This is a genomic window from Pseudomonas sp. GNP013 (genome assembly GCF_054343995.1).
The window spans coordinates 5,484,834-5,539,500 of sequence record NZ_JBTGUT010000001.1 but is presented as its reverse complement, the minus strand read 5'-3'; the positions used below and the strand labels follow the sequence as shown (position 1 = coordinate 5,539,500).

The 54,667-nt window shown below is 63.4% G+C and carries 60 protein-coding genes (2 of these 60 only partly in view); 29 read left to right on the top strand and 31 right to left on the bottom strand.

All coding sequences use genetic code 11. The annotated features are described in order from the left end of the window. Positions 1-204, top strand: the 3' portion of a protein-coding gene (locus ACXX81_RS24575; RefSeq protein ID WP_057006547.1) for a LysR family transcriptional regulator. It extends 717 nt beyond the left edge of the window; only the last 204 of its 921 coding nucleotides appear in the window; the start codon falls outside the window, past its left edge; it ends in the stop codon at positions 202-204. Positions 205-327: 123 nt separating this feature from the next. On the opposite strand, the gene madM is transcribed toward ACXX81_RS24575, so the two are convergent. The 12 genes from madM to ACXX81_RS24515 form a co-directional block, all read right to left on the bottom strand. After that, a complete protein-coding gene (gene madM, locus ACXX81_RS24570) occupies positions 328-1,092 on the bottom strand; it encodes a malonate transporter subunit MadM (RefSeq protein ID WP_057006546.1) in 765 nt (254 codons plus the stop codon). Between the two features lies 1 nt (position 1,093). Then, positions 1,094-1,498, bottom strand: a complete 405-nt coding sequence (madL, locus tag ACXX81_RS24565) for a malonate transporter subunit MadL (RefSeq protein WP_124425307.1) — start codon at positions 1,496-1,498, stop codon at positions 1,094-1,096. Positions 1,499-1,566: 68 nt separating this feature from the next. Further along, positions 1,567-2,466, bottom strand: a complete 900-nt coding sequence (gene mdcH / locus ACXX81_RS24560) for a malonate decarboxylase subunit epsilon (protein WP_209985874.1) — start codon at positions 2,464-2,466, stop codon at positions 1,567-1,569. Next, positions 2,463-3,059: a malonate decarboxylase holo-ACP synthase gene (locus ACXX81_RS24555; protein ID WP_458572547.1), complete on the bottom strand. Its 597-nt coding sequence runs from the start codon at positions 3,057-3,059 to the stop codon at positions 2,463-2,465. The genes mdcH and ACXX81_RS24555 overlap by 4 nt, the downstream gene beginning before the upstream one ends. Next, entirely contained in the window at positions 3,053-3,823 is a 771-nt protein-coding gene (mdcE, locus tag ACXX81_RS24550; RefSeq protein ID WP_458572546.1) for a biotin-independent malonate decarboxylase subunit gamma, read from the bottom strand. The genes ACXX81_RS24555 and mdcE overlap by 7 nt, the downstream gene beginning before the upstream one ends. Then, positions 3,820-4,662 carry a biotin-independent malonate decarboxylase subunit beta gene (locus ACXX81_RS24545; RefSeq protein ID WP_458572545.1) on the bottom strand — a complete coding sequence of 281 codons (843 nt, stop codon included), beginning with the start codon at positions 4,660-4,662 and terminating at the stop codon, positions 3,820-3,822. Before ACXX81_RS24545 ends, mdcE begins: the two co-directional genes overlap by 4 nt. Then, a complete protein-coding gene (locus tag ACXX81_RS24540; protein WP_057006540.1) occupies positions 4,655-4,954 on the bottom strand; it encodes a malonate decarboxylase subunit delta in 300 nt (99 codons plus the stop codon). Before ACXX81_RS24540 ends, ACXX81_RS24545 begins: the two co-directional genes overlap by 8 nt. Next, positions 4,954-5,787 carry a triphosphoribosyl-dephospho-CoA synthase gene (locus ACXX81_RS24535; protein WP_231423474.1) on the bottom strand — a complete coding sequence of 278 codons (834 nt, stop codon included), beginning with the start codon at positions 5,785-5,787 and terminating at the stop codon, positions 4,954-4,956. The genes ACXX81_RS24540 and ACXX81_RS24535 overlap by 1 nt, the downstream gene beginning before the upstream one ends. Next, positions 5,788-7,458 carry a malonate decarboxylase subunit alpha gene (gene mdcA / locus ACXX81_RS24530; RefSeq protein WP_458572544.1) on the bottom strand — a complete coding sequence of 557 codons (1,671 nt, stop codon included), beginning with the start codon at positions 7,456-7,458 and terminating at the stop codon, positions 5,788-5,790. It lies immediately after the preceding gene. Positions 7,459-7,671: 213 nt separating this feature from the next. After that, positions 7,672-8,106, bottom strand: coding sequence for a hypothetical protein (locus tag ACXX81_RS24525; RefSeq protein WP_458572543.1), 435 nt, complete (start codon positions 8,104-8,106; stop codon positions 7,672-7,674). Continuing rightward, positions 8,069-8,698 carry a nucleotidyltransferase domain-containing protein gene (locus ACXX81_RS24520; RefSeq protein WP_057006536.1) on the bottom strand — a complete coding sequence of 210 codons (630 nt, stop codon included), beginning with the start codon at positions 8,696-8,698 and terminating at the stop codon, positions 8,069-8,071. The genes ACXX81_RS24525 and ACXX81_RS24520 overlap by 38 nt, the downstream gene beginning before the upstream one ends. Positions 8,699-8,871: 173 nt before the next feature. Beyond that, on the bottom strand, positions 8,872-9,108 hold the full coding sequence (locus ACXX81_RS24515; RefSeq protein ID WP_003234578.1) for a DUF6124 family protein: 237 nt from the start codon (positions 9,106-9,108) through the stop codon (positions 8,872-8,874). Between the two features lie 510 nt (positions 9,109-9,618). On the opposite strand from ACXX81_RS24515, the gene ACXX81_RS24510 reads away from it, so the two are divergent. Beyond that, on the top strand, positions 9,619-9,897 hold the full coding sequence (locus tag ACXX81_RS24510; protein WP_122459228.1) for a type II toxin-antitoxin system RelE/ParE family toxin: 279 nt from the start codon (positions 9,619-9,621) through the stop codon (positions 9,895-9,897). 14 nt (positions 9,898-9,911) lie between these two features. Then, complete coding sequence (locus ACXX81_RS24505; RefSeq protein ID WP_209985899.1) at positions 9,912-10,199, top strand: HigA family addiction module antitoxin; 288 nt, start codon at positions 9,912-9,914, stop codon at positions 10,197-10,199. Between the two features lie 131 nt (positions 10,200-10,330). Here ACXX81_RS24505 and ACXX81_RS24500 read toward each other — a convergent pair whose 3' ends face one another. The 7 genes from ACXX81_RS24500 to pilG all read right to left on the bottom strand — a co-directional run bounded on the left by ACXX81_RS24500 (position 10,331) and on the right by pilG (position 21,142). Next, complete coding sequence (locus ACXX81_RS24500) at positions 10,331-10,504, bottom strand: DUF6124 family protein (RefSeq protein ID WP_458572614.1); 174 nt, start codon at positions 10,502-10,504, stop codon at positions 10,331-10,333. A 797-nt stretch (positions 10,505-11,301) separates the two neighbouring features. Then, positions 11,302-11,757, bottom strand: a complete 456-nt coding sequence (locus ACXX81_RS24495; RefSeq protein WP_209985903.1) for a chemotaxis protein CheW — start codon at positions 11,755-11,757, stop codon at positions 11,302-11,304. After that, on the bottom strand, positions 11,750-17,569 hold the full coding sequence (locus ACXX81_RS24490; RefSeq protein WP_458572542.1) for an Hpt domain-containing protein: 5,820 nt from the start codon (positions 17,567-17,569) through the stop codon (positions 11,750-11,752). Before ACXX81_RS24490 ends, ACXX81_RS24495 begins: the two co-directional genes overlap by 8 nt. A gap of 169 nt (positions 17,570-17,738) precedes the next feature. Beyond that, on the bottom strand, positions 17,739-19,790 hold the full coding sequence (locus tag ACXX81_RS24485) for a methyl-accepting chemotaxis protein (protein WP_458572541.1): 2,052 nt from the start codon (positions 19,788-19,790) through the stop codon (positions 17,739-17,741). After that, complete coding sequence (locus ACXX81_RS24480) at positions 19,787-20,311, bottom strand: chemotaxis protein CheW (RefSeq protein WP_209985911.1); 525 nt, start codon at positions 20,309-20,311, stop codon at positions 19,787-19,789. The genes ACXX81_RS24485 and ACXX81_RS24480 overlap by 4 nt, the downstream gene beginning before the upstream one ends. 12 nt (positions 20,312-20,323) lie before the next feature. After that, positions 20,324-20,689: a twitching motility response regulator PilH gene (gene pilH, locus ACXX81_RS24475; protein WP_003234583.1), complete on the bottom strand. Its 366-nt coding sequence runs from the start codon at positions 20,687-20,689 to the stop codon at positions 20,324-20,326. A 45-nt stretch (positions 20,690-20,734) separates the two neighbouring features. Further along, complete coding sequence (gene pilG, locus ACXX81_RS24470; RefSeq protein ID WP_003234584.1) at positions 20,735-21,142, bottom strand: twitching motility response regulator PilG; 408 nt, start codon at positions 21,140-21,142, stop codon at positions 20,735-20,737. Between the two features lie 237 nt (positions 21,143-21,379). Here pilG and gshB point away from each other — a divergent pair, with 237 nt between their 5' ends. The 7 genes from gshB (at position 21,380) to ACXX81_RS24435 (ending at position 27,266) form a co-directional block, all read left to right on the top strand. Next, a complete protein-coding gene (gene gshB / locus ACXX81_RS24465; RefSeq protein ID WP_057006529.1) occupies positions 21,380-22,333 on the top strand; it encodes a glutathione synthase in 954 nt (317 codons plus the stop codon). Positions 22,334-22,409: 76 nt separating this feature from the next. Next, the gene (locus tag ACXX81_RS24460) at positions 22,410-23,315 is read left to right on the top strand and encodes an energy transducer TonB (RefSeq protein ID WP_209985913.1); all 906 of its coding nucleotides are present in this window, start codon (positions 22,410-22,412) and stop codon (positions 23,313-23,315) included. A 67-nt stretch (positions 23,316-23,382) separates the two neighbouring features. Next, on the top strand, positions 23,383-23,952 hold the full coding sequence (locus tag ACXX81_RS24455) for a YqgE/AlgH family protein (RefSeq protein WP_231422799.1): 570 nt from the start codon (positions 23,383-23,385) through the stop codon (positions 23,950-23,952). Next, positions 23,952-24,389 carry a Holliday junction resolvase RuvX gene (gene ruvX, locus ACXX81_RS24450; protein WP_003234589.1) on the top strand — a complete coding sequence of 146 codons (438 nt, stop codon included), beginning with the start codon at positions 23,952-23,954 and terminating at the stop codon, positions 24,387-24,389. The genes ACXX81_RS24455 and ruvX overlap by 1 nt, the downstream gene beginning before the upstream one ends. A gap of 73 nt (positions 24,390-24,462) precedes the next feature. Further along, a complete protein-coding gene (gene pyrR, locus ACXX81_RS24445) occupies positions 24,463-24,969 on the top strand; it encodes a bifunctional pyr operon transcriptional regulator/uracil phosphoribosyltransferase PyrR (RefSeq protein WP_209985916.1) in 507 nt (168 codons plus the stop codon). Between the two features lie 24 nt (positions 24,970-24,993). Then, on the top strand, positions 24,994-25,998 hold the full coding sequence (locus ACXX81_RS24440) for an aspartate carbamoyltransferase catalytic subunit (RefSeq protein ID WP_209985919.1): 1,005 nt from the start codon (positions 24,994-24,996) through the stop codon (positions 25,996-25,998). Then, positions 25,995-27,266: a dihydroorotase gene (locus ACXX81_RS24435; RefSeq protein WP_209985920.1), complete on the top strand. Its 1,272-nt coding sequence runs from the start codon at positions 25,995-25,997 to the stop codon at positions 27,264-27,266. Before ACXX81_RS24440 ends, ACXX81_RS24435 begins: the two co-directional genes overlap by 4 nt. Before the next feature lie 158 nt (positions 27,267-27,424). Here ACXX81_RS24435 and ACXX81_RS24430 read toward each other — a convergent pair whose 3' ends face one another. Then, complete coding sequence (locus tag ACXX81_RS24430; RefSeq protein WP_169793778.1) at positions 27,425-27,835, bottom strand: NINE protein; 411 nt, start codon at positions 27,833-27,835, stop codon at positions 27,425-27,427. A 268-nt stretch (positions 27,836-28,103) separates the two neighbouring features. Here ACXX81_RS24430 and ACXX81_RS24425 point away from each other — a divergent pair, with 268 nt between their 5' ends. Beyond that, entirely contained in the window at positions 28,104-28,742 is a 639-nt protein-coding gene (locus ACXX81_RS24425; RefSeq protein WP_209990544.1) for a C40 family peptidase, read from the top strand. 137 nt (positions 28,743-28,879) lie between these two features. Here the strand turns inward: ACXX81_RS24425 and ACXX81_RS24420 are convergent, their stop codons facing one another. Then, the gene (locus tag ACXX81_RS24420) at positions 28,880-29,914 is read right to left on the bottom strand and encodes a type IV pilus twitching motility protein PilT (RefSeq protein WP_458572540.1); all 1,035 of its coding nucleotides are present in this window, start codon (positions 29,912-29,914) and stop codon (positions 28,880-28,882) included. Between the two features lie 57 nt (positions 29,915-29,971). Between ACXX81_RS24420 and ACXX81_RS24415 the strand changes: the two genes are divergently transcribed. From ACXX81_RS24415 to ACXX81_RS24375, 9 genes are all read left to right on the top strand, one after another. Then, positions 29,972-30,667, top strand: coding sequence for a YggS family pyridoxal phosphate-dependent enzyme (locus ACXX81_RS24415; RefSeq protein ID WP_458572539.1), 696 nt, complete (start codon positions 29,972-29,974; stop codon positions 30,665-30,667). A gap of 24 nt (positions 30,668-30,691) precedes the next feature. After that, positions 30,692-31,510: a pyrroline-5-carboxylate reductase gene (gene proC, locus ACXX81_RS24410; RefSeq protein WP_231422733.1), complete on the top strand. Its 819-nt coding sequence runs from the start codon at positions 30,692-30,694 to the stop codon at positions 31,508-31,510. Between the two features lie 25 nt (positions 31,511-31,535). Continuing rightward, entirely contained in the window at positions 31,536-32,123 is a 588-nt protein-coding gene (locus ACXX81_RS24405; RefSeq protein WP_057006518.1) for a YggT family protein, read from the top strand. A 193-nt stretch (positions 32,124-32,316) separates the two neighbouring features. Then, positions 32,317-33,456, top strand: a complete 1,140-nt coding sequence (metX, locus tag ACXX81_RS24400) for a homoserine O-succinyltransferase MetX (protein ID WP_322212113.1) — start codon at positions 32,317-32,319, stop codon at positions 33,454-33,456. 7 nt (positions 33,457-33,463) lie between these two features. Then, complete coding sequence (gene metW / locus ACXX81_RS24395; RefSeq protein ID WP_003234603.1) at positions 33,464-34,084, top strand: methionine biosynthesis protein MetW; 621 nt, start codon at positions 33,464-33,466, stop codon at positions 34,082-34,084. A 21-nt stretch (positions 34,085-34,105) separates the two neighbouring features. Further along, positions 34,106-34,540, top strand: coding sequence for a DUF4426 domain-containing protein (locus tag ACXX81_RS24390; protein ID WP_209985931.1), 435 nt, complete (start codon positions 34,106-34,108; stop codon positions 34,538-34,540). After that, positions 34,537-35,133, top strand: coding sequence for an RdgB/HAM1 family non-canonical purine NTP pyrophosphatase (gene rdgB / locus ACXX81_RS24385; protein WP_209985933.1), 597 nt, complete (start codon positions 34,537-34,539; stop codon positions 35,131-35,133). Before ACXX81_RS24390 ends, rdgB begins: the two co-directional genes overlap by 4 nt. After that, positions 35,130-36,332, top strand: a complete 1,203-nt coding sequence (hemW, locus tag ACXX81_RS24380; protein ID WP_458572538.1) for a radical SAM family heme chaperone HemW — start codon at positions 35,130-35,132, stop codon at positions 36,330-36,332. Before rdgB ends, hemW begins: the two co-directional genes overlap by 4 nt. Before the next feature lie 19 nt (positions 36,333-36,351). Next, on the top strand, positions 36,352-36,675 hold the full coding sequence (locus tag ACXX81_RS24375; RefSeq protein WP_057006512.1) for a DUF3392 domain-containing protein: 324 nt from the start codon (positions 36,352-36,354) through the stop codon (positions 36,673-36,675). Between the two features lie 144 nt (positions 36,676-36,819). On the opposite strand, the gene trmB is transcribed toward ACXX81_RS24375, so the two are convergent. The 4 genes from trmB to ACXX81_RS24355 all read right to left on the bottom strand — a co-directional run bounded on the left by trmB (position 36,820) and on the right by ACXX81_RS24355 (position 39,047). Then, positions 36,820-37,545 (bottom strand): tRNA (guanosine(46)-N7)-methyltransferase TrmB, encoded by a 726-nt coding sequence (gene trmB / locus ACXX81_RS24370; RefSeq protein WP_209985936.1) that lies wholly within the window; start codon positions 37,543-37,545, stop codon positions 36,820-36,822. Positions 37,546-37,554: 9 nt separating this feature from the next. Then, positions 37,555-38,349, bottom strand: a complete 795-nt coding sequence (locus ACXX81_RS24365) for a thiazole synthase (protein ID WP_209985938.1) — start codon at positions 38,347-38,349, stop codon at positions 37,555-37,557. 48 nt (positions 38,350-38,397) lie between these two features. Continuing rightward, a complete protein-coding gene (gene thiS, locus ACXX81_RS24360) occupies positions 38,398-38,598 on the bottom strand; it encodes a sulfur carrier protein ThiS (RefSeq protein WP_057006510.1) in 201 nt (66 codons plus the stop codon). A 71-nt stretch (positions 38,599-38,669) separates the two neighbouring features. Beyond that, positions 38,670-39,047: a DUF423 domain-containing protein gene (locus ACXX81_RS24355; RefSeq protein ID WP_209985941.1), complete on the bottom strand. Its 378-nt coding sequence runs from the start codon at positions 39,045-39,047 to the stop codon at positions 38,670-38,672. Between the two features lie 74 nt (positions 39,048-39,121). On the opposite strand from ACXX81_RS24355, the gene mtgA reads away from it, so the two are divergent. Beyond that, positions 39,122-39,844 (top strand): monofunctional biosynthetic peptidoglycan transglycosylase, encoded by a 723-nt coding sequence (gene mtgA / locus ACXX81_RS24350; protein WP_458572537.1) that lies wholly within the window; start codon positions 39,122-39,124, stop codon positions 39,842-39,844. Between the two features lie 109 nt (positions 39,845-39,953). On the opposite strand, the gene rpoH is transcribed toward mtgA, so the two are convergent. From rpoH to ftsY, 4 genes are all read right to left on the bottom strand, one after another. Next, positions 39,954-40,808, bottom strand: coding sequence for an RNA polymerase sigma factor RpoH (gene rpoH, locus ACXX81_RS24345; protein WP_003234621.1), 855 nt, complete (start codon positions 40,806-40,808; stop codon positions 39,954-39,956). Between the two features lie 130 nt (positions 40,809-40,938). Continuing rightward, positions 40,939-41,961 (bottom strand): permease-like cell division protein FtsX, encoded by a 1,023-nt coding sequence (ftsX, locus tag ACXX81_RS24340; RefSeq protein ID WP_209985947.1) that lies wholly within the window; start codon positions 41,959-41,961, stop codon positions 40,939-40,941. Further along, positions 41,958-42,629 (bottom strand): cell division ATP-binding protein FtsE, encoded by a 672-nt coding sequence (gene ftsE, locus ACXX81_RS24335; RefSeq protein ID WP_003176700.1) that lies wholly within the window; start codon positions 42,627-42,629, stop codon positions 41,958-41,960. Before ftsE ends, ftsX begins: the two co-directional genes overlap by 4 nt. Next, positions 42,626-43,990 carry a signal recognition particle-docking protein FtsY gene (gene ftsY / locus ACXX81_RS24330; protein ID WP_458572536.1) on the bottom strand — a complete coding sequence of 455 codons (1,365 nt, stop codon included), beginning with the start codon at positions 43,988-43,990 and terminating at the stop codon, positions 42,626-42,628. Before ftsY ends, ftsE begins: the two co-directional genes overlap by 4 nt. Positions 43,991-44,222: 232 nt before the next feature. Here ftsY and ACXX81_RS24325 point away from each other — a divergent pair, with 232 nt between their 5' ends. The 4 genes from ACXX81_RS24325 to ACXX81_RS24310 all read left to right on the top strand — a co-directional run bounded on the left by ACXX81_RS24325 (position 44,223) and on the right by ACXX81_RS24310 (position 48,899). Further along, positions 44,223-45,578 (top strand): M16 family metallopeptidase, encoded by a 1,356-nt coding sequence (locus ACXX81_RS24325; protein WP_209985953.1) that lies wholly within the window; start codon positions 44,223-44,225, stop codon positions 45,576-45,578. Beyond that, the gene (locus tag ACXX81_RS24320; RefSeq protein ID WP_458572535.1) at positions 45,571-47,055 is read left to right on the top strand and encodes a M16 family metallopeptidase; all 1,485 of its coding nucleotides are present in this window, start codon (positions 45,571-45,573) and stop codon (positions 47,053-47,055) included. Before ACXX81_RS24325 ends, ACXX81_RS24320 begins: the two co-directional genes overlap by 8 nt. Then, positions 47,055-47,672, top strand: coding sequence for a 16S rRNA (guanine(966)-N(2))-methyltransferase RsmD (gene rsmD, locus ACXX81_RS24315; RefSeq protein WP_322212116.1), 618 nt, complete (start codon positions 47,055-47,057; stop codon positions 47,670-47,672). The genes ACXX81_RS24320 and rsmD overlap by 1 nt, the downstream gene beginning before the upstream one ends. A gap of 231 nt (positions 47,673-47,903) precedes the next feature. Further along, positions 47,904-48,899 (top strand): hydrolase, encoded by a 996-nt coding sequence (locus tag ACXX81_RS24310; RefSeq protein WP_458572534.1) that lies wholly within the window; start codon positions 47,904-47,906, stop codon positions 48,897-48,899. A gap of 58 nt (positions 48,900-48,957) precedes the next feature. On the opposite strand, the gene ACXX81_RS24305 is transcribed toward ACXX81_RS24310, so the two are convergent. Continuing rightward, positions 48,958-49,812 (bottom strand): sulfurtransferase, encoded by an 855-nt coding sequence (locus tag ACXX81_RS24305; protein WP_209985968.1) that lies wholly within the window; start codon positions 49,810-49,812, stop codon positions 48,958-48,960. Between the two features lie 33 nt (positions 49,813-49,845). Further along, positions 49,846-50,517 carry a TetR/AcrR family transcriptional regulator gene (locus tag ACXX81_RS24300; RefSeq protein WP_209985970.1) on the bottom strand — a complete coding sequence of 224 codons (672 nt, stop codon included), beginning with the start codon at positions 50,515-50,517 and terminating at the stop codon, positions 49,846-49,848. A 145-nt stretch (positions 50,518-50,662) separates the two neighbouring features. Here ACXX81_RS24300 and ACXX81_RS24295 point away from each other — a divergent pair, with 145 nt between their 5' ends. The 4 genes from ACXX81_RS24295 to coaD all read left to right on the top strand — a co-directional run. Beyond that, positions 50,663-52,090 (top strand): coniferyl aldehyde dehydrogenase, encoded by a 1,428-nt coding sequence (locus ACXX81_RS24295; RefSeq protein ID WP_322212120.1) that lies wholly within the window; start codon positions 50,663-50,665, stop codon positions 52,088-52,090. Between the two features lie 28 nt (positions 52,091-52,118). Then, positions 52,119-52,664, top strand: a complete 546-nt coding sequence (locus tag ACXX81_RS24290; RefSeq protein ID WP_209985977.1) for a twin-arginine translocation pathway signal protein — start codon at positions 52,119-52,121, stop codon at positions 52,662-52,664. Between the two features lie 43 nt (positions 52,665-52,707). Continuing rightward, positions 52,708-54,303, top strand: coding sequence for a GMC family oxidoreductase (locus ACXX81_RS24285; RefSeq protein WP_322212121.1), 1,596 nt, complete (start codon positions 52,708-52,710; stop codon positions 54,301-54,303). A gap of 103 nt (positions 54,304-54,406) precedes the next feature. Next, positions 54,407-54,667, top strand: partial view of a pantetheine-phosphate adenylyltransferase gene (gene coaD / locus ACXX81_RS24280; protein WP_003234650.1) — the 5' portion only. 219 nt of this gene lie beyond the right edge of the window; only the first 261 of its 480 coding nucleotides appear in the window; it begins with the start codon at positions 54,407-54,409; the stop codon falls past the right edge of the window.

The window sequence follows — 54,667 nt, the reverse complement described above, 5'->3', positions numbered from 1 at the left end:
AGTTCCGGCGTGGGTTATGCCCTGCTGCCCGGGCGGATTGCGGCGGTGTACGAGAACCGCGTGAAGCTGATACCGCTGCAACCCAGGTACCGGTTGCAGCAGCAGATTGGGGTGGTGTTCTTGAAGGCCAAGGAGCGCGATCCGAACTTGCTCGCCCTGCTGGCGGAGTGTCGGATGTATGCCAATCGGCAGCTGCCAGCCTGAGACACCGCTATCGGGAGCAAGCCCCCTCCCACAGGTTGACCGCGTACTCGTGCTGGAATGCAGTCAAGTATGGGAGGGGGCTTGCTCCCGATAGCGCCAGACCAGCCACCACCCACCTCGAATTCAGCCCACCAACCCCCGCACAATGAAGTACAACAACGACGGCCCCAGCAAACACCCAAGCCCGGTATGGAACGTCGCGGTCAACGCCCCATACGGCACCAACCGCCGATCCGTCGCCGCCAGCCCCGCCGTCACCCCGCTGACCGTGCCGGCCAGCCCACCAAACACCATCGCCGACCGCGGGTTGTCCAGCCCCATCCAGCGCGCCGCCACCGGCGTGCCCACCATCACCAGAATCGCCTTGATCAACCCGGTGGCAATCGACAGCGCCATCACATCCGAGGTCGCGCCAATCGCCGCGCCGGTGACCGGGCCGACGATGTAAGTCACGGCGCCCGCGCCAATGGTGGTCATGCTGACCGCATCGCGATAGCCGAACACCCAGGCCATGCTCGCACCGACGATAAACGGCAGGATCGTGCCCAGCAGCAGCGCGATCACACCGATCATCCCGGCCTTGCGCGCTTCGGTGGCCTGCACCTCAAACGCGGTGGCGACGATGGCGAAATCGCGCAGCATTGCGCCGCCCATCAGGCCGATGCCGGAGAACAACGCCAGGTCCGCCAGGCCCTTCTGCCCGCCGGTCAACGTGCCGCCCACCCAGGCCAGCACCAGGCCGATGACGATAGCAATCGCCGAACCATGAATGCGCCCGAACGTGAGGCGTTTGGACAGCACCACGGAAATCCACATGACCACGCCGACGAAGGCAAACGCGGTAATCAGACCGTTGTGTTCCAGGCCTTTCTCGATGAGGTCCCACATGTCAGCGACCTCCCGCAGCGAGGATCAACGGCTCTTCGGGCGGCAACGGCTCGCCCTTGTGCGTGCGGCTGATCAGGGCGATGGTACATCCGCACACCACCACGGAACCGATGGCCGCGAGCACCGCCACCGGCCCGCCATGCAGGGCGGTGACCACGTTCTGCTGCGCTGCCATCGCCACCACCACGGGGATGTACATGGCGCCCCAGAAACCCACGCCCATCTCGCAATCCTTGGTCATGCCGCCGCGCTTTTGCATCCACAATCGCGCGCAGATCAGCAGGATCATCGCGATCCCCACTCCGCCCACATTGGATTTGACGCCCAGCAACACGCCCAGCATGTCGCCCATGATCACGCCCGCCAGCGTGCAGATCGCCAGCAATGCCACACCGTAGATAATCATTGTTGTTGTCCTCAAAGTGCTCGTTCGAAAGTTTTTGTTGTTGTGCTTCGAAAGCCTTGGGTAGTGCTTTATCGGTGGCGGCGTTCCTCCTCTTGCAGCAGGGCCTGCAGGGTGTCCAGGCGCGCGCCTTCGCAGGCGATCACCGTGCCCTGGTCAAACACGCGGCGTGACAGGCCGGTGAGCACGGCGCCGGGGGGCAGTTCGATCTGCAGGCGCACGCCGCGCTCGTAGGCGCTTTGCACGGTGCCGCGCCAGTCGACGATGCGGCACATGTTGAAAGCCAGGTCGTCGCGCAACTGCTCGGGGTTGTGGATCGGCCGCGCGCGGGTGCTGCTCAGGTAGGTGATGCGCGGTCTGTTCAGTGGCACGAACGCCTGCGCCAACGCCTGGGCCGGTTGTTCAAGCAGCGCGCAGTGGGACGGCACGCTGACGGCCAGGCGCCTGGCCACGCCGTTGCCCTTGATGCGCTGGGCGACGCGCTGCATGGCCTCGTCACTGCCGGCGATGACGGTCTGGTTATCGGCATTGATATTGGCCAGGTACACCGGTGTTTCGGCGCTGTGAATCTCGGCCAGCAGGGTTTCGACGGTGGATAACTCGGGGCCGATCAGCGCGGTCATGCCGTAGCCCTGTGGATAAGCGTTCTGCATCAGTTCGCCGCGCAGGGCCACCAGCCTGAGCGCATCGGCAAAGTCCAGCGCCCCGGCGATCACCGCTGCCGGATAGGCGCCAATGGACAGGCCCGCCACGTAATCCGGCGTGTGCTGCAACCGCCGTGCGTGGGCGACGCCTGCGATCAACAGGCACAGCTGAACGGCGCGGGTCGACGCCAGGGCCTGCGCCGAATCGAGTTGGCGCACCTCTTCACCCAGGGCGGCGCTGGCCTCGTCCAGCACAGCGGCGGGCAGTTGCTCAAGCATGCGTGGCCGTTGCGCGCCCTGCCCCGGAAACACCAGCAGGCTGCTCATGCCACGGCCTGCCAGGGGTCGGCAACCAACTGCGCACCGCCGCAGGTTTTGAGCAGCACGCGGCGCGATCTGCCAGCCCATTCGCGCAGGGCCACCGCACCGAACGGGGTTTGCAGTTGCAGGTCCACGGCACATACCGCCGTGTCGAGGACGGCCAGTAGGCGCTGTGCATCGCCGCGTTCAAGCCGCTCGGGGCTGCGCAGAATCAAATCCAGATCGCTGTGGGCATGCAGCGCTTCAATGCCGGTCGCCAATTCAAACCCGGCGCTGCCGGCGACGCCCCAGGCGTGCTGACCCAACAGTGGGCGCAGGTGCTCGAGCGCACGCAGCGCGGGGAGATCCCGCGGCGAAACCACGGCGCCGAGCGCTTCCGGCACCACCCGCCGGGTCACCTGCGCAAGGGGCATCACCGTGGCAAAACGCTGCTCACGCAAACGCCCGCGCACCCCGACCGCCACATGGCCCGGCGCGACGAGCGCGCGGCGCACCACCACCGGATGGCCGGCGCTGATGGCTTCCACCGCCCAGGCCGGGGCGTCCGCGGGCAACTGCGCCGGGGTCATGCCCCAGAGCAGGTCGTGGGCGTTCACCATTGCTCCCGCAGCAACTGGCGCACATGGCTGGAAGCGGCGCGATTGCTGGCGCCCAGACGACCGCTCAAGTCACGGCCGTCTACATCCCTGATGGCCTTGAGCAGGCAGTCGCCGACCCGCGCCACATCGTCCGCCGTGGGCTGTTCGATTTGGCTGACCGACAGAGTCTCCCACAGCAAGCCAAGGCTGGCGAAGCTGTCGATGTCGTAAGCCATGGGCGGCACACTGGCGGCCAGGGCTTCGAGTTCTTCGACGCTGCGCAACGTCACTCGCGCGGCCGAAGCCTTGCCCATCGCATGCACCATCACGCCCGGATCGCGCAGGGCAATCAGCCGGTTGGCCTGGTAGCCGTGGGCGAGAAACGCGCCGGACATGGCTTTGCCCACCAGCAGCCCGATCACCGGGTGCCCGGCCAGGCGTGCGCGGGCATAACTGTCGGCGGCGGCGGCCAGGGCCTGGTGAATGCCGAGGGCTTCTTCGCGGCGGCCATAGGCCTGGCTCGGCACATCGACGATGGCGATGATCGGGCGCTGGTCACCACGGGCGATGGCATCGTCCACCGCCTTGGCCAGGCCCCAGCCTTCCAGCAGGCCGACCTCGCCATTGCGTGCACGGGGGAAGCGGTTATCCGGGTCGGTGACCACGGCAATAAAGCGCACCGGCTGCCCACCCAACACGCCGTCAGCGACTTTCAGCGAGGCCGGCAAGCCTTCGACCACTGTTGCGCCCGTGCTCAGTGCGTTAAACCATTGCAACCCTCTCATGAGCGCTCTCCCTGATACAGCGCGCGAACCGTCGCCGGCTCGATTTGCGGGGTGGCGTCCAGCGCGTTCAAGCGCGCCAGGTAATGCTCGGCCTGTCGGCTGCGTTGTTGCGCGGGCACGCCTTGCTGCAACAGCGCGGTGACGGTCTGCTGGATCTGCGCCACATCGTCGGCCACATAACGGTCGGCCAGGCCGCTGTTGAAACGCTGCTCGCCGCCGGTCAGGCTCCAGATAAACGGACGGTCGCGGGAATCGTATTCCTCCAGGCCCGCTTCCTGTTCGATCACTTGCGGGCCATTCAGGCCCAGGCGTGCTTCGCGGGTGACCACCAGGTAGCTGCACAACCCGGCCGCGATGGACATGCCGCCGAAACAGCCGACACTGCCCGCCACCACGCCGATCACCGGCTGGTACTGGCGCAGGTCGACAATCGCCGCGTGAATATCGGCAATCGCGGCCAGGCCCAGGTTGGCTTCCTGCAGACGCACGCCACCGGTTTCCAGCAGCAATACGGCGCGGGTCTCGATGCCCTTGCGGTTGTCTTCAGCCGCCAGCTCCAGCGCCCCGGCGATTTTGGCACCGCCCACTTCACCGAGGCTGCCGCCCTGAAAATTGCCTTCAATGGCGGCGATCACCACCGGCAGACCGGCGATGCGGCCCTTGGCGATCACCACGCCGTCATCGGCCTGGGGCACCACGCCCTGCCGGCTGAGCCACGGGGACATGACGCGCTGAAACGGATCGATCAGTTCTCGGAACGTGCCGCTGTCGAGCAGCGCCCTGGCGCGCTGCCGGGCGCCGAGTTCGACGAAGCTGTGCTTGTTGAGCAGGTCAGTCATGGCCGATCTCCTCGAAGCCCTGCTCCAGACGCAGGCGCACCACGCCCGGGGTGGCGCCGAAATCGTGGATATCGATGTTCAACGCCGGCGGCGTGTGTTCCTGAAAGATGCGTTCGAACAGGTGCTGCCAACGCAGCTGCGCGCCGTTCACCGAGGTCTGCACCTGGATGTTCAGCGTGCCGGGCGTGCCCGGTTCCAGCAGCACTTCCAGATCGCCCGAGCCGACGCAGCCCACCAGTGCACGGCCTTTGGGCGGCTGCCCGGCGGGGAATTCAAAGGACAAGGTTTCCATCACAGTGCTCCGTCGAGGCGGTCGATAAACAGGCAGGCGGCCAGCAGGTCGGCGGCGCCGCCGGGGGAGGCGTTCAGCGCCAGCAGTTGCTGGTCGAGTGCGTGCAACTGGCGGCGCCCGGCGAGGCTGGCGCTGCCGCCGGCGTCGAGCACGGCCTGGGCGCCCTGCTGCATCGCCTGCAGGCCTTCAAGGCCGGCGCGGTAGAGCACGCAGGTGTCGCCAAGGTCCGTCATGATCGCGAGCAAGGCATCCAGACGCGCGTTCTGTTCGCCGGTGTTCTGCTGGCGGCTTTTGCGCAGTTGCGGCAGGCCGCGTTGCATCACCGAGGGGAAGCCGAGCTGGGCTTCTTCACGGGCGCCGCGTGCGCCGTAGCGCTGAGCAACCAAGGCGCCGTGGCTTGCGGTGTGCGGCGCGTAGCGGTCGTTGAGCAGGGCCAGTCGGGCGGCGTTCAGCGTGAGGGCGCGTGGCTCCAGCGCGGCGGCAGCGGTGAGCAGGCCGAGCGCCCAGATCGCCCCGCGATGGGTGTTCACGCCATCGGTGGTGACGAGCATCGCCTGCTCGCCTTCGCGGCCGATACGGCCGAGGGCTTCGCGCAGCGGCACGCCGACCTCGCCGCACTCCAGCGCCGCTTCAGCCATGGCCTTGAACATCGGCCACAGCGACAACGCCGAAGCATGCATCAGGCCCAGGTGCAGATCGCGGTGAGCGCCGTTGCCACGACGGTCCACCAGTGCGGGTTTGGGCGACAGGTCGGCTTCATCGATCAGCGCATCGACGGCCAGATCGGCCAGGCGATCGGCCAGGCTCAGTTCATGCAGTTTGAGGGCGCGCATTTACCAGCTCCTGAATTTGGCGGGCGGGTTGTACAGGCCACCGGACCAGTCCACCAGGTCGGCCACGCTCTTGGCGGCCAACAGCTCGCGGGTGGCGTCGGTGCGGCGGATACCGAGGTCTTCGGGCAACGCGATCAAGCCTTCGCGGCGCATGCGCGCGGTGTCTTTGGGGTTATGGCGCAGGCCGATGACGGTGACCCCGGCAACGGCAGCGATCATCGCCTGGCGCTCTTCGAGGGAGCGCGCCTTGTACAGGTAGGCGATGCCTTCTTCGGTGAGCAAGTGGGTGACGTCATCGCCGTAGATCATGATCGGCGCCAGGGGCATGCCGCTTTTGCGCGCCACGTCCACCGCGTCGAGGGTGTCGACGAAGGTGGGTTTGCCGCCTTCCTGAAAGGTCTCGACCATTTGCACCACGAGTTTTTTGCCGCGTTCAAGCAACGCTTCGGGCGCGTCGCCGTGGCGCATGTCCAGCCACGCCGGAGTGCCGTGGCGACGACCGCGCGGGTCGTGGCCCATGTTCGGCGCACCACCGAAACCGGCGAGGCGGCCACGGGTGACGGTGCTGGAATGGCCGTCGCCGTCCACTTGCAGGGTGGCGCCGATGAACAGGTCCACCGCGTATTGGCCGGCAAGCTGGCTGAACATCCGGTTGGAGCGCATCGAGCCGTCGCGGCCGGTGAAGAACACATCCGGGCGGGCGGCGATGTAGTTTTCCATGCCCAGCTCGGTACCGAAGCAGTGCACACTTTCCACCCAGCCGCTTTCGATGGCGGGGATCAGCGTGGGGTGCGGGTTGAGGGTCCAGTTGCGGCAGATCTTGCCCTTCAGGCCCAGGGATTCACCGTAGGTGGGCAGGATCAACTCAATAGCGGCGGTGTTGAAACCGATGCCGTGGTTGAGCGACTGCACGTTGTGTTTTTCGTAAATGCCACGGATCGCCATCATCGCCATCAGCACATGCACCGGCTTGATGTGGCGCGGGTCGCGGGTGAACAGCGGTTCGATGTAGAACGGTTTGTCGGCCACCACCACGAAATCCACCCAACTGGCGGGGATGTCGACACGGGGCAGATCGGTGACGTCATCCACCAACTGATTGACCTGCACGATGACGATGCCATCGCTGAACGCGGCGGGCTCGATCAGCGCCGGGGTGTCTTCGGTGCTGGCGCCGGTGTAGATGTTGCCGGCGCGGTCGGCCATGAACCCGGCCGAGAGCACCACGTTGGGGATCAGGTCCACCACCAGGCGCGCGTAGAGTTCGATGTAGGTGTGGATCGCGCCGATTTCCAGCAGGCCGTCTTCGAGCAACTGGCTGATGCGCAGGGACTGGGTGCCGGCGAAGGAGAAATCCAGCTTGCGGGCGATGCCTTTTTCGAAGAGGTCCAGGTGCTCGGAACGGCCGACACTGGGCATGATCATGTGCAAATCGTGGAGCTTGGCGGGGTCGACCTTGGCCAGCGAGCGGGAGAGGAAATCGGCTTGCTTCTGGTTATTGCCCTCCAGCACCACGCGGTCGCCGGGCAGGATCAGTGCTTCGAGTGCTTCGACGATCCTGTCGCCGGGCAACACAGCCCCGTCTGCGTAGTGCGAAACCAGCCCGAGCCGCCGCTGTTTCTCGTCGCGACGCCGCGTCCAGCGCGCGTTCGGGGTGCTTGTTGTTGTCATGGTTGCTCCACGGGTTTGCTGTCGTGGGCTTACCTTAGGAGTGAATGGGAGGGCTATCAATCAAGCTGGGCGGCGGATCGTTACGGCTGGAGTAATGGAGTATCAGCAAATGCTGAGTTGGGCTGAGTGAAGGAGAAACATGTGAGAGGGGGCTTGCTCCCTCCCACATTTGCTCGGTGGTGTTCAGTGGATAGCGGTCGCAGGAAAGGCGCGTTATGTCCATTTATGACCAGCAAGAAGCTCTTCCACTTTCGTCAACAGCGCCATTGCGGCGCTCATCAATTGACTTAGCAGCGCCTCGTCTTCATCCATGTAGCCCTCATATTCCGCCAGATTTCGGCGCTCATGGCACAGCACCAATAACCTCACCTCCACCTTGTTCGCTTCGGTGGTGTGTACCAGACATTGAAAGACCAGATAGCGTTTGTCGGAGCGATACCCTTGCAGACGCAGGGCTGTAAGCGCCATGGCATGAGCGGCGTTGTAGGCCAGGTCGAAACAACTGGCGAACGATAGCGGCGCGGTTGCGGCGTCTTTCAACCGGTCACGGGCCGAGCGCATCAGCCCATCACATTCCTTGCGATCCGGCGGCTCGGCTTTCAAGCCACCCCTACGTTGCAGATTCTCCAGGTTTGCCTTGCTGTCCATCCATGGATTCCAGGGGATTTCCCCCAATCAGATTGATCTTGTCCTGCTGTACGACCCGTTGCACAAAGCTGTTGCCGGCATTCCATTTGCCGATCCAGTCTTGAGGGGTGTAAAGCGTCGGGTTGATGGTGCGGCCCAGTTGCTCTTCCAGCGGTATGAGCTGTTCCATGACTTCACTGTAGTTGAGGCTTTTGCCGATCAGCATGAGATCTATGTCACTGGATGAGTGCGCCTCGCCCTTGGCGATGGAGCCGTAAACAAACGCCCAGGTGATCTGCGCGGCGAACGGTGCCAGTGCGTTGCGCAATGGCTCATCCAGGCCAAGCGTCTTGCGCACGATAGCCAGCATCTCCGAGTAGATCGGGCACAGAGGGTTGGCCTGGTAATGGGTCTGGTTGCCCTGGCGCGTTACGCTCAGGATGCCGGCCAGCTGCAAACGCGTCAGCTCGCGGGTGAGACTACCCTTACCCACCTGGGCCCAGCGCGCGATTTCATTGGTGAAGAAACTTTTCTCGGGCTTGCCGAACAGCAGGCCAAGCACTTTCTGCTGGGTGACGGTGAAAAGCGCGGAACTGAGCGATAAGGTTTGCATGGTGAAGGCCGGAGAGTCCCAATAAGGGAACGATAGGTCCCTTTATGGGAACGATCAAGCACAAAATGTGCGAGGGAGTCTGCTCCCGATAGCAGGCGGTCAGTTGATGAACAGGCAACTGACCGCCTGCTATCGGGAGCAAGCCCCCTCCCTCATTTGCTCGGTGGCGTGGTTTAGATAGGCGAAGGACTGACTTGCTCCAGTGCTCTGTCGACCAGCAATTGGCCGAGCTCGGCCAGCTGTTGAATGCCGAGCATGATCGCGCGCTGGGAAGCGTCCAGGTCGAAGGCCAGCGTGCAAGTGAGTGCGTTGAGGGAGGACAGGGTTTCGCTGGCATTGACCAGCAGGGTTTCGGTGGTTTGCTGGGGGGTTACGGTGAAGAGGGGTGAACTCGGGGTGGGTTTGACCATGATTTACAGCTCCGATATGTGATGGAGGCTGCGCCCTTTCCGCTTGCACGCGAATAAGGGTGGCAGCTGTGCGCAGGTGTGCAAGACCGGGCATATCGGACCCCGGCAGACCTCGAAAGATCTCCCGCGCGCAGCTGCCATAACAAGTACAGCAGGCATAAAAAACGCCCGCTGAATGGCTATGGGCGTTTATGCGCCGACATGTAACCGGACTTGCACGTCCGTGTCACCGTTTTTTGCGATGACGGGACGAAGACTAGGCGCGCGGGCCGTGCTCAACAAGTTCATGCTCAGCCCAAAATCCTGCAGGAAAATTCCGAGAGCCGTATTCGAGCGCGTTCTCCCGACAGACGGTAAGGAATGCTCCGACAGGCTTTTCAGGTTGTTGGTCGGAACCCGCCTCTTTAGCCTTTCAGCTCGAATCGTGCCACGGGCAGACACCATGAATCCGACCAAAAACCCCGGTACAAGGCCCTTGCAGAGCGTGATGCATCACATCACAATCACACCATGATCGTCAGTTGGAAACATAAGGGGCTCAGAGCCTTTTATGAGAACGGTTCAACCAAAGGTATCAACGCCAATCATGCAAAGCGCCTGCGCCGCGTTCTGTTCATTCTGGATAAGGCCGAACACCCAGAAGCTTTGAATCTGCCCGGATGGCGCTTTCATCGATTGAAGGGCGATCTGATCGACTACTGGTCCGTCAGTATCAGTGGTAACTGGCGCATTATTTTTCGGATGCTCGATGATCAGGTCGAACTGATTGATTATCTTGATTACCACTGAGTAGAGGTATCTATATGGGCATGCACAACCCACCTCACCCAGGCGAAATTTTGCTTGAGGATGTGATCCCTGCCGTAGGCATCACCATCACTGAAATGGCAAGGCGCCTGGGCTTCGCCCGTGAGACGTTTTCCAGGATCTTGCATGGCCATGCCCCAATCAGCCCGGACCTTGCCGTCAGGTTGGAGCGCGCCGGTGTGAGTACCGCACAGCTATGGTTGTCGATGCAAAGCGCCTACGACCTGTGGCAGGCAGAGCACCGTGAGCAACCAGTGATTGAGCGGTTTGCGCGGATCGATTGAGGCCTGAAGCCGAGCGCGACTCACTGTGGGAGGGGGCTTGCTCCCGATAGCAGGCGGTCAGTTGATGAACAGGCAACTGACCCATCGCTATCGGGAGCAAGCCCCCTCCCTCATTTGCTCGGTGGCGTGGTTTAGATAGGCGAAGGACTGACTTGCTCCAGTGCTCTGTCGACCAGCAATTGGCCGAGCTCGGCCAGTTGTTGAATGCCGAGCATGATCGCGCGCTGGGAAGCGTCCAGGTCGAAGGCCAGCGTGCAAGTGAGTGCGTTGAGGGAGGACAGGGTTTCGCTGGCATTGACCAGCAGGGTTTCGGTGGTTTGCTGGGGGGTTACGGTGAAGAGGGGTGAACTCGGGGTGGGTTGACCATGATGAAACTCCTAAACAGTTAGTAAGGAGCGCCACCGTTCGCTTGCACGCGAATGAGGGTGGCGACCGTGCGCAGGTGTGCAAGACCGGGCCTGTTTAGGACACCCAGCAGGTCCGAGGACCTCCTGCGCGCGGCCGCCATAAAGCAGCGAGCACAAAAAACGCCCGAGGCTGGGCGTTTATACGCCTAAACAGTTTCGTCGGACTTGCACGTCCGTGTCACCGTTTTTCGCGATGACGGGACGAAGACTAGGCGCGCTGGCCGTGCTCAACAAGTTCATGCACAGCCCAAAATCCTGCAGGAAAATTCCGAGAGCCGTATTCGAGCGCGATTGAGTGTCGCAGGCCCCTTTCGCGCAGCAAACTGGAGCTTCTGTGGCGAGCGGGCTTGCCCCGCGTTGGGGTGCGAAGCGCCCCCAATCGAGCAAAAACGCGGTGTACGTGATACGGCTCAGCGCCTGGCTTTGGGGCTGCTGCGCAGCCCAACGCAGGACAAGCCTGCTCGCCACAGGGGAGCTGCGCTTAACTGAACGGCATTAGGGCAAGCCCGCTCGCCACAGGAAAGTGGCTGCCTGAAATTTCAGGCTTTAAATCAAAAAGTTATCTTATGTTTGATAAGAGCGGGTTTGCTCGCGAATGCGGTATATCAGCCATGTTTCAGTGACTGACCCAGCGCCTTCGCAGGCAAGCCAGCTCCCACATTTGGATCTTCACAGGAATATGAACAGGTGGGTCATCAGGCCAGGCCGGACTCGACCAGCAGCGCTTCAAGCCCCATCAAGTCCGGCACTCTCGCCACATGCTCGCCCACCTGCACCGCCGCCAGCTCCAGCGGGCACAGCGGCACGTCGACGTAGCTCAATTCGCTGTCGAGTTTGTACGAGCGGGGAATGCCCTGAATCACCAGCGCAATGAACTTCAGCGTTGGCCGCCCGCCGAGGGCGTTCAGCACCACGATGCGCGAACGCTCGCCGGTCAGGCTGGCTTCGCCGCACACCGCTTCAAAGCTGATCAACGGAATCTGCCGATCACGCCAGGTCACTTGCCGCAGATACCACGGCGGCGCATCACTGGCCGGCTCTCCACGCTGAAAGTCGATCAACTCGGCAATGGCGACGTTAGGCAACACCAGGTGCCGATCAGCCAGGGGCAGCAGCAGGCCGGTGAGTTGGCTGGCGCGGTGGTCAAGCATGGGACTTGCTCCAATAGGCGATGCTTTCCAGCAGCACCGACTCCTGGTACGGCTTGCCCAGGTAGTCGTTGACGCCGATGGCCATGGCGCGGTCGCGGTGTTTCTGGCCGGTGCGCGAGGTGATCATGATGATCGGCAGGCGCATCAGCCGTGGGTCGTTGCGCACCTGGATCGCCACTTCGAAGCCGTCCATGCGCGGCATTTCGATGTCGAGCAGCATCAGGTCCGGGGTGTGCTCCTCAAGCACGGCCAGGGCGTCGATGCCGTCCTTGGCGGTGAGCACGTTCATGCCGTTGCGCTCCAGCAGGCGGCTGGTGACTTTGCGCACGGTGACCGAATCGTCCACCACCAGCACCAGCAGCGGACGCTTTTTCAGCGGGTCGTTGAGCACCAGCGGCACGTCCAGCGCCTGCGCCGGCAAGGCCGGTTGCCGCACGCGGATATGCGCCAGCAGGTCGATGATCAACACCACGCGGCCATCGCCCAGGATCGTTGCACCGGACAGCCCCTGCACCCCGGCAAACTGCGGCCCCAAGCCCTTGACCACAATCTCGCGTGTGCCCGCCATGGCATCCACATGCACCGCCACGCGGCGCTCATTGCAGTGCACCAGCAACACCGGTACCGGTTGGTACTCGCCCAGCAGTTTTGGGCGGCCGACGGTGTGCAACAGGTCGCCCAGGTAGAACAGCTCATAGCGCTGGCCGGCGTATTCGTAACACGGCGGGTCCTGCTGATAATGCCCGGCCAGTTCATGGGGGGGCACGCGCACCAGGCCTTCAATGGTGTTAAGCGGGATCGCGTATTGATCGTCCGCGCACTGCACCATCAACGCCCGGTTGACCGACACGGTGAACGGCAGGCGAATGCGAAAGTGCACGCCCGCTCCCGAGGTCGAATCGATCACCATCGAGCCGCCCAGCTGGCGCACCTCTTCATGCACCACGTCCATGCCCACGCCACGCCCGGAAATCTGCGTGATTTTCTCGGCGGTAGAAAACCCCGGCTGCAGGATGAACTGCAACACGTCGCGGTCGCTCATCTCCTGATCGGGCTTGAGCAGCCCGCGCTTGATCGCCTTGCGCCGCACCGCGTCGAGGGGCACGCCGGCGCCGTCGTCGCGCATGTCGAACACGATGTCGCCGCCTTCGTGGGTCAGGTCCAGGGTGATGCGGCCCGTCTCGGGCTTGCCCGCCAACAGGCGCGCCTCACGCGATTCCAGGCCATGGTCGACGGCGTTGCGCAGCATATGCTCGAGCGGCGCAACCATGCGCTCCAGCACGTTGCGGTCCATCTCGCCCTCGGCATTGCCGACCACGAACTCCACGTCCTTGCCCAACTCTTGCGCCACCTGGCGCACGATGCGCTTGAGGCGTGGCAGCATGCGTTCGAATGGCACCATACGGGTGCGCATCAGGCCTTCCTGCAAGGCGGTGTTGATGCGCGCCTGTTGCTGCAACAGGTCATGGGCATCCTGGTTGCGACGCTCAAGGGTTTCCTTGAGATCCAGCAGGTCGCTGGCCGACTCGGACAGCGCGCGGGACAACTGCTGCAACTGTGAATGGCGGTCCATTTCCAGCGGATCGAATTCTTCATAGCCCAGGCGCTCGGCCTCGGCCTGCTGGCGGCTGAGCAGGCGGCCCTGGGTTTCGCTGTCGAGCCGGCGCAGTTGGTCGCGCATGCGCTCGATGGTGGTTTCCACCTCGCTCAACGCGGCGCGCGCGTCGTTGACCTGCTGTTCGATGCGGCCCCGGAAGATCGAGGTTTCGCCGGCCAAATTGACCAAATCGTCGAGCAGGTCGGCGGAGATCTTCACCATGTCGGCGTTGGGATCGACGGCCGTTTCGGTCTTGCCCGCCGGCAACGCCACCGGCCCCAGCGGTTCCGCGCTGGGCTGCACCAGGCTTCTGATGCGCGTGATCAGTTTGTCCACCGAGCCCACCGGCAGGCCATCGGCGACCGCGTCGATCATCTGCGCCAGGCGGTCGTGGCAGCCTTGCAGCAAAGCGAACAGCTCGGCCGACGGCGCAAGCAACCCGGCCGACAGCCCTTCGTAGAGAAATTCCAGCTCATGGGCCAGGTCGCCAATCGGCGCGATCTCGACCATGCGCGCGCCGCCCTTGAGGGTGTGCAGGTCGCGCAGCAGGGTTTCCACTTCCTGGCGACCGCCCGGCTCGGCCTGCCAGCGCAGCAGCGCGGCGCCGGAACTGTCGAGGATATCGGCCGCTTCTTCGAGGAAGATATCCAGCAGCTCGGGGTCGGCACTGGCGGCCTGCGGTGCGGCAACCGGTGCAGCCGGCGTACTGCCCTGGCGAAACGCACGCAGCGTGTCGATCAGTTCGCGGCTGTCGCCCAACGGCTGATGGTCGTGCAGCTCTTCCAACTGCAAGGCCAACTGCTCGTGACTGGCCATCAGCAGGCGCGACAGTTCGGCCGAGTAGCTGTAGCGGCGGTCCACCAGGCCTTCGTACAAGCACTCAAGTTCCTGGGCGAGGTCGCCCACCGGCTCGATTTCGGCCATGCGCGCGCCACCCTTGAGGGTGTGCAGGTCGCGTTGCAGGGAGGACAGCGGCGCGGCGTTTTCCGGGTCCAGCAGCCAGCGTTTAAGCGACTGGCCGGCACTGTCGAGAATGTCCACCGCCTCTTCGAGGAAGATCTCGACGATCTCGTCGTCCATCACCGTTGCCTGCTCCAACTGCGCCGTGGCGGCGCCCAGTTCGGCGATGTTCGGGGCGTTGTGGCCGTCGCGGGTGATCAGCCCGGTGGCGGACGGGTCGAGTGCATCGTCAAGCAGCTCGCGCAGGGCCTGCAAACGGGCCGGTGCCGGGCTGATTTCCTGGCCGGCGGCCAACTGGTCGAGCATGTTGATCAATGCTTCGTGGGCCTGTTCGGCCTCATGAAAAAACCGCGCGCTGACCGCCAGGCTGCTTTCTTCCACCGCGCCATACAGGTCGAGCAAGGCTTCACACAGGGCATCGATGGGGTGCAGGTCAGCGAGGTGCGCGCCCTCCCCCAGGGTGGTCAATTCGTCCAGCAGCGCGCTCAGCTCCTGGCGCTCGCCGGGGTGCTGCTGCCAGCGGCGCAGCAGGCTTTCGGCATCCAGCAAAATGTCCATGCCCTGGGCCAGGAAGTTGCTGATCAACTGCGGGTCGCGCTTGATGCGCAGGCCCGTGCCGGGGGCGTCGAGCAAGGCTTGAAGCTGCTGGTCGAGCAGCGCCTGGGTGCGGTTGATCAGCGCTGCCGCGCCTTTGATCGGCGCCAGCGGGTCGCGGTGCAACTGGCGCAGGCCTTGCTGGAACAGGCCTTCGGCTTCCAGCAGCAATTCCACTTCGTCCAGGTCCAGCGGCAGGCGGTGGGCCTTGTATTCACGGGTCAGGTGATCGAGCGGACGCGCCAGTTCGGCGATGGGCAACACACCGGCCATGTAGGCGCTGCCCTTGAGGGTGTGCAGCGCGCGTTGCAGGGCGTCGCTGACGTGCAGCGGAACGTGCTCGGCGGCCTGGTGCAGAAAGTGATTGAGGCTCTCGAGGTGGCTCTGGGCTTCGTTGCGGAAAATCTCCAGCAGCATCGGGTCGTGGGGTTCGACCGCGTGGGTCGGCGTGCCGCTGGCCAAGGCGTGGGCACGCGCAGCCAGGGCGTCGACTTCATCGCGCTGGCGCTGGTCGCCGCTGGCAAAATCGGCGATCAGTTCCGGCAGCAGGGCCACGGTTTCATCCAGCACCTCTTGCACGTCGGCGCCGAGGACCACGCTGCGCTCCAGCACGCGGTTGAGCAGGTTTTCCACCGCCCAGGCCAGCTCGGCCAGTACCAGCGCCCGCACCATGCGGCCGCTGCCCTTGAGGGTGTGAAAGGCGCGGCGCATTTCGGCCTGGGCGGTTTTGTCGGCACTGTTGGGCAGGTCACGGTGCAGCACCTCGAGGACTTCGTCGGTTTCTCCGAGGAAGACTTCGCGCAGTTCGTCGTCGATGGGGGCTTCGTCGGCCGGCGGCGGCAACAGGCTGCCGGGGCGTTGTCGGGCCGGCGGGTTCAGGCGTGAGGTGGGGCTGGCCAGGGCGTCGAACTGCGACTGGCTCGGCGCCTCATCGCTCGAAAGCGCACCCTCCGGCGCCACCAGCGCCTGGCGCCAGGGTTTGGCCGCAGGCAGGTAACCCAGCGCGGTCAGGCCCTGGGTGGCCATCTCCAGCACCCGTTCGCCGTCGGCGTCGGGGTCCTGGAGCATGCGTTCGAGGTAGTACTCCAGGCCGCTGATCACCTCGGCGAAATGCTCCAGCTGCACCTCGGACGGTGCGCCATCGTTGACCATCAGCTGTTCATTCACGTAGTCGGCGCAGCCGCGCATCAGGCTCGCCGCGCGGGGCAAAGGGATCATGGCCAGCGCGCCACGCACCTGGCTCAGCAGCTCCGGCAGCGACTCCAGGTGCTGGCGGTCCCAATCGGCTTCGAGGCAATCGATCACCAGCTCTCTGGCCTGCTTGAGGCACTGGCAGGATTCGCGGATCACCAACTGGTGAATCTGGGTCAGGTCGGTGGTGGGCAGGCGGCTCTCCTCGCGGCCCTGCGCCTCCACGGTGCCGACCATGCCCGCCAGCGTGGCTTCGACGTAGAGCAACGCGCCTGCCACGTCCATCAGCACCGGATCACTGGGCTCGCGCTGACCCTGGGCCAGGCTCTGCACCACGGCCAACTGGTCGATGATCACTTTGCGCGGCTGACCGAAGCCCAGTACCGCCAGGGTGTCGGCGATCTGGCGCAGCGGCGCCAGCAGCGCGTCGAGATCGCCGATGTGCTGGCGGTCGCTGCGCACGAACAGGTCCAGCCGCTCCTTGACCCGCACCAGCTCTTCACACAACGCACCGAGCACCGACCCCATGGCATTGCGGTCCGGCCCGGCCAGGCGCGCACGCTCGGCATCCACCAGCGCGCTGTCGGGCAAGGCGTCATCCAGGCCGTAGCGTTCCTTCAAACTCTGCATGCGCGGGGTTGGCCGGGTGACCTTGGCCACATAAAACAACAGGCTCTTGAGCAAGCCATCCGGTGCGGGCTGGTTGATGCCGCCAATGCCCTGGGCGAGCAGGCGCTTGAGTTGTTTGCCACTGGCCTTGAGCAGGCTGCGCAACGCTGGGCTGTTGGCGATCACGCCGGTGAGCATGCCCTCGACCAGCGCCGAGGTGACTTGCCACAAGGGCAACAGCGGCGCGCCCTGGCACAGCGCTTCGAGGCGCGCGAACACCCGCGCCATGTCTTCCAGGTTGCTCGGGCCGTGGTCCTCGCGCAGCAACCCGGCCAGCGCCTGCTGCAACCATTGCTGCCACTGGCGCAATTGCTCGTGAAGCTCGGGCTGATCGCGCTGGGCCAGGGCGTCGTCGGGCAGCGGCGCAATCGACAGCAACTGCGGGCTGAACAGGCTGGTTTCCGACAGCAGGCTTTCGCCACGGGCGCTGCGCAGGTCGTTGAGCAACGGCAGCACCACCAGCGGCAAATCGCGGCGGGCGCTGTGCACGCGGTCCAGGTACAGCGGCAGCTGGCCGAGGGCCTGTTGCAGCAGGCGGAGGCTTTCGTCGCGCTGGCTGACGCGCTCGGCCTGCAGCGCCAGGGCCAGTTCCTCGATCTCTTCGGCGAGCAGCGCCGCGCCGTAGAACTCGACCATTTGCAGCGCGCCATGCACTTGATGGATGCACGCCAGGCACTCGCCCAGGGCGTCGGCGTCGCGGGTTTCGACAAACGCGTCCAGCGCCGAACGGGCCTGTTTCAGGGTTTCGGCAATGTCGCCCTTGACCCATTCGAGGGCCACGTAGTCGTGCCGATCAACCATAACTGCTCCGCTTAGAATTCGTGGGTTGCTGGTGTTGCCAAGATCTCGACAGTAAAGGAGATCCCAGGTGGCAGGGGGCTTGCTCCCGATGGCGGTGGGTCAGGCACCTGATTCATTGACTGATGTACCGCTATCGGGAGCAAGCCCCCTCTCACCTTTGAATCGCATTTCAATCGTCGACCGGTTTGGGCGGCGGAAGAGTGAATCCCGACACCGAACGCCGCAACTGGCTGGCCATTTTTGCCAGGTTGCCGATGCTCTCGGCGGTCGCCGTCGAGCCCGAGGAGGTCTGGGTGGTGATCTGCTGAATCACGTTCATGGTCAGGGAGATCTGCCCCGCCGACGACGTCTGTTGCTGCGCCGCATTGGAAATACTCTGGATCAGCGCCGCCAGGGTCTTGGACACCCCTTCGATCTCCTCCAGCGCCACGCCGGCGTCCTGGGCCAATCGCGCACCACGCACCACTTCGGTGGTGGTCTGCTCCATGGAAATCACGGCTTCGTTGGTGTCGGCCTGGATCGCCCGCACCAGGGTTTCAATCTGCCGGGTGGCCGCCGATGAGCGCTCGGCCAGGCGCTGCACTTCATCGGCCACCACGGCGAACCCGCGCCCGGCGTCACCGGCCATGCTCGCCTGGATCGCGGCGTTCAGGGCGAGGATGTTGGTCTGGTCGGCGATGTCGTCAATCAGGCTGACGATATCGCCGATTTCCTGGGACGACTCGCCCAGGCGCTTGATGCGTTTGGCGGTGTCCTGGATCTGTTCGCGAATGTTGTCCATGCCGTGGATGGTGTTGTGCACCACCTCGTTACCCTTGTTGGCGATCTCCACCGAGCGCTCGGCCACCGCCGAGGATTCGGCGGCGTTGGCCGAGACGTGGTCGATGGACTGGGCCATCTGGCTGATGGCGGTGGAGGCTTCGGCGATCTGCTGGGCCTGATGCTCCGAGGCCTGCGCCAGGTGCATGGCGGTGGCCTGGGTCTCTTGCACGGCACCGGCCACCTGGCCCGCCGTGAGGTTGATGGTGGCGACCAGATCGCGCAATTGATCCACGGAATAGTTGATCGAGTCGGCAATGGTGCCGGTGAAGTCCTCGGTCACCGAGGCCGTTACGGTGAGGTCGCCATCGGCCAGGTCTTCGATCTCATCGAGCAGGCGCATGATCGCGTTCTGATTGCGCTCGTTCTTCTCGGCGGTTTCACGCAGTTGACGGTTGGTTTCGCGCACCATCACCAGGCCGATCAGGATGATCGAGGTCAGCGCCAGCAAGCCCAGCATGTAGCCGCCGAGGGTGTCGAAGCTGCGTCCGCTGGCGAGGTTTTCGAAACCGATGGCCAGGTGCGAGGCTTCATCGAGCAGGGTCTGCGACAGGTTGAAGATATTGCTCGCCGAGGCGCGCACCTGGAACAGTTGCGGCGAGGTCTCGAGGATTTCATCCACCGAGCCGGACACGAACTCGAACAGCTCGGCGATTTCTGTCAGCCGCGCGCGGGCGTCACGGTCTTCGACCTGGGTGATGCGCAGCCCGGGATTGCCGTTGAGCATACCATTGAGCACCACGCCAAAGCGGTTGGCGTCGCGGCCGAAGGCATCGGCGGCCTGCACAGCGGTTTCGTCGCCGGCCAGCACGGTGTTGACCGCACCCAGGATGCGTTCGGCCAGCAACGACTGACGCTGGGCCAGGGCCACCTGGCTGGCCGGGGCGCCGCGCTGCAGCAGGATGTCGACGACCTTTTCCGATTCCATCTGCAATTGCGGCACGGTTTCGGCCAGGGTCGCGGCCACCTGATGCAGGGACAGCACCGTCTGTTCGCTGGCGAGGATTGCGTCGGTGTTTTTCAGCAGCGCTTCCCAGTCGGTCTGCACCGCGCGCATTTCGTTGCGCACGGCGCTGGGCGCGGCGGGCAGGCCGGTGTCGCGGTCGCCTTTTTTCAGGTAGCCCCAGCGCTGCGCGAAGTCGTTGCGCGCTTCGGCGAGCAGCTTGAACGCCGCCGCCTTGCCGGCAGCGGCTTCGGTCGCGTTCTTGGCGATGCGCTGGGACAGCACGCGCAGCTCGCCGGCGTGGCCGATGTACTGTTTGTCGTAGGTGGACTGGGTGTTGAGGTACGCGAAGTTGGCGAACAGCAGCATGATGAACACGATCAACGCGATGAACAGCACGATGATCTGTGAACGGCTGCGCGACGCGGCCTGTGGCCTGGGCGTGGTCGGGGTGGTCATGCGGCAACATCCATAAAGCCCGGGGCCTCGGCCAGGGCGAAGGGGCTGAACACCTGCCATTGCGGCTCGCCGTCGAAGCGGCCCTGGATATACGGCGCGTCGGGGCGGGCATCGCTCACCCGCGCGTCTTGTGCGAAATGCTGCATCCCCACCACCTCATCCACCAGCAGACCGACAAACAGCTCGTTGACCTCCACCACCAATACCCGCCGCTGCTTGCGCACCCTGGACAGCGGCAGGCCGAGGAACCCGCCCAGGTCCATCACCGGCAACAGTCGCCCGCGCAGGTTGGCCACGCCCTTGACCCAGGGTTTCACGCCGGGCATCAAGGTGCAGCGCGGTTCATGCAGCACCTCGGCGACTTCGCCGATGGGTGCCACGTACCAGTGCTGCCCCAGGCGAAAGCCGATGCCGCTCCAGCGTTGCAGGCGGGTTTCCTGGGACGGCAGGTCGGCGGCCAGCAGGCGACAGCGGCGGTCGATGTCCAGCAGCAGCTCGAAGGCAGTATGCGACTCGGTCATGATGGCGTGCCGTCAGCCGGCCAGCACCTTGTTGAGGGTGGCAATCAGGGTGTCTTCGTCGACCGGCTTGGTCAGGTAATCCTTGGCGCCCTGGCGCGCGCCCCAAATCTTGTCGGTTTCCTGGTCTTTGGTGGTGATGATGATGATCGGGATGCCGTTGGTTTCCGGCTCCTTGGACAGTTGGCGCGTGGCCTGAAAGCCGTTGAGGCCAGGCATCACGATGTCCATCAGCACGGCGTCGGGTTTTTCCTGACGGGCCAGGGCCACGCCGTCCGCGCCGTTCTCGGCTTTCAGCACCTGATGGCCGTGCTTTTCCAGCATGCCGGTGAGTTTGTACATTTCGGTCGGCGAATCGTCGACGATCAGAACACGTGCCATGGTTTTCCCCACTACATTGGTCGGCGCCGGCCCACGGGGGCGGCGTCAGTGTGCTTGTTCTACTGCGGCGAACCCGGGCACGCAGGCCTTGATCGCGCCCAGCAGTTCTTCCTTGCTGAACGGCTTGGTCAAAAACTGATCGACCCCCACGATGCGCCCCTTGGCCTTGTCGAACAGACCGTCCTTGGACGACAGCATGATCACCGGGATCGCCTTGAACGCCGGGTTGTTCTTCACCAGCGCGCAGGTCTGGTAGCCATCCAGGCGCGGCATCATGATGTCGACGAAAATAATGTGCGGGTGATGATCGACAATCCGGGCCAGGGCATCGAAACCGTCGATGGCCGTGATCACGTCGCAGCCCACGTTCTTCAACAGGGTTTCGGCGGTGCGGCGGATCGTTTTCGAATCGTCGATCACCATCACTCTCAAGGCGTTGGAATGCTGTTCCATAGTTGCTCTACCATCGCCACAGCGAATCGGTTTTTCGTGCGTGCTGCCTGATGACGCACAGCATGAGCGCCGCAAGCCTTGGAATTCAAGGGCTGGTGCGCCGTGGCAGTCTTTTTAGCACAGTCTCGGGGTGCAATCTATCGAGGCACCCGCGCGGTGGTTTTTCCTTGACCCACAACAGCCGCAGCGCCACTCTGACGCCACTTTTTATGCGCCTATCTGCAGAGGAAATCCCCCATGAGCGTTCGCGTCGGCATTGTCATGGACCCTATCGCCAGCATCTCCTATAAAAAGGACAGCTCGCTGGCCATGCTGCTGGCCGCCCAGGCACGCGGCTGGACGCTGTTCTATATGGAGCAGCGCGACCTTTACCAGGGCGACGGCGAGGCCCGTGCGCGCATGCGCCCGCTGCAGGTGTTCGCCAACCCCGGGAAGTGGTTCGAGCTGCAAGACGAAATCGACAGCCCGCTGAGCGATCTGGACGTGATCCTGATGCGCAAGGACCCGCCGTTCGACATGGAATTCGTCTATTCCACCTACCTGCTGGAGCAGGCCGAGCGCGCCGGCGTGCTGATCGTCAACAAGCCGCAGAGCCTGCGCGACTGCAACGAAAAACTGTTTGCCACGCTGTTCCCGCAGTGCACGCCGCCCACCGTGGTCAGCCGCCGTGCCGATGTGCTGCGTGAATTTGCCGCCAAACATGGGGATGTGATTCTCAAGCCGCTGGACGGCATGGGCGGCACCTCGATTTTCCGTCACCGCGCCGGCGACCCCAACCTGTCGGTGATCCTGGAGACCCTGACCGTGCTGGGCACCCAGCAGATCATGGGTCAGGCCTACCTGCCGGCGATCAAGGACGGCGACAAGCGCATCCTGATGATCGACGGCGAGCCGGTGGATTACTGCCTGGCGCGGATTCCGGCGGCGGGCGAGACCCGCGGCAACCTGGCGGCGGGTGGCCGTGGTGAAGCGCGTCCGCTGTCGGACAAGGATCGCTGGATTGCAGAACAGGTCGGCCCGACCCTGCGCGAGAAGGGCCTGCTGTTTGTCGGCCTGGACGTGATCGGTGAGAACCTCACCGAAATCAACGTGACCAGCCCGACCTGTATTCGCGAGATCGATAATGCATTTGGCACGAACATCGGCGAAATGCTGATGGCTGCGATTGAGCGCAAGCTGCAATCCAAGTGACATAGACAGCCGGACACACACCAACATTGCGTTATCATGCCCCACCTGTGAAACGCGCGATGTTGGTTTTTTTGTCATGACGCTCCCGCCCGAACTGCCCCCAGAACTCTCCCACAGCGGCGTGCGCCCGGCTGATCGGCTCGGCTTTACCCTGTTTATGGCAGCGTTGATTCACCTGGCATTGATCCTCGGTGTGGGCTTTACCATGGTCGAGCCCAGACAGATCACCCAGACGCTGGAAATCACCCTCGCCACGTTCAAGAGCGAAAAGGCGCCCGAGAAGGCCGATTTTCTCGCCCAGGAAAACCAGCAGGGCAGCGGCACGCTCGACAAGAAAGCCGTGCCCAAGACCACTGAAGTGGCGCCCTTCCAGGACAACAAGGTCAATAAGGTCTCCCCGCCGCCGGCGCCAAAGCCCGAGGTCAGGCAGGCCGCGCCCAAGCCTGCGGTGACTACCGTCGCGCCCAAACCGCAGAAAGCGCCGGTGCAGCGCGAAAAGACCAAAACCGACCCGCAGCCCGAACCGGCAAAGCCGGCACCGACGTTCGACAGCTCGACCCTGTCCGACGAGATTTCCAGCCTGGAAGCCGAACTGGCGCACGAACAACAGCTGTACGCCAAGCGCCCGCGTATCTACCGGCTCAACGCTGCTTCGACCATGCGCGACAAAGGTGCCTGGTATAAGGACGAGTGGCGCAAAAAGGTCGAGCGCATCGGCAACCTGAACTACCCGGAAGAAGCGCGGCGTCAGCAGATTTACGGGAATTTGCGTCTATTGGTGTCAATCAACCGTGATGGCACACTGTATGAAGTGCAGGTGCTGGAGTCCTCCGGCCAGCCGCTGCTGGACCAGGCCGCCCAGCGCATCGTGCGCCTGGCCGCGCCTTTTGCGCCGTTTTCCGGCGACCTGAACGACGTGGACCGCCTGGAAATCATCCGCACCTGGAAATTCGCCAAGGGTGATCGGCTGTACAGCAACTGATGACAATTGCCCTGTGCAATTCATCCCCGGCTTGTCAGGTCGCCCCTCCACCGCCACACTACCGGACATGAAAAATGTCAGCCCGACCTACCTCAAGCACCACTTCCTGATCGCCATGCCCCACATGGCCGACCCGAACTTTGCGCAGACCTTGACCTACATCGTCGAGCACACCGCCAATGGTGCCATGGGGTTGGTGGTGAACCGCCCGCAGGAACTGAACCTGGCCGATATCCTTGAGCAACTGCGCCCGGACATCGACGCGCCCGCCCGTTGCCAGGACGTGCCGATCTACATCGGCGGGCCGGTGCAGACCGATCGCGGCTTCGTGCTGCATCCGACCGGGCCGACGTTCCAGGCCACGGTGGACCTGGACGGTGTGTCGCTGTCCACCTCCCAGGACGTGCTGTTCGCCATCGCCGACGGCGTGGGCCCGGAGCAAAGCGTGATCACCCTGGGCTACGCCGGCTGGGAAGCCGGGCAACTGGAGGCGGAGCTGGCGAGCAACGCCTGGCTGACCTGCCCGTTCGACGCCGACATCCTGTTCAACACCGCCAGCGAACTGCGCCTGGAAGCGGCCGCCGCCAAGCTGCGGGTCAACCTCAATCTGCTGACCAGCCAGGCGGGGCACGCCTGATGGCCTTGCGCTTGATCCTCGGGTTTGACTACGGCACCAAACAGATCGGCGTGGCCGTCGGCCAGGTGATCACCGGCCAGGCACGCGAGCTGTGCACCTTGAAGGCCCAGAACGGCGTACCGGACTGGAATCAGGTCGAAGCCCTGATCAATGAATGGAAGCCCGACGCGGTGGTGGTCGGCCTGCCCTTGAACATGGACGGCACCCCCAGCGAAATGTGCCTGCGCGCCGAAAAATTCGCGCGCCGCCTCAATGGTCGCTACAACCTGCCCTTCTATACCCACGATGAACGCCTGACCACCTTTGAAGCCAAGGGTGAACGCCGCGACCGTGGTGGGCAGAAGGGCAGCTACCGCGACAACCCGGTAGACGCCATCGCCGCCGCCCTGTTGTTGCAGGGCTGGCTGGATGAAAACACGGCTTTATTTGCATCCTGACTGACGCGGCATGCCGCGTCTTTTTACGTTTGAGCCCGGACCTTGCCTGCGCGAGGCCTACCAAGGAGCCCCCATGAGCCTGCCCAATCCCGCCGAACTGATCACCCAGATGGCGACATGCCTCACGGCCCACCTGGAACACCGTGGCATCAGCGAACCGCGCTTCATCGGCATTCGCACCGGCGGCGTGTGGGTGGCCCAGGCGTTGCTGACCGAGCTGGGCAGCGAGTCGCCGCTGGGCACTCTGGACGTGTCGTTCTACCGCGACGACTTCAGCCAGAACGGCCTGCACCCGCAAGTGCAACCTTCGGCGCTGCCGTTTGAGGTGGACGGCCAGCACCTGGTGCTGATCGACGACGTGCTGATGAGCGGCCGCACCATTCGCGCGGCCCTCAACGAGCTGTTCGACTACGGGCGCCCGGCCAGCGTGACGCTGGTGTGCCTGCTGGACCTGGACGCCGGCGAATTGCCGATCAGCCCGGACGTGGTCGGCGCGACACTGTCTTTGGCTGCCCACCAGCGGGTAAAATTGTCCGGTCCCACGCCGCTCGAACTCGAACTGCAAGACCTCGCCCTTTAAACCGCCTTGTAAAGAGTCCCCGCGATGACGCCTCTAGATGCCAAGCGCCCGCTGCAGCTCAATGCTCAGGGTCAGTTGCAACATTTCTTGTCCCTCGACGGTTTGCCCCGCGAACTGCTCACCGAAATCCTCGACACCGCCGACTCGTTCCTCGAAGTAGGCGGACGCGCGGTGAAGAAGGTCCCGCTGCTGCGCGGCAAGACCATCTGCAATGTGTTCTTCGAGAACTCCACGCGCACCCGCACCACCTTTGAACTGGCGGCCCAGCGTCTGTCGGCCGACGTGATCACGCTGAACGTGTCCACCTCGTCGGCGAGCAAGGGCGAAACCCTGCTCGACACCCTGCGCAACCTCGAAGCCATGGCCGCCGACATGTTCGTGGTGCGCCACGGCGACTCCGGCGCCGCGCACTTCATCGCCGAGCACGTGTGCCCGCAGGTGGCGATCATCAACGGCGGCGACGGCCGTCACGCCCACCCGACCCAGGGCATGCTCGACATGCTCACCATCCGGCGGCACAAGGGCAGCTTTGAAAACCTTTCGGTGGCCATCGTCGGCGACATCCTGCACTCGCGGGTGGCGCGCTCGAACATGCTGGCCCTCAAAGCCCTGGGCTGCCCGGATATCCGCGTGATTGCGCCCAAGACCCTGCTGCCGATCGGCATCGAGCAATACGGCGTCAAGGTCTACACCAACATGACAGAAGGCCTCAAGGACGTGGACGTGGTGATCATGCTGCGCCTGCAACGCGAACGCATGTCCGGTGGCCTGCTGCCGAGCGAGGGCGAGTTCTACCGCCTGTTCGGCCTGACCACCGCACGCCTGGCCGGCGCGAAACCGGATGCCATCGTGATGCACCCGGGCCCGATCAACCGGGGCGTGGAGATCGAGTCGGCGGTGGCCGACGGCAACCAGTCGGTGATTCTCAACCAGGTGACCTACGGCATCGCCGTGCGCATGGCGGTGATGTCCATGGCCATGAGCGGGCAAACCGCGCAACGTCAATTCGAGCAGGAGAACGCCCAGTGAAGCTCAGCATTCTTGGCGCGCGCGTAATCGACCCGGCCAGTGGCCGGGATCACGTCACCGATCTGCATCTGGAAGCCGGCAAGATCATTGCCATCGGCGCCGCCCCCGGCGGCTTCAGCCCCAGCCAAACCATCGACGCCAACGGCCTGGTGGCCGCGCCGGGCCTGGTGGACCTGAACGTGGCCCTGCGCGAGCCGGGCTACAGCCGCAAGGGCAGCATCGCCAGCGAAACCCGCGCCGCCGCTGCCGGCGGGGTGACCAGCCTGTGCTGCCCGCCGCACACCAAGCCAGTGCTGGACACCTCGGCGGTGACCGAGCTGATCCTCGACCGCGCCCGCGAGGCCGGCAATTGCAAGGTGTTCCCCATCGGCGCGCTGAGCAAAGGCCTGGACGGCGAGCAGCTTGCAGAGCTGATCGCCCTGCGCGACGCCGGTTGCGTGGCCTTCGGCAACGGCCTGGAGAGCTTTCGCAGCACCCGCACCCTGTGCCGTGCCCTGGAATACGCGGCCACGTTCGACCTGACGGTGATCTTCCATTCCCAGGACCGCGACTTGGCCGAAGGCGGCCTGGCCCATGAGGGCGCCGTGGCCAGCTTCCTCGGCCTGCCCGGCATCCCGGAAACCGCCGAGACCGTGGCCCTGGCGCGCGACTTGCTGCTGGTGGAACAAAGCGGCGTGCGCGCGCATTTCAGCCAGCTGACCAGCGCACGCGGGGTTGCCCTGATCGCCCAGGCCCAGGCCCGTGGCTTGCCGGTGACGGCGGACGTGGCGCTGTACCAGTTGATCCTCACGGATGAAGCGCTGATCGACTTCTCCAGCCTGTACCACGTGCAGCCGCCACTGCGCACATTGACCGACCGCGAGGGTTTGCGGGCGGCGGTCAAATCCGGCGTGGTCTCGGCGATTTCCAGCCATCACCAGCCCCACGAACGCGACGCCAAGCTGGCGCCGTTTGGCGCGACCGAGCCGGGTATCAGCAGCGTTGAGCTGTTGCTGCCCCTGGCGATGACCCTGGTGGAAGACGGCTTGCTGGACTTGCCGACGTTACTGGCACGCCTGAGCAGCGGCCCGGCCGAGGCCTTGCGCCTGCCGGCGGGCAAACTGGCAGTGGGTGCGGCGGCGGACCTGGTGCTCTTTGACCCGGCCAGCTCGACGATTGCCGGGGAGCATTGGTTGTCCAAGGGTGAGAATTGCCCGTTTATCGGGCATAGCCTGCCGGCGACGGTGCGTTATACCTTGGTCGACGGCCGCATCAGCTACCAGGCCTAAGCCTATCTGCAGTGGGCACAGTAAATGTGGGAGGGGGCTTGCTCCCGATTGCAGTGGGTCAGCAACAGATGAGCTGACGGGTCCACCGCTATCGGGAGCAAGCCCCCTCCCACATTTGAGCTCCATCAGGCTTATGAGCGCCATCAGGGTTACGCGATTTATCGGCCGCTGTTGCGCTCGGCATTGCGGATCGAAATCTGCGTATTCAAGGTCCAGAAGTCATACAAAACCCCTACCAGGAACAACCCGCCGGTCAGCAGGTAGATCAGGCCGGTGATCCATTTGCCCTGGTACATGCGGTGCACACCGAACACGCCCAGAAACGCCAGCAGAATCCACGCAATGTTGTATTCGACAGGCCCGGCGGTAAAACGCAGGTCGGCTTCACGGTCCATGGCCGGGATCAGGAAGAAGTCGATCAGCCAGCCGATACCCAGTAAGCCCAGGGTGAAAAACCAGATCGTTCCGGTCACGGGTTTGCCGTAATAAAAGCGATGGGCGCCGGTAAAGCCGAAAATCCACAGCAGGTAACCGATCACCTTGCTGTGGGTGTCTTGCTGCTGGCCAATCTGTTGATAGGTGTTCATCGCGTACCTCATTTGCCTCGATAGATAAATTTTTTCACTTTCTTTGTGACTTTTTTACAGGCGCCCGACGTACGGCAAATGGTATCTTCCCTGCCCTGAAAGCCTTATGCCACCTGACTTGTGTCCGACAATGGCCGTCAATCGTCGCCGTTTTCCTGATTTTGCCGTCAAGGTCCAGTCGACAAACGGCCTGAGATCGACACAAAAAGCTGTTATAAAGTTGCGCGCTAACCCATATGAGCCACGCCGAATGCGACCTTTCTTCAAGACATGGCTAACCATCTGCCTATTAATGCCACTGGCCGCCCACGCCACCAATCGTGAGCAACGTCTTCCCAACGTTAACGGTTTCACCCCTAAAGTTCATAGCACCCCAGTCAACGCCAAATCAGCCAAGCTGACCGTCAAGCGCCCGACTCAACTGAGCAAGGCACACGGTAAAGCCACTCCAGCGCTGATGGCCGGCAACGCCAAACAGAGCAGCACCGTTCTCAGCCGCGCCGTGAATGTGCTCGGTACTCCTTATCGTTGGGGCGGCAGCAGCCCAAGTAAAGGGTTCGACTGCAGCGGCTTGGTGAAATATGCCTTCAATGACGTCAAGGCGGTGGATTTGCCGCGTACCTCCAACGCCATGGCCGCCGGCCACGGGCAGAAGGTTGACCGCAAGGACCTGAAGCCGGGCGACCTGCTGTTCTTCAAGCTGAAGAGCCGCCAGGTTAACCACGTTGCCATTTACCTGGGCAACGACCGCTTCATCCACGCACCACGCCGTGGCAAGTCGGTGAGCATCGACACGCTGAAAAAGCCGTTCTGGGACAAGAACTACGTGATCGCCAAGCGCGTGCTGCCCAAAGAGCAGAACAACAACCTGCGGATCGTGCAGCGCTGATTTTCCAGGCTCATAGGCAGTAAATGTGGGAGGGGGCTTGCTCCCGATGGCAGTGGGTCAGCTAAAGATGAGCTGACTGGTACACCGCTATCGGGGGCAAGCCCCCTCCCACATTTGGGTTTCATTGTCCTTGAGACCTATATATCCCCAGGCACCGTTGCCTTCTCGCGTGCGTCCTCCCGGCTGATCAGCCCCTCGCTCACCAGCGCCTTCAGGCTCATGTCCAGCGTCTTCATCCCCACCGCCCCGCCGGTCTGAATCGCCGAAACCATCTGCGCCACCTTGTCCTCGCGGATCAGATTACGAATGGCCGGCGTGCACAGCATGATTTCATGGGCCGCCACGCGCCCACCGCCGGGTTTCCTGACCAGCACCTGTGACACCACTGCCTGCAGCGATTCCGCCAGCATCGAGCGCACCATGGCCTTTTCCCCCGCCGGGAACACATCCACCAGCCGGTTCACGCTCTTGGCCGCCGAGGTGGTGTGCAGGGTGCCGAACACCAGGTGCCCGGTCTCCGCCGCCGTCAACGCCAGGCGAATGGTTTCAAGGTCGCGCAGTTCGCCGATCAGGATCACGTCCGGGTCTTCGCGCAGCGCCGAGCGCAGGGCCGTCGAGAAGCTGTGGGTATCGCGGTGCATCTGGCGCTGGCTGATCAAGGCCATGTTCGGCCGGTGGATAAACTCGATGGGGTCCTCCAGCGTAAGGATGTGCTGGCGCCGATGCCGATTGAGGTCATCGATCATCGCCGCCAGCGTGGTGGACTTGCCCGAGCCTGTGGGCCCGGTCACCAGCACCAGGCCGCGCGGCAAGCGGGCGATGCGCTGGAAGACTTCGCCCAGCCCCAAACTTTGCAGGCTCCGGACCTCGCAGGGAATGGTGCGAAACACCGCCCCCACGCCACGCGACTGCTGGAATACGTTTACCCGGAACCGCGCCACGCCCGGCAGCTCGAACGCAAAATCCGTTTCAAGAGATGTTTCGAAATCCTTTTGCTGGTGTTGATTGAGCAAAGGGCTCAACAAGTCCGCTACTTGCGGTGGTGAAAGCACCGGCCAATCCAATGGCCATACCTCGCCATCAATACGCAACATCGGCACCAGACCCGCCGACAGATGCAGGTCGGAGGCGCCACGGCGCACGCTGGCCGCCAGCAATTGAGTGATATCCATAGGGCTTTCCATTTCCAGTAGAATGCCGCGGACTCCATATCCACGGGTGCATCTTGAATGTCGACGATAGCAGACAACATCGGCCAGGTTAGCCAGCGCATCCGCGCCGCCGCCGAGGCCGTGCAACGTGACCCGAGCAGCATCCACCTGCTGGCCGTGAGCAAGACCAAACCCGCCGAGGCCGTGCGCGAGGCCTATGCCGCCGGGGTGCGCGACTTCGGCGAGAACTACCTGCAGGAAGCGCTGGGCAAACAGGCGCAATTGTCCGACCTGCCCTTGAGTTGGCACTTCATCGGCCCCATTCAATCGAACAAGACGCGCGCGATCGCCGAAAACTTCGCCTGGGTGCATTCCGTGGACCGCCTGAAAATCGCACAACGCCTGTCCGAACAACGCCCGGCCGACCTGCCGCCGCTCAATATCTGCATCCAGGTCAACGTCAGTGGCGAAGCCAGCAAGTCCGGCTGCACGCCCGCCGACCTGCCGGCCCTGGCGAACGCCATCAGCGCCCTGCCGCACCTGACGCTGCGAGGCCTGATGGCGATCCCTGAGCCGACTGAAGATCGCGCCGCACAGGACGCCGCGTTCGCCAGCGTGCGCGAGTTGCAAGCCAGCCTGAATCTGGCGCTGGACACACTTTCCATGGGCATGAGCCACGACCTCGCGTCGGCCATCGCCCAGGGCGCCACCTGGGTGCGGGTCGGTACCGCGCTGTTTGGCGCCCGCGACTACGGCCAGCCGTTACATGGCTGACGTTCATTTAGCTAAGGACCTGTCATGAAAGACACGCGTATTGCCTTTATCGGTGCCGGTAACATGGCGGCCAGCCTGATCGGCGGCCTGCGGGCCAAGGGCCTGGACGCCGCGCAGATCCGCGCCAGCGACCCGGGCGAAGAGACCCGCGCGCGCGTCAGCGCCGAGCACGGTATCGAGACCTTCGCCGACAATGCCGAGGCCATCCAAGGCGTCGATGTCATCGTGCTGGCGGTCAAGCCACAGGCCATGAAGGCGGTGTGCGAAAGCCTGCGGCCAAGCCTGCAGCCGCATCAGCTTGTGGTATCGATTGCCGCCGGTATCACCTGTGCCAGCATGCACCACTGGCTCGGCGCCCAGCCGATCGTGCGTTGCATGCCCAATACCCCGTCGCTGCTGCGCCAGGGCGTGAGCGGCCTGTACGCCACCGCCGAAGTCAGCGCCACACAGCGCGACCAGGCCCAGGCGTTGCTGTCTGCCGTGGGCATCGCCGTATGGCTTGCGCAAGAGCAGCAACTGGATGCGGTCACCGCCGTGTCCGGCAGCGGCCCGGCGTACTTTTTCCTGCTGATCGAAGCCATGACCGCCGCCGGCGTCAAACTGGGCCTGCCCCATGACGTGGCAGAACAGCTGGCCGAGCAAACAGCGCTGGGCGCGGCAAAAATGGCTGTCGCCAGCGAGGTGGACGCCGCCGAACTGCGCCGTCGCGTGACCTCGCCGGGCGGCACCACGCAAGCGGCCATCGAATCGTTCCAGGCCGGGGGCTTTGAAGCCCTGGTTGAAACAGCACTGAGTGCTGCGGCACATCGTTCGGCCGAGATGGCCGAGCAACTGGGCAAATAGTCGTCCCTTACCAAGGTAATCAAACATGCTCGGAATCAATGACGCTGCCATCTTCATCATCCAGACCCTGGGCAGCCTGTACCTGCTGATCGTGCTGATGCGCTTTATCCTGCAACTGGTGCGGGCGAACTTCTACAACCCGCTGTGCCAGTTCGTGGTCAAGGCCACGCAGCCGCTGCTCAAGCCACTGCGCCGGGTGATCCCGAGCCTGTTCGGCCTGGACATGTCGTCGCTGGTGCTTGCGCTGCTGCTGCAAATGCTGCTGTTCGTGGTGATCCTGATGCTCAGTGGCTATCAGGCCTTTACACCGCTGCTGTTGCCGTGGGCGCTGATCGGGGTGTTCTCGCTGTTTTTGAAGATCATTTTCTGGTCGATGATCATCAGCGTGATCCTCTCGTGGGTTGCACCGGGTAGCCGCAGCCCGGGCGCGGAGTTGGTGTACCAGATCACCGAGCCGGTGCTCGCGCCGTTCCGTCGCCTGATTCCCAACCTGGGCGGCCTGGATATTTCGCCGATCTTTGCGTTTATCGCCATCCAGCTGCTGCAAAGCTGGGTGATTCCGCGCCTGGCGTTCTATGCGTTCATGCCAAAAGAGCTGTTCGGTCTGATCTGACAATGCGGTAAAAAATGTGGGAGGGGGCTTGCTCCCGATTGCGATGCATCAGTCAAATACATGCTGACTGACCCACCGCAATCGGGAGCAAGCCCCCTCCCACATTTGTATCTGTGGACTGGCGCAGGCCTTTGCTTGCCGCTGGCCCCCCCGCTCTTTAGACTTACGCCTCATTTAAACGAGAGCAGGGTCGATGTCAGCTGCCTTCCCCCCCGATTCTGTTGGACTGGTCGTGCCCCAAGTGGCGCACTTCAGCGAACCGCTGGCCCTTGCCTGCGGCCGGTCGCTGCCGGCCTATGACCTGATCTATGAAACCTACGGCCAGCTGAATGCCACGGCGAGCAACGCCGTGCTGATCTGCCACGCCCTGTCCGGCCATCACCACGCCGCCGGCTTCCACAGCGCCGACGAGCGCAAGCCGGGCTGGTGGGACAGCTGCATCGGCCCCGGCAAGCCCATCGATACCCATAAGTTCTTCGTGGTGAGCCTCAACAACCTCGGCGGCTGCAACGGATCCACCGGCCCGAGCAGCCTCAACCCGGAAACCGGCAAGCCGTTCGGCGCCGACTTTCCGGTGCTCACCGTGGAAGACTGGGTGCACAGCCAGGCGCGCCTGGCCGACCTGCTCGGCATCAAGCAGTGGGCAGCGGTCATCGGCGGCAGCCTGGGCGGCATGCAGGCCCTGCAATGGACCATCACTTACCCGGATCGCGTGCGCCACTGCCTGGCTATCGCCTCGGCGCCAAAGCTGTCGGCGCAGAACATCGCCTTCAACGAAGTGGCACGCCAGGCGATCCTCACCGACCCCGAATTCCACGGTGGTTCGTTCCAGGAAGCCGGCGTGATTCCCAAGCGCGGCCTGATGCTGGCGCGTATGGTCGGGCACATCACTTACCTGTCCGATGACTCCATGGGCGAGAAATTCGGCCGGGGTCTCAAGAGCGAAAAGCTCAACTACGACTTCCACAGCGTCGAGTTCCAGGTGGAAAGCTACCTGCGTTATCAGGGCGAGGAGTTCTCCGGACGCTTTGACGCCAACACCTACCTGCTGATGACCAAGGCCCTGGACTACTTCGACCCGGCGGCCAACCATGACGATGACCTGGCGAAAACCTTCGAGCACGTCACCGCCAGCTTCTGCGTGATGTCGTTCACCACCGACTGGCGCTTCTCGCCGGCACGCTCACGCGAGCTGGTGGACGCCTTGATGGCCGCCAAAAAGAATGTCTGCTACCTGGAGATCGACGCACCGCAAGGCCATGACGCCTTCCTGATCCCGATCCCGCGTTACTTGCAGGCCTTCAGCAATTACATGAACCGCATCATTTTGTGAGAACGCCATGAGAGCCGACCTGGACATCATCCAAGACTGGATCCCCGCCGGCAGCCGCGTGCTCGACCTGGGCTGCGGCGATGGCGAACTGCTGAGCTGGCTGCGCGACCACAAGCAAGTCACCGGCTACGGCCTGGAAAACGACCCGGACAACATCGCCCAGTGCGTGGCCAAGGGCATCAACGTGATCGAGCAGGACCTGGACAAGGGCCTGGGCAACTTTGCCAGCAACAGCTTCGACATCGTGGTGATGACCCAGGCCCTGCAAGCGGTGCACTACCCGGACCGCATCCTCGACGAAATGCTGCGGGTCGGTCGCCAGTGCATCATCACCTTCCCCAACTTCGGCCACTGGCGCTGCCGCTGGTACCTGGCCACCAAGGGCCGCATGCCGGTCTCGGATTTCCTGCCCTACACCTGGTACAACACGCCGAACATCCACTTCTGCACCTTCGAAGACTTCGAAGCCCTGTGCGGCGAGCGTGAAGCCAAGGTGATCAACCGCCTTGCCGTCGATCAACAGCACCGCCACGGCTGGGCGAGCAAGCTATGGCCCAACCTGCTGGGCGAAATTGGTATCTACCGGGTCAGCAGTCCTGGCCTGACCGACCACAAGATTGCCGTCTAATCATTTTCAAGAGGAACGCTCATGAGTCGCCTGGCTGTTTTTCTATTGACCGCATGCCTGGGCGCCAGCGCCATGGCCGCCGACGTTATCGATCCCAACCGCACCAAGGAATTCGGCGATATCACCGTGCGTTACAACACCTTCACCTCCAGCTTCCTGCAACCTGAAACCGCCCAGGCCGTGGGTGTGGTACGCAGCAAGAACAAGGGTTTGATCAACGTGTCGGTGTTCAAGGGCGTGACCCCGGTGACGGCGCAGGTGACGGGCACCCTCAAGGACTTGAGCGGCAAGAGCGAAGTGCTGACGTTCAAGCAGATCACCGAAAAGGGCGCGACCAACTACCTCGCGCCCTACTCGGTGCCGCAACAGGAATACAAGACTTTCACGATCAACGTTGAAACCGGCGGCAAGGCCCACAGTTTCAACTTTGTCCAAGAACTTTTCCCGGCCGAATGATGAACCTCACCCAACTCGTACTGGCCAGCCATAACGCCGGCAAACTCAAAGAACTCCAGGCCATGCTCGGTGAATCCGTGCAACTGCGCTCGGTTGGCGAATTCAGCCAGGTCGAGCCGGAAGAGACCGGCCTGTCATTCGTCGAGAATGCCATCCTCAAGGCACGCAACGCGGCACGCCTCTCGGGCCTGCCGGCGCTGGCGGATGATTCGGGGCTGGCGGTGGATTTCCTCGGCGGCGCGCCGGGCATCTACTCGGCGCGCTATGCCGACGGCAAGGGCGACGCGGCCAACAACGCCAAGCTGCTGGACGCCCTCAAGGACGTGCCGGACGCGATGCGTGGCGCGCAGTTCGTCTGCGTGCTGGCGCTGGTGCGCCATGCCGATGACCCGTTGCCGATTCTGTGTGAAGGCCTGTGGCACGGGCGTATCCTGCACGCCGCCAGCGGTGAGCATGGTTTTGGTTATGACCCGCTGTTCTGGGTGCCGGAGCGCAATGTCTCCAGCGCCGAGCTGAGCCCGGCCGACAAGAACCAGATCAGCCATCGCGCCCGCGCCATGGTGTTGCTGCGTCAGCGCCTGGGCTTGAAATGACGCAGAACACCTCTGCGCAGCCGCTGATCCACGGCGGCGCGCAAACACCCCGGGCGGCCTTGCCGGTGCTACCGCCCCTGGCGCTGTACATCCACATTCCGTGGTGCGTGCGCAAATGCCCGTATTGCGATTTCAACTCCCACACCGCGAGCGCCGTGCTACCGGAAGAGGAGTACGTGGACGCGCTGCTGGCCGACCTCGACCAGGACCTGCACGCCGTTTACGGCCGGGAACTGAGTTCGATCTTCTTCGGCGGCGGCACGCCCAGCCTGTTCAGCGCGGCGGCGCTGGGACGCCTGCTCGAAGGCGTGCAGGCGCGCATCCCGTTTGCCAGCGATATCGAGATCACCCTGGAAGCCAACCCCGGCACGTTCGAGCAAGAGAAGTTCGTGGCGTACCGCAAACTGGGGATCAATCGCCTGTCCATCGGCATCCAGAGCTTCCAGCAGCAAAAACTCGAGGCCCTGGGCCGCATCCATAATGGCGACGAAGCGGTCCGCGCGGCGGGTATGGCGCGCCAGGCCGGGTTCGACAACTTCAACCTGGACCTGATGCACGGCCTGCCGGACCAGTCCCTGGACGATGCGTTGAGCGACCTGCGCCAGGCCATTGCGCTGAAGCCGACGCACCTGTCCTGGTACCAGTTGACCCTGGAACCCAACACCGTGTTCTGGAACCAGCCGCCCGCGTTGCCGGAAGACGACACGCTGTGGGATATCCAGGAAGCCGGTCAGGCGCTGCTCGCCGAGCACGGTTATGCGCAATATGAAGTGTCGGCCTATGCCCAACCGGGCCGCCCGGCGCGGCATAACCTCAATTACTGGAGCTTTGGCGACTTTATCGGCATCGGTGCCGGCGCCCACGGCAAGCTCAGCCACCCGGACGGGCGCATCGTGCGCACCTGGAAAACCCGCGCGCCGAAGGACTACCTCAACCCGGCCAAAAGCTTCCAGGCCGGGGCGAAAGAGCTGACTAACGACGAGCTGCCGTTCGAGTTCCTGATGAACGCCCTGCGCCTCACCGAAGGTGTCGACGCCCGGCTCTACGCCGAACGCACCGGCCTCGACCTGGCCAGCCTCGACGCGGCGCGCCGCGACGCAGAACAAAGTGGCTTAATGCAGGTCGAACCGTCACGCCTGGCGGCGACCGACCGCGGGCAACTCTTTCTCAATGACCTGCTGCAGAAATTTCTGAGCTGACGCTTCTTAAGGAAATCGAATGGATCTGGTACTCGACCTGCTCGCCACCGCATCCCGCTGGAGCCGCAGCAACCTGTCGGAAATCTCACTGGCCCTTGTGGGCTGCTTGCTGGTGCTGTTCGGCGCCGACATCAAAGGCTGGGTGGAAGGCCGCCTGGGCAGCATCGCCGGCGCCTTGCGCGTGCCCTTGATGGCGTTGCTGTGCCTGATCGGCAGCGGCGCCGCACTGATCTACGCCACGCCGTGGATTGTGCGCGGGCTGGGCCAGTTCAATAACTACAGCCTGGCGCCGGTGCTGGTGGTGGTGCTGGTGTTGATTGGGGTTGTGGCGGACCGTCGCTGACCTCCAACTCAGCACAAAGATACAAGCGGGAGGGGGCTTGTTCCCGATAGCGGTACATCAGTCACTTCAATGTCGACTGACACTCTGCTATCGGGATCAAGCCCCCTCCCACATTGGATTGCATTTCAAGTCAGGGCCGGCGGGTCAAGCCAGCTTTTCGAACTTCAAATCCCACACTCCATGCCCCAACCGCTCGCCGCGACGTTCGAACTTGGTGATCGGCCGCTCGGCCGGGCGGGGTACGCATTTGCCGTCTTCAGCGAGGTTGCGATAGCCCGGCGCGACGTTCATCACTTCCAGCATGTATTCGGCATAGGGCTCCCAGTCGGTGGCCATGTGCAGGATGCCGCCGACTTTCAGCTTGCTGCGCACCAGTTCCGCGAAGGAAGCCTGGACGATGCGGCGCTTGTGGTGACGGGCTTTGTGCCATGGGTCGGGGAAAAACAGCATCAGGCGGTCGAGGCTGTTGTCGGCGATGCAGCGGTTGAGCACTTCAATCGCGTCGCAGTCATAGACTCGCAGGTTGGTCAGGCCCTGGGTGAGCACGCCATTGAGCAGCGCGCCGACACCTGGGCGATGCACTTCCACACCGATGAAGTCCTGCTCCGGCGCGGCGGCGGCCATTTCCAGCAGGGAGTGACCCATGCCGAAACCGATTTCCAGGGAACGCGGGGCCGAGCGGCCGAACACCTGGTCGTAGTCCACCGGCGCGTCGGCCAAGGGCAGCACGAACAAAGGCGTGCCCTGCTCCAGGCCCTTCTGCTGGCCTTCGGTCATGCGGCCGGCGCGCATCACGAAGCTCTTGATGCGGCGGTGTTTGGAGTCGTCGGCAGCGTCCACGGTGTTCGGCGTTTCGTTTGATTCAGTCATCAATGGCTCTTACTTGATCAGACCATCCAGCGGCGAAGAGGCGCTGGCGTAGAGTTTTTTCGGCATGCGCCCGGCGAGGTAAGCCAGACGGCCCGCGACGATGGCGTGTTTCATGGCTTCGGCCATCATGATCGGTTGCTGGGCATTGGCGATGGCCGAGTTCATCAGCACCGCTTCGCAGCCCAGCTCCATGGCGATGGTGGCGTCGGAGGCGGTGCCCACGCCGGCATCCACCAGCACCGGAATGTTCGCTTCTTCGAGGATGATCTGCAGGTTGTACGGATTGCAGATCCCCAGGCCCGTGCCGATCAGGCCGGCCAGCGGCATCACGGCGATGCAGCCGATTTCGGCGAGTTGGCGGGCGATGATCGGGTCGTCGCTGGTGTAGACCATCACGTCGAAGCCTTCCTTGACCAGGGTCTCGGCGGCCTTGAGGGTTTCGATCACGTTGGGAAACAGGGTTTTCTGGTCGGCCAGCACTTCCAGCTTCACCAGGTTGTGGCCGTCCAGCAGCTCGCGGGCCAGGCGGCAGGTGCGCACGGCTTCGATTGCGTCGTAGCAACCGGCGGTGTTGGGCAGGATGGTGTAGCGATCCGGCGGCAGGATATCCAGCAGGTTCGGTTCGCCCGGGTTCTGGCCGATATTGGTGCGGCGCACGGCAACAGTCACGATTTCGGCGCCCGAGGCTTCGATGGCCAGGCGGGTTTCTTCCATGTCGCGGTATTTGCCGGTGCCGACCAGCAGGCGGGACTGGTAGGTACGACCGGCCAGGACGAAGGGCTTGTCGCTACGAACGATGCTCATGGGAAATCCTCGTGATGGGGTGAGGTTCTGCAGAATGCGAGGTGGCGACTAGCCGCCGCCGATGGCGTGGACCACTTCGACCTGGTCACCGTCGGCGAGCGCAGTGGCGGCGTGCTGACTGCGCGGGACGATATCCTGATTGAGCTCCACTGCGACACGGCGCCCGGTCAGTTCCAGGCGGGTCAGCAGGGCCTCGACGGAGGCGCCGTCGGGCAGTTCAAAGGGGTCGCCGTTCAACTGAATGCGCATGCCAGGGGCCGCCATCGTTTTTAGGGGCCAGCATTCTAGCTTGATTGGCGTTGCCGGCCCAAGCCCCTCGGTCAGATCGCCTGCAAGCGCCACGCCGCCAGACCGAGGAAGAACCAGCCAAGCAGGAATGCCAGCCCGCCGAACGGGGTGATGATGCCGAGCTTGCTGATGCCGGTCAGGGTCAGTGCGTACAGGCTGCCGGAAAACAGCAGGATGCCGACCACAAACGCGATGCCCGCCCAGGTCACCATGCGGCCGGGGATATGCGCGGCCAGCAGCGCCACGCCGAACAGCGCCAGGGCGTGCACCAGCTGGTAGGTCACGCCGGTCTGGAAAATCGCCAGGTACTCGGCGCTCAGGCGGTTTTTCAGGCCATGGGCGGCAAAAGCTCCCAGGGCCACGCCGGTAAAGCCGAAAAAGGCAGCCAACATCAGAAAGCTACGCAGCATGTGGAACTCCAATCAGACGCATCGGGCAGGGTCTGTATAATGGCCCGCTCAACGGGTTCGGCCAAGCCATCTCTATGCTGCGTGTCCTCTTCAGTCGTTTTCTCAAAGTCGTGAAATGGTTTGCCATCGGCAGCGTTTTGCTGGTGCTGCTGCTGCGCGTCGTGCCGCCGCCGTTTACGGCGCTGATGGTGGAGCGCAAGGTCGAGTCGTGGTTCGACGGCGAATCCATTGACCTGCAACGCAGCTGGGTGCCGTGGGATGACATTTCCGACGACCTCAAGCTGGCGGTGATGGCCGGTGAAGACCAGCGCTTCCCGCAGCATTGGGGGTTCGATTTCGGCGCGATCCAGGCGGCCATCGTGCACAACGAGCGCGGTGGGTCGATTCGCGGTGCCAGCACGCTGAGCCAGCAGGTGTCGAAGAACCTGTTTCTGTGGTCTGGCCGCAGTTATCTGCGCAAGGGCCTGGAGGCCTGGTTTACCGGCCTGATCGAGGTGCTGTGGCCCAAGCAACGGATTCTTGAGGTGTACCTCAACAGCGTGGAATGGGATGACGGCGTGTTTGGCGCAGAGGCGGCGGCGCGGCATCATTTTGGGGTGAGAGCCAAGGGGCTTTCGCGGCAGCAGGCCAGCTATCTGGCGGCGGTGTTGCCCAACCCACGGGTGTGGAGCGCCAGCCATCCAACGGCGTATGTGGCGCGGCGGGCGGCGTGGATTCGTCAGCAGATGAATCAACTCGGTGGCGATAGCTACCTGCTTGAGCTGAACAACTCCCGCAAGGCACCCTGGTCCGACTGACACAACACCTGAACCAATGTGAGAGGGGGCTTGCTCCCGATAGCGGTGGATCAGTCAGCTTATCTGTAGCTGACCCACTGCAACCGGGAGCAAGCCCCCTCCCACCTATTTAAGCGGCGATCGACAGCTTCAGCTTGTTCATCGCGCTTTTCTCAAGCTGACGAATCCGCTCGGCCGACACGTTGTACTTCTGCGCCAGGTCGTGCAGCGTGGCTTTTTCTTCCGCCAGCCAGCGCTGGTAGAGGATGTCACGGCTGCGGTCGTCCAGCACTTCCAGCGCTTCGTGCAGGTTGTGATTGGCGTTGTCGCTCCAGTCGGCGTCTTCCAGTTGACGCGCCGGGTCGTACCGGTGGTCTTCCAGGTAGTTGGCCGGCGATTGAAAAGCGCTGTCGTCGTCCGCTTCCGCGGCCGGGTCGAAGGCCATGTCATGGCCCGTCAGGCGGCTTTCCATCTCGCGCACTTCACGGGGCTCCACACCAAGGCTTTCAGCCACGCGGTGGACTTCCTCGTTGTTCAGCCACGCCAGGCGCTTTTTCTGGCTGCGCAGGTTGAAGAACAGCTTGCGCTGGGCCTTGGTGGTCGCGACTTTCACGATGCGCCAGTTGCGCAGGATGAACTCGTGGATTTCCGCCTTGATCCAGTGCACGGCAAACGACACCAGGCGCACACCCATTTCGGGGTTGAAACGCTTGACCGCCTTCATCAGGCCCACATTGCCTTCCTGAATCAGGTCAGCCTGGGCCAGCCCGTAGCCGCTATAGCTACGGGCGATATGTACGACAAAACGCAGGTGGGCGAGCACCATCTGCCGAGCCGCCCCCAAATCCTGCTCATAGTAGAGACTCTCGGCCAGTTCACGCTCCTGCTCGGGCGTCAGCAATGGAATGCTGTTGACCGTGTGCACATAGGCTTCCAGGTTTCCACCGGGAACCAGGGCATACGCAGGTTGCAAAGAAGTGGTCATACGAAAAAACCTCCGACTCACATAACTCGTGCAGTTCAGCACTGCGAAAATTGACCGGGGAACCGTAGGACAAGTTCCCTAAACCGCTGATACGGTCAATAGAAACGAAACCACATTAATCCGGCATTAACTACTTGGGCGCCAGCTCACGTAAATGCCGCGCCACGGCAATCCAGGCACCGATATAACCCAACAATACCGCGCCAAGCAAGAGCGAGAGACCATCGGCCACCGGCACCCCGGCCAGGGCAAAATCACTGCCGTACAAGCCGGCAAGCCCTGTTACCGCGTCGTTCAGCCAGTCCAGGCCAAAAGCCAGCACGCCCCAGGACAAAAACCCGGCACCCAGGCCATAAAGCGCGCCCATGTACAGAAAAGGACGACGCACATAGCTGTCTGTGCCGCCGACCAGTTTAATCACTTCTATCTCGGTGCGACGGTTTTCAATATGAAGACGAATGGTATTGCCTATCACCAAAAGTAATGCAGACACCAACAACACCGTCAACCCGAACACAAAGCGGTCACCCAGCTTGAGGATCGCGGCCAGCCGCTCTACCCAGACCAGATCAAGTTGCGCCTGTTGCACTTTGGGCATCTGCGCCAGTTTCTGGCGCAGGGCCTCCAGGGTCGGCTTGTCGACTTCATCGGGCGTCACCAGCACCACGCCCGGCAGCGGGTTCTGCGGCAGCTCCTTGAGCGCCTCGCCCAGGCCGGACTGCTGCTGGAATTCTTCAAGGGCCTGGTCGCGGCTGACGTACTCGGCATCCGCTACGCCCGGCATATTCTTGATTTCATCGCGCAACGCTTCACCCTGCTGGGTGCTGGCATCCAGATTCAGGTACAGCGAAATCTGCGCCGCACGCTGCCACGAACCGCCCAGGCGCTCCACGTTATTGAGCAGCAGCGACAAGCCCATCGGCAGGCTGAGGGCCACGGCCATCACCAGGCAGGTAAAAAAGCTGCCAACCGGCTGCTTGCCCAGCCGGCGCAAGCTGTCGAGCAGGCTGGCGCGATGGCTTTCGATCCAGGCGTGCAGCAGGGTGCTGAAGTCCGGGCCGTCATCGTCGTCGCGTTTTTTCTTGCTCGGTTGCGGATCGGCCGGTTTCGGCGCCACGCGTTCGGATACTTTTGGACTGCGTGTAGCACTCATACGCCTGCCTCCCCATCACCAATCAGGCGACCGCGCTGCAACGTAAGCATGCGGTGGCGCATGCGCGCGATCAGCGCCAGGTCGTGGCTGGCGATCAGCACGCTGGTGCCCAGGCGGTTGATGTCTTCGAACACGCCCATGATCTCGGCCGCCAGGCGCGGGTCGAGGTTACCGGTAGGTTCGTCCGCCAGCAGCAGGGCCGGACGGTGCACGATGGCGCGGGCGATGCCGACGCGCTGTTGCTGACCGGTGGAGAGATCGCCGGGGTACAGGTCGGTCTTGTCCGACAGCGCCACGCGCTCCAGGGCCGAATCCACGCGTTTGATGATCTCGGCCTTGGACAGCCCAAGAATCTGCAATGGCAGGGCAACGTTGTTGAACACCGTGCGATCGAACAGCAACTGGTGATTCTGGAACACTACGCCGATCTGGCGGCGCAGAAACGGGATCTGCGCATTGCTGATGGTGGCCAGGTCCTGGCCGGCCAGCAGCAGTTTGCCGGTGGTCGGGCGCTCCATGGCCAGCAGCAGACGCAATAACGTACTTTTACCGGCACCGGAGTGACCGGTGACGAAAAGAAACTCGCCGCGCCGCACCCGAAAGCTCAGCTCATGCAAGCCCACATGCCCGTTGGCATAGCGTTTACCGACTTGCTCGAATCGAATCATGAACGCTCCCGCTCGGCAAACAGTGCCTGTACAAAGGGTTCGGCTTCAAAGGTGCGCAGGTCGTCGATGCCCTCACCGACGCCGATATAACGAATCGGCAACCCGAACTGCTTGGCCAGGGCAAAAATCACACCGCCCTTGGCCGTGCCGTCGAGCTTGGTCAGGGCCAGGCCGGTCAGTTGCACCGTCTGATTGAATTGCTTGGCCTGGCTGATGGCGTTCTGACCGGTCCCGGCGTCGAGCACCAGCAGCACTTCATGGGGGGCGTCGGCATCCAGCTTGGCGATCACGCGGCGCACCTTCTTCAGCTCTTCCATCAGGTTGTCTTTGGTGTGCAGGCGACCGGCGGTGTCGGCGATCAACACGTCGATATTGCGCGCCTTGGCGGCCTGCACAGCGTCGAAAATCACCGAGGCGGAATCGGCGCCGGTGTGCTGGGCAATCACCGGGATCTTGTTGCGCTCGCCCCACACCTGCAACTGCTCCACCGCAGCGGCACGGAAGGTGTCGCCAGCGGCCAGCATGACTTTCTTGCCTTCGAGCTGCAGCTTTTTGGCCAGCTTGCCGATGGTGGTGGTCTTGCCGGCGCCGTTGACGCCCACCACGAGAATCACGAACGGTTTGTTCGGGGTGATCACCAGCGGCGCTTCCACGGGCTTGAGCATCGCGGCCAGTTCGGCCTGCAAGGACTTGTACAGCGCGTCGGCGTCGGTAAGTTGCTTGCGCGCGACCTTCTGGGTCAGGCTCTGGATGATTACCGCTGTGGCTTCAACGCCCACGTCGGCGGTGAGCAGACGGGTTTCGATGTCTTCCAGCAGTTCGTCATCGATGGTCTTGCGACCCAGGAACAGGCTGGCCATGCCTTCGCCGATGCTGGCGCTGGTCTTGCTCAGGCCTTGCTTGAGGCGGGCGAAAAAGCCGGTCTTGCCGGCTTCGACGGCAACGGGTTCCGGCGCGATGACTGCAGGCACGGCGGCGTCGAAGACGGGCGCGGGCTCAGGTACCGGTTCAGCCACCACGGGAATCGGCGGCGCAACGTGCTCAGCAAGCACGTCTTCAACCAGCGCCACGGGCTCTTCGGCCACGGGCAGTTCGGGCCACGGCTCGGGTTCGGGTTCCGGCTCGGGTTCCGGCGCCACCTCGGCCACCGGCTGCAACACCGGCTCAACGATAGGCAACACCACCGGCGCCGGCGTCTGGGCAACCGGCTCGGCTTCTACTATAGGTTCGGGGATCGGTTCAGCGTGAACCTGCGGCTGCGGTTCGACGGTATCCTGCGGTTTCTTACGCAGCCAGCCGAACAGGCCTTTCTTCTCGCCAGCCGCAGCTGGGGTCTTCTTGTCGTCGTTGGAACCAAACATGGAGACGGCTATCTCAAGGTAGCGATGCGCCAGGGGGCACGTCGGTAAATAAAATTCGATGCGTAACAGACTGTTTTTCAGCCAGCTCGTTCATGCGCAACATTTTGTAAGGCCTAAATAGGGCCTTAACGGTACCGCCGCAGTGGCCGTCCGCAAATCCGACCAGTATCCTAGCACCTCCTCGCCCGCCGACGCTAAGACCAAGCGGGTAGCCCAACAGGTTTAAAAACGAATGAATGCTCTAGCCCGCCGCGCCGCAGGCCTGCTGTTCGGTACAGTTTGTCTGCCTCTTTCAGCTTTGGCTGCCGATCCACAACCCACCCATGAATTCACCCTCGACAATGGCCTCAAAGTGGTCGTGCGCGAAGACCATCGCGCGCCGGTGGTGGTTTCCCAGGTCTGGTACAAGGTTGGCTCGAGCTACGAAACCCCGGGGCAGACCGGTTTGTCCCACGCCCTGGAACACATGATGTTCAAAGGCAGTGCCAAAGTGGGCCCGGGCGAAGCTTCGCTGATCCTGCGCGACCTGGGCGCTGAAGAAAATGCGTTCACCAGCGATGACTACACCGCGTATTACCAGGTGCTGGCCCGCGACCGCCTGGGCGTCGCCTTCGAGCTGGAGGCCGACCGCATGGCCAGCCTGCGCCTGCCGGCCGACGAGTTCAGCCGCGAGATCGAGGTCATCAAGGAGGAACGCCGCCTGCGCACCGACGACAACCCCATGTCCAAGGCCTTCGAGCGCTTCAAGGCCATGGCTTTTCCGGCCAGCGGCTACCACACGCCGACCATCGGCTGGATGGCCGACCTGGACCGCATGAAGGTCGAGGAGCTGCGCCACTGGTACCAATCCTGGTACGTGCCCAACAACGCCACCCTGGTGGTGGTCGGCGACGTGACCCCGGACGAGGTGAAGACCCTGGCCCAGCGCTACTTCGGCCCGATCCCCAAGCGTGACGTACCACCTGCCAAAATCCCGCTGGAGCTGGCTGAACCCGGCGAGCGCCTGCTGACCCTGCGCGTGCAGACCCAACTGCCGAGCGTGATCCTCGGTTTTAACGTGCCTGGCCTTGCCACTGCCGAAGACAAGCGCTCCGTGCAAGCCCTGCGCCTGATCTCGGCCCTGCTCGACGGCGGCTACAGCGCGCGTATCTCGGAACAACTGGAGCGTGGTGAAGAGCTGGTGTCCGCCGCCTCCACCCGCTACGACGCCTACAGCCGTGGCGACACCCTGTTCATCCTGTCGGCCACGCCCAACCAGCAGAAGAAAAAGACCATTGCCCAAGCCGAAGCCGGCCTGTGGCGGCTGCTGGAAGACTTGAAAGCCAAGCCACCGACCGCCGAAGAGCTGGAGCGAATTCGCGCCCAGGTCATCGCCGGCCTGGTGTACCAGCGTGACTCCATCACCAGCCAGGCCACGGCCATTGGTTCCCTGGAAACCGTGGGCCTGTCCTGGCAGCTCATGGACACTGAGCTTGCCGACCTGCAAAGCGTGACCCCGGAAGATATCCAGAAGGCTGCACGTACCTATTTCACCCGCGGACGTCTGAGCGTCGCCCATGTTTTGCCTGAGGAGACCGCTCATGAGTGATCGCAAAAGCCTGATCCTGCCCGGCCTGATCGCCGTCACCCTGATGGCGGCCACTGCCGTGTACTTCCTGCGCCCGAGTGAATCGGTGGCCAGCCCAGCGCTGGAAAAAGCCCAGTCCGCCAACAAGCTGCAGTCGCTGGCCGAGCTGGACGGCAAGGCGCCGACCAACCGCAAGCTTGACGTGCAAAGCTGGACCACCGCCGAAGGCGCCAAGGTGCTGTTCGTCGAAGCCCATGAGCTGCCGATGTTCGACATGCGCATCCTGTTCGCCGCCGGCAGCAGCCAGGACGGCGACGTGCCGGGCCTGGCGCTGATGACCAACGCCATGCTCAACGAAGGCGTGCCGGGCAAGGACGTCAGCCAGATCGCCAGCGGTTTTGAAGGCCTGGGCGCCGGCTTTGGCAATGGCACCTACCGCGACATGGCGCTGGTGTCCCTGCGCAGCCTGAGCGCCAGCGACAAGCGCGATGCAGCGCTGGCGCTGTTCGACGACGTGATCGGCAAGCCGACCTTCCCCGCCGATTCCCTGGCGCGGATCAAGAACCAGATCCTCGCCGGCTTCGAATACGAGAAGCAGAATCCCGCCAAACTGGCGAGTCTTGAGCTGTTCAAGCGACTGTATGGTGACCACCCTTACGCGCATCCGAGCGAAGGCAACGCCGACAGCGTGCCAAAGATCAGCCAGGCGCAATTGCAGGCGTTCCATGCCAAGGCCTATGCGGCGGGCAACGCAGTGATTGCAGTGGTGGGCGACATGACCCGTGCCGAAGCCGAGGCCATGACCGCCAAGGTGTCTGCCTCGCTGCCCAAGGGCCCGGCGCTGGCGAAGATCGCCCAGCCGACCGAACCGAAGGCGGGCCTGAGCCATATCGAGTTTCCGTCCAAGCAGACGCACCTGCTGTTCGCCCAATTGGGCATCGACCGGGCCGACCCGGACTACGCGGCCTTGTCTCTGGGCAACCAGATCCTCGGGGGCGGTGGCTTTGGCACTCGCCTGATGAGCGAAGTACGCGAGAAACGCGGCCTCACTTACGGCGTGTACTCGGGCTTCTCGCCGATGCAGGTGCGCGGTCCGTTCATGATCAACCTGCAGACCCGCGCCGAAATGAGCGGCGGCACCCTGCGCCTGGTCGAGCAAGTGCTGGCTGATTACCTCAAGACCGGCCCGACGCAAAAGGAGCTCGATGACGCCAAGCGCCAACTGGCCGGCAGCTTCCCGCTGTCCACCGCGAGCAACCTCGATATCGTCGGCCAGCTGGGCGCTATGGGTTTCTACAACCTGCCGCTGAGCTATCTGGAAGATTTCATGAAACAATCCCAGGCCCTGACCGTAGAGCAGGTCAAGGCGGCCATGAACAAACACTTGAGCGCCGACAAGATGGTCATCGTGACCGCCGGCCCGACGATTGCGCAAAAGCCACTACCGCCCCCCACTGATAAACCCGCCGAGCAGCCGCTCGGGGTTCCGGAGCACTAATGGCCAGTTCATCTCGCCCGAAAAAGCCTGTCCACAACGTGCATAACGGTGTAGGCCAACTGCGCATCATTGGCGGTGAATGGGGCAGCCGCAAGCTGAGCTTCCCCGACGTCGTGGGCCTGCGCCCGACGCCTGACCGCGTGCGTGAAACCCTGTTCAACTGGCTTGCGCCGTACATCGCGGGCGCCAGGGTGCTGGACCCGTTTGCCGGCAGCGGCGCGCTGTTTCTGGAGGCGCTGTCCCGTGGCGCGTCCCAGGCCCAGGCGCTGGACGCGAGCAACGTGGCGGTCTCCAGCCTCAAGGAACACCTGGGCACCCTGCGCTGCACCAACGGCCAGGTGCAGACCGCCGATGCGCTGCGCTACCTGGAAACCCAGGTGGCCAGCGCATACGACGTGGTGTTCCTCGACCCGCCGTTCAACCAGAACCTGCTGCCGACGGTGTGCACGCTGCTCGAAGATCGCCAATGGCTGGCGCCGGATGCGTGGATCTACACCGAGAGCGAAACCGCACCGTCCACCCTCGGCCTGCCGGGCAGTTGGCGCCTGCACCGGGAGCAGAAGTCCGGCCGGGTGTATTACGCGCTGTGGCATCGGTTGGTCGATAGCGCGGTCTGAGCCGGCGGCTACTTTTTGTGGCTGGTGGGCTTGCCCTGACGAGCGGGCTGTTGTGGCGAGCGGGCTTGCCCCGCCTTGGGCTGCGCAGCAGCCCCAGTCACTAACACCGCGGTTATTCTGTCAAAACACTGTTGCAGGTTTTGGGGCTGCTTCGCAGCCCAACGCGGGGCAAGCCCGCTCGCCACAGTAAGCCTGCTCGCCACAACAGGCTTGTACGCCAAAGAGAGTGCAATGACTCCCTCCACCGACCTGTTCAAACCCGCTTTCGGCCTCGGCAACCCCCACCTGCAAACCTTGTGGGGACCGCTGTGGCGCCCCACTACGCACCTCGAACGCCGACGCGAACGCCTGTGGCTGGACGACGGTGATTTTCTCGATATTGACTGGCACGGACCTCACGACGCCAAGGCACCGCTGGTGCTGGTATTGCACGGGCTCACCGGTTCGTCCAACTCGCCCTACGTCGCCGGCCTGCAAAAGGTCCTCGCCGCCCAGGGCTGGGCCAGTGCCGCGCTGAACTGGCGCGGCTGTTCCGGCGAGCCGAACCTGTTGGCGCGCAGCTATCACTCCGGGGCCAGCGAGGATCTGGCGGCAGCGATTGCCCATCTGCAGGCCAAGCGGCCGTTGGCGCCGCTGTACGCGGTGGGCTATTCGCTGGGCGGCAATGTGCTGCTCAAGCATCTGGGGGAAACCGGCGCGGCGTCAGGGTTGCAAGGCGCCGCGGCGGTGTCGGTGCCGTTTCGCCTGGACCAGTGCGCCGACCGCATCGGCCTGGGTTTTTCGCGGGTCTATCAGAAGCACTTCATGCGCGAAATGCTGGCGTATATCCGCGTCAAGCAAAGCCGCTTCACGCAGGATGGCCGCACGGACGGCCTGAAAACCCTGGAAGCCCTGGGTTCCCTGGAAAAGATGCGCACGTTCTGGGACTTCGATGGACGGGTGACTGCGCCGCTGCATGGTTTCATCAGCGCCGAGGATTACTACCGCAAGGCGTCGAGTCGCTATTACCTGGGCGGTATCCGAACGCCGACCCTGATTATCCAGGCGGCGGACGATCCGTTCGTGTTTGCCCATAGCCTGCCCGAGGCCAGCGAGTTATCGGATTGCACCGAGTTCGAATTGCTGGCCAAGGGCGGGCATGTGGGCTTCGTGGACGGTTCGCTCAAGCGCCCGACCTATTACCTCGAACGCCGCATCCCCCAATGGCTGCTGACACAACAGCAATAAAAATGTGGGAGGGGGCTTGCTCCCTCCCACAATTGCTTGGGTTTACAGGCCAGGCCGCTCAGTCGCCCGTGGCAATGGCCCGCGCGGGATCCGTGATCCACTCACTCCACGACCCCGCATATAACTGGCCCAACGGGTAACCCGCCAAACCCAGGGCGAACAGGTTATGGCAGGCGGTGACGCCGGAACCGCAATACGCCACCAGTTCCTTGGGCGACCGCCCCTGCAACTGCGCGGCAAACCGCTGCTTGAGCTGCTCGACCGGCAGAAACCGCCCATCACTGCCCAGGTTCTCGTTGAATGCCGCGCACTGCGCCCCGGGAATGTGCCCGGCAATCGGGTCGATGGGCTCAACGTCGCCACGAAACCGCGCCGGGGCCCGCGCATCAATCAGGGTCAGGCCCGGCTGGCCCAGGCGTTTTTGCAGATGCTCGGCATCCAGCACCAGGCCATGATCGGGCGTGCCGGTAAAGTCGCCCGGCTCGATCACCGGCGCGTCCAGGCTCAAGGGGAAGCCGGCGGCATGCCAGGCCTTCAAGCCACCGTCCAGGATAAACACGCCGTCCCGCTTGCCCAGCCACACCAGCAACCACCAGGCGCGGGCGGCAAAGGCGCCAGGGCCGTCGTCATACAGCACCACCTCGGTATCGGCACTGATGCCCCACGCGCGCAGTTGTTCAGCGAGGGTCTGCGCCTGCGGCAGTGGGTGACGCCCGGTCACGCCTTTGGTCACCGGGCCGCTGAGATGGCGTTCAAGGTCAGCATATTGCGCGCCTTCGATATGCCCTTCGGCATAGCTGCAACGCCCGTAATCCGGGTCTTCCAGGGCAAAACGGCAATCGAGGATTACCAACGCGCCACGCGTTTGGCGCTCGGCCAGGTGCTGGGGGCTGATCAGTTGGGCAAGCGGCATGACAGACTCCTGTAAACAGATTCGGGAAAGGTCCTATTTCACTTCATCCAGCGCCTGATTCAACGGCACGTAAAACTCCTTGAACAGCCCATCCACCGCTTCTTTGGCCTGGGGCGTGACAAACCCCGCCTCCAGCACCAGCACCTGATACACCCCGCGCTTGATCGCTTCGGCACTCAAATGGGTGGAGTTTTCGTTGGTGGTGCACAAAAAGCGCACCCAAGAGGTGAGGATGATCCAGGCGTTGAGGGTCAGGGCTTCGGTCTGGATCGGGTCCATATTGAGGATGCCGGCATCGACAAACCCCTGATAGATGGCCCCGCCCTGGGTCAGGCAGCGCTGGGAAAATCGCCGGTAGCCGGTGGCCATTTCGGGGTCGCTTTCCAGCAGGTGTTCGAGGTCGCGGTGCAGGAAACGGTAGCGCCACATGCCGGCCAGCACGGCCTGCAGGTAAAAGCGCTTATCTTCCACACGCATCGCGCGGCCCTGGGGCGGGCGCAGGAAACTGTCCACCAGCGCTTCGTATTCGCGGAACAGCACGGCGATGATCGCCTGCTTGTTGGGGAAGTGGTAGTACAGGTTGCCCGGCGAAATTTCCATATGGGCGGCGATGTGGTTGGTGCTGACACTGCGCTCGCCCTGCTGATTAAAAAGCTCCAGGCTGGTGTGCACAATGCGTTCGCTGGTCTTTACTCGTGGTGCCATGGGGGATCAGCTTCCATACACGGAATGGGGCATCTTACGGCCTAACCGTGCCGGGATAAATCCGCATAGGGCTGCAATGTTATTTGACAATTTAGAGCAATGACTCTAAAAATCCAGGCAGACCAATAACAATCGGGGCTGCACCATGTCTGCCACTGTTGCCTACCTGCAGGACTCCCAGGCGCTGGACCAGCTTCAGCCGCTGTTCGACGCCCAGCGCCGCGCCTACGCCGCCAACCCGATGCCGCCTGCTGCGCAGCGCCAGCAATGGCTCAAGGCCTTGCGCGAATTGCTCAGCGATGAACGCCAGGCGTTGATCCGCGCGATCAGCGAGGATTTCAGCCACCGCAGCGCAGACGAAACCCTGTTCGCCGAGCTGATGCCCAGCCTGCATGGCATCCACTACGCCAGCAAACACCTCAAGGGCTGGATGAAACCGTCGCGCCGCGCCGTAGGCATTGCCTTCCAGCCCGCGTCAGCCAAAGTCATCTACCAACCGCTCGGCGTGGTCGGGGTGATCGTGCCCTGGAATTACCCGCTGTACCTGGCCATCGGCCCGCTGGTCGGAGCGCTGGCGGCCGGTAATCGGGTGATGTTGAAGCTCAGCGAGTCCACCCCCGCCACCGGCGAGCTGCTCAAAACGCTGCTGGCGAAGATCTTCCCCGAAGACCTGGTGTGCGTGGTGCTGGGCGAAGCCGATGTGGGCGTGGCGTTTTCCAGGCTGCGCTTCGACCACCTGCTGTTCACCGGCGCCACCAGCATTGGCAAGCATGTGATGCGCGCGGCCGCCGAGCACCTCACGCCAGTCACGCTGGAGCTGGGCGGCAAGTCGCCGGCGATTGTCTCCGCCGATGTGCCGCTCAAGGATGCCGCCGAGCGCATCGCTTTCGGCAAAGCCTTGAATGCCGGACAAACCTGTGTGGCGCCGGACTACGTGCTGGTGCCGGAACACCGCGTGGACGCTTTCGTGGAGGCCTACCGCAAGGCGGTTCGCGGGTTCTATCCGACGCTGGTCGACAACCCGGACTACACCGCGATCATCAACGAACGACAGTTGGCGCGGCTCACTGCCTATGTAAAGGACGCCACCGACAAGGGCGCCACGCTGGTCCCGCTGTATGACCAGAGCCAGGCACGGCGCATGGCCCACAGCCTGCTGCTGAATGTCAGCGACGACATGACGGTGATGCAGGACGAAATCTTCGGCCCGGTATTGCCCGTCGTGCCCTATCGCGACATCGACCAGGCCTTTGCCTACATCAACCAACGCCCTCGCCCGCTGGCGCTGTATTACTTCGGCTACAACAAGCGCGAACAAGACCGAGTGCTGCACGAAACCCATTCGGGCGGCGTCTGCCTGAACGACACCCTGCTGCACGTGGCCCAGGACGACCTGCCGTTTGGCGGCATCGGCCCATCGGGCATGGGCCACTACCACGGCCACGAAGGCTTTCTCACCTTCAGCAAAGCCAAGGGTGTGTTGGTCAAGCAACGCCTGAACGCGGCGAAGCTGATCTACCCGCCCTACGGCAAATCGATCCAGAAGCTGATTCAGAAGCTGTTTGTTCGCTGATTCCGCCACCCACGGGACAACAATAACAATGAACCCCAGCCTGACTGATTCCCCCGCGCTGTCACGGCGTGGCATCCTGAAAATCGGCCTGTGCGCCAGTGCTTTCCTGGCTACCGCAGGGCTAGGCGCCAGCCTCAGCGGCTGCTCCGCCAGCACCCCGGCCAGCGGCTTTGCGATGCTGCGCAGCAGCGACCTGCCATTTTTGCGGGCGGTGATGCCGGTGTTGCTCGACGGTGTTGCCAGCGTTCAGGAGGTCGCCGCCGGGATTGAAGACGCGCTCAAAAAGCTCGATTACAGCCTGCAATACCTGTCGCCGGAGATGTTCAAGCTCACCCAGCAGTTGTTCGACGTCCTCGCCATGGGCATTACCCGCGGCCCGCTGACCGGCATCTGGGGCAGTTGGGAAAACGCCAGCAGCGAGCAGATCCGTCACTTCCTGCTGCGCTGGGAGAACAGCTACCTCAACCTGCTGCGCATGGGCCAGGGCTCGTTGCTCAAGCTGGTGATCATGGCCTGGTATTTCCGGCCGGCGTCCTGGGCCCATTGCGGCTACCCCGGCCCGCCTCACCTCTGACAGTGACCGCAATTTCGCACAACAAAAACAAGAGTGCCCACCTATGCCCGTACCCGATCTGTTCCGCGACGGCCTGGCCCGTGGCTGGAAAACCCACAACGGCGCCGCCCTCGACCGCGACCTGAGCCTGGAAGCCGACGTCGCGATCATCGGCAGCGGCGCCGGTGGCGGCACCACCGCCGAGATCCTCAGCGCCGCAGGCTACAAGGTGCTGCTGATCGAGGAAGGCCCACTCAAGACCAGCAGCGACTTCAAGCTGCTGGAGGACGAGGCCTACGCCAACCTGTATCAGGAGGGCATCGGACGCATGAGCAAGGACGGCGCCATCACCATCCTGCAAGGCCGGGCCGTGGGCGGGACCACGCTGATCAATTGGACCTCCAGCTTTCGCACGCCGGACGCCACCCTCGCCCACTGGGCCAGCGAATACTCGGTGACGGGCCACAGCAGCAGCGAGATGGCGCCCTGGTTCGAAAAAATGGAGCAGCGCCTGGGCATTGCGCCCTGGGCACTGCCGCCGAACGCCAACAACGATGTGATCCGCAAGGGCTGTGAAAAACTCGGCTACAGCTGGCACGTGATCCCGCGCAACGTGCGTGGTTGTTTCAACCTGGGCTACTGCGGCATGGGCTGCCCGGTGAATGCCAAGCAGTCGATGCTGGTGACCACCATTCCCTCCACCCTGGAGCAAGGCGGCGAGCTGCTCTACCTCGCTCGCGCCGAGCAGTTCAACTACAGCGGCGATGCCATCAGCAGCCTGGAATGCGTGGCCATGGACGAGCGTTGCGTGGCGCCGACCGGGCGCAGGATCACGGTGAAAGCCAGGCATTACGTGCTGTCGGGCGGCGGCATCAACAGCCCGGCGCTGCTGATGCGCTCCAACGCGCCGGACCCGCATTCGCGGCTCGGCAAGCGCACCTTTCTGCACCTGGTGAACTTCTCTGCGGGGCTATTTGATGAGGTGATCAACCCGTTCTACGGCGCGCCGCAGTCGATTTATTCCGACCATTTCCAATGGCAGGATGGCGTTACCGGCAAAATGTCCTACAAACTGGAAGCGCCACCCCTGCACCCCGGATTGGCCAGCACACTGTTTGGCGGCTACGGCAGCGCGAACGCGCTGGACATGGGCCAGTTACCCAACACCCACGCCATGCTTGCGCTGTTGCGCGACGGGTTTCACCCCGACAGCCCGGGAGGCACCGTCGGTTTACGCGGTGATGGCACGCCGGTGCTCGACTATCAGGTCTCGCCCTACGCCTGGGACGGCCTGCGCCGCGCGTTTCACAGCATGGCCGAGATTCAGTTCGCGGCGGGCGCCAGGTCGGTCAAGCCGCTGCACCATGACGCGCGCTACGTGAACAGCCTGGCCGACGCCCGCCGCATGATTGACGAACTGAGCCTGGAACTGCACCGGACAACCCTGGGCAGCGCCCATGTGATGGGCGGGTGTGCCATGGGCGAAGACCCGAAAAACGCGGTGGCCGACAGCCTCGGACGCCATCACCAGTTGCGCAATCTGTCGATCCACGATGGCTCGCTGTTCCCCACCAGCATTGGCGCCAACCCGCAATTATCGGTGTACGGCTTGAGCGCCAAACTGGCGACGGCGTTGGCCGAACGTCTGAAAACGGCATGAAAATACCGCCGATCAGCGGTATGTATCTACATAAGTTGACTTTCCCGACCGGGATGGCTGCGATACCATCCGGTTCCCCAACGGACTCCGCCAGGACGACGCGATGAACCGAGTGTTGTATCCAGGAACCTTCGACCCGATTACCAAAGGCCATGGCGATCTGGTCGAGCGCGCCTCTCGCCTGTTCGACCATGTGATCATCGCGGTCGCTGCCAGCCCCAAGAAAAACCCGCTGTTTCCCCTGGAGCAGCGCGTGGAACTGGCGCGTGAGGTCACCCGGCACCTGCCCAACGTCGAAGTGGTGGGCTTTTCGACGTTACTGGCGCATTTCGCCAAGGAGCAGAACGCCAATGTGTTCCTGCGA

Coding starts and splice junctions, on each gene's coding strand:
- ftsX (WP_209985947.1), bottom strand. CDS start 41,961: ATGAGTGCTACACGCAGTCCAAAAGTATCCGAACGCGTGGCGCCGAAA.
- ACXX81_RS24375 (WP_057006512.1), top strand. CDS start 36,352: ATGGATCTGGTACTCGACCTGCTCGCCACCGCATCCCGCTGGAGCCGC.
- proC (WP_231422733.1), top strand. CDS start 30,692: ATGAAAGACACGCGTATTGCCTTTATCGGTGCCGGTAACATGGCGGCC.
- metX (WP_322212113.1), top strand. CDS start 32,317: ATGTCAGCTGCCTTCCCCCCCGATTCTGTTGGACTGGTCGTGCCCCAA.
- pilG (WP_003234584.1), bottom strand. CDS start 21,142: ATGGAACAGCATTCCAACGCCTTGAGAGTGATGGTGATCGACGATTCG.
- ACXX81_RS24490 (WP_458572542.1), bottom strand. CDS start 17,569: ATGGTTGATCGGCACGACTACGTGGCCCTCGAATGGGTCAAGGGCGAC.
- ACXX81_RS24525 (WP_458572543.1), bottom strand. CDS start 8,106: ATGGACAGCAAGGCAAACCTGGAGAATCTGCAACGTAGGGGTGGCTTG.
- ACXX81_RS24320 (WP_458572535.1), top strand. CDS start 45,571: ATGAGTGATCGCAAAAGCCTGATCCTGCCCGGCCTGATCGCCGTCACC.
- ACXX81_RS24460 (WP_209985913.1), top strand. CDS start 22,410: ATGACGCTCCCGCCCGAACTGCCCCCAGAACTCTCCCACAGCGGCGTG.
- ACXX81_RS24455 (WP_231422799.1), top strand. CDS start 23,383: ATGAAAAATGTCAGCCCGACCTACCTCAAGCACCACTTCCTGATCGCC.
- ACXX81_RS24365 (WP_209985938.1), bottom strand. CDS start 38,349: ATGAGCATCGTTCGTAGCGACAAGCCCTTCGTCCTGGCCGGTCGTACC.
- ACXX81_RS24535 (WP_231423474.1), bottom strand. CDS start 5,787: ATGCGCGCCCTCAAACTGCATGAACTGAGCCTGGCCGATCGCCTGGCC.
- ACXX81_RS24420 (WP_458572540.1), bottom strand. CDS start 29,914: ATGGATATCACTCAATTGCTGGCGGCCAGCGTGCGCCGTGGCGCCTCC.
- ftsE (WP_003176700.1), bottom strand. CDS start 42,629: ATGATTCGATTCGAGCAAGTCGGTAAACGCTATGCCAACGGGCATGTG.
- ACXX81_RS24480 (WP_209985911.1), bottom strand. CDS start 20,311: ATGACCGAGTCGCATACTGCCTTCGAGCTGCTGCTGGACATCGACCGC.
- ACXX81_RS24520 (WP_057006536.1), bottom strand. CDS start 8,698: ATGCAAACCTTATCGCTCAGTTCCGCGCTTTTCACCGTCACCCAGCAG.
- ACXX81_RS24510 (WP_122459228.1), top strand. CDS start 9,619: ATGATCGTCAGTTGGAAACATAAGGGGCTCAGAGCCTTTTATGAGAAC.
- ACXX81_RS24300 (WP_209985970.1), bottom strand. CDS start 50,517: ATGGCACCACGAGTAAAGACCAGCGAACGCATTGTGCACACCAGCCTG.
- ftsY (WP_458572536.1), bottom strand. CDS start 43,990: ATGTTTGGTTCCAACGACGACAAGAAGACCCCAGCTGCGGCTGGCGAG.
- ACXX81_RS24485 (WP_458572541.1), bottom strand. CDS start 19,790: ATGACCACCCCGACCACGCCCAGGCCACAGGCCGCGTCGCGCAGCCGT.
- ACXX81_RS24405 (WP_057006518.1), top strand. CDS start 31,536: ATGCTCGGAATCAATGACGCTGCCATCTTCATCATCCAGACCCTGGGC.
- gshB (WP_057006529.1), top strand. CDS start 21,380: ATGAGCGTTCGCGTCGGCATTGTCATGGACCCTATCGCCAGCATCTCC.
- pyrR (WP_209985916.1), top strand. CDS start 24,463: ATGAGCCTGCCCAATCCCGCCGAACTGATCACCCAGATGGCGACATGC.
- ACXX81_RS24540 (WP_057006540.1), bottom strand. CDS start 4,954: ATGGAAACCTTGTCCTTTGAATTCCCCGCCGGGCAGCCGCCCAAAGGC.
- ACXX81_RS24555 (WP_458572547.1), bottom strand. CDS start 3,059: ATGGTGAACGCCCACGACCTGCTCTGGGGCATGACCCCGGCGCAGTTG.
- ACXX81_RS24355 (WP_209985941.1), bottom strand. CDS start 39,047: ATGCTGCGTAGCTTTCTGATGTTGGCTGCCTTTTTCGGCTTTACCGGC.
- ACXX81_RS24495 (WP_209985903.1), bottom strand. CDS start 11,757: ATGCTTGACCACCGCGCCAGCCAACTCACCGGCCTGCTGCTGCCCCTG.
- madL (WP_124425307.1), bottom strand. CDS start 1,498: ATGATTATCTACGGTGTGGCATTGCTGGCGATCTGCACGCTGGCGGGC.
- ACXX81_RS24310 (WP_458572534.1), top strand. CDS start 47,904: ATGACTCCCTCCACCGACCTGTTCAAACCCGCTTTCGGCCTCGGCAAC.
- ACXX81_RS24440 (WP_209985919.1), top strand. CDS start 24,994: ATGACGCCTCTAGATGCCAAGCGCCCGCTGCAGCTCAATGCTCAGGGT.
- ACXX81_RS24295 (WP_322212120.1), top strand. CDS start 50,663: ATGTCTGCCACTGTTGCCTACCTGCAGGACTCCCAGGCGCTGGACCAG.
- pilH (WP_003234583.1), bottom strand. CDS start 20,689: ATGGCACGTGTTCTGATCGTCGACGATTCGCCGACCGAAATGTACAAA.
- ACXX81_RS24425 (WP_209990544.1), top strand. CDS start 28,104: ATGCGACCTTTCTTCAAGACATGGCTAACCATCTGCCTATTAATGCCA.
- ACXX81_RS24290 (WP_209985977.1), top strand. CDS start 52,119: ATGAACCCCAGCCTGACTGATTCCCCCGCGCTGTCACGGCGTGGCATC.
- ACXX81_RS24305 (WP_209985968.1), bottom strand. CDS start 49,812: ATGCCGCTTGCCCAACTGATCAGCCCCCAGCACCTGGCCGAGCGCCAA.
- rsmD (WP_322212116.1), top strand. CDS start 47,055: ATGGCCAGTTCATCTCGCCCGAAAAAGCCTGTCCACAACGTGCATAAC.
- madM (WP_057006546.1), bottom strand. CDS start 1,092: ATGTGGGACCTCATCGAGAAAGGCCTGGAACACAACGGTCTGATTACC.
- ACXX81_RS24325 (WP_209985953.1), top strand. CDS start 44,223: ATGAATGCTCTAGCCCGCCGCGCCGCAGGCCTGCTGTTCGGTACAGTT.
- rpoH (WP_003234621.1), bottom strand. CDS start 40,808: ATGACCACTTCTTTGCAACCTGCGTATGCCCTGGTTCCCGGTGGAAAC.
- metW (WP_003234603.1), top strand. CDS start 33,464: ATGAGAGCCGACCTGGACATCATCCAAGACTGGATCCCCGCCGGCAGC.
- ruvX (WP_003234589.1), top strand. CDS start 23,952: ATGGCCTTGCGCTTGATCCTCGGGTTTGACTACGGCACCAAACAGATC.
- thiS (WP_057006510.1), bottom strand. CDS start 38,598: ATGCGCATTCAGTTGAACGGCGACCCCTTTGAACTGCCCGACGGCGCC.
- ACXX81_RS24415 (WP_458572539.1), top strand. CDS start 29,972: ATGTCGACGATAGCAGACAACATCGGCCAGGTTAGCCAGCGCATCCGC.
- hemW (WP_458572538.1), top strand. CDS start 35,130: ATGACGCAGAACACCTCTGCGCAGCCGCTGATCCACGGCGGCGCGCAA.
- ACXX81_RS24505 (WP_209985899.1), top strand. CDS start 9,912: ATGGGCATGCACAACCCACCTCACCCAGGCGAAATTTTGCTTGAGGAT.
- rdgB (WP_209985933.1), top strand. CDS start 34,537: ATGATGAACCTCACCCAACTCGTACTGGCCAGCCATAACGCCGGCAAA.
- ACXX81_RS24285 (WP_322212121.1), top strand. CDS start 52,708: ATGCCCGTACCCGATCTGTTCCGCGACGGCCTGGCCCGTGGCTGGAAA.
- trmB (WP_209985936.1), bottom strand. CDS start 37,545: ATGACTGAATCAAACGAAACGCCGAACACCGTGGACGCTGCCGACGAC.
- mtgA (WP_458572537.1), top strand. CDS start 39,122: ATGCTGCGTGTCCTCTTCAGTCGTTTTCTCAAAGTCGTGAAATGGTTT.
- mdcH (WP_209985874.1), bottom strand. CDS start 2,466: ATGAGCAGCCTGCTGGTGTTTCCGGGGCAGGGCGCGCAACGGCCACGC.
- mdcA (WP_458572544.1), bottom strand. CDS start 7,458: ATGACAACAACAAGCACCCCGAACGCGCGCTGGACGCGGCGTCGCGAC.
- ACXX81_RS24545 (WP_458572545.1), bottom strand. CDS start 4,662: ATGACTGACCTGCTCAACAAGCACAGCTTCGTCGAACTCGGCGCCCGG.
- ACXX81_RS24515 (WP_003234578.1), bottom strand. CDS start 9,108: ATGGTCAAACCCACCCCGAGTTCACCCCTCTTCACCGTAACCCCCCAG.
- mdcE (WP_458572546.1), bottom strand. CDS start 3,823: ATGAGAGGGTTGCAATGGTTTAACGCACTGAGCACGGGCGCAACAGTG.
- ACXX81_RS24390 (WP_209985931.1), top strand. CDS start 34,106: ATGAGTCGCCTGGCTGTTTTTCTATTGACCGCATGCCTGGGCGCCAGC.